51 protein-coding genes and 3 pseudogenes (1 of these 54 cut by a window edge) are annotated in these 50,193 nt (G+C 63.0%); 18 read left to right on the forward strand and 36 right to left on the reverse strand.

Translation table 11 applies throughout. From position 1 onward, the window contains the following. Positions 1-1,152: the 5' portion of an MJ1477/TM1410 family putative glycoside hydrolase gene (locus IEX25_RS14640; RefSeq protein ID WP_188715864.1), read on the reverse strand. Its footprint begins 354 nt before the window's first position; the window shows 1,152 of its 1,506 coding nt (coding positions 1-1,152); the start codon lies at positions 1,150-1,152; the stop codon falls past the left edge of the window. Between the two features lie 104 nt (positions 1,153-1,256). After that, the gene (locus IEX25_RS14645; protein WP_188715866.1) at positions 1,257-1,697 is read right to left on the reverse strand and encodes a serine hydrolase family protein; all 441 of its coding nucleotides are present in this window, start codon (positions 1,695-1,697) and stop codon (positions 1,257-1,259) included. A 1,112-nt stretch (positions 1,698-2,809) separates the two neighbouring features. On the opposite strand from IEX25_RS14645, the gene IEX25_RS20335 reads away from it, so the two are divergent. Beyond that, positions 2,810-2,935 carry a hypothetical protein gene (locus tag IEX25_RS20335; RefSeq protein ID WP_268236156.1) on the forward strand — a complete coding sequence of 42 codons (126 nt, stop codon included), beginning with the start codon at positions 2,810-2,812 and terminating at the stop codon, positions 2,933-2,935. Between the two features lie 156 nt (positions 2,936-3,091). On the opposite strand, the pseudogene IEX25_RS14650 reads toward IEX25_RS20335, so the two are convergent. Beyond that, positions 3,092-3,935, reverse strand: a pseudogene (locus IEX25_RS14650) (transposase); the annotation flags it as partial. A gap of 426 nt (positions 3,936-4,361) precedes the next feature. On the opposite strand from IEX25_RS14650, the gene IEX25_RS20130 reads away from it, so the two are divergent. Then, the gene (locus IEX25_RS20130) at positions 4,362-4,517 is read left to right on the forward strand and encodes a hypothetical protein (RefSeq protein ID WP_229665272.1); all 156 of its coding nucleotides are present in this window, start codon (positions 4,362-4,364) and stop codon (positions 4,515-4,517) included. Between the two features lie 55 nt (positions 4,518-4,572). Continuing rightward, positions 4,573-6,345, forward strand: coding sequence for a bifunctional helix-turn-helix transcriptional regulator/alpha/beta hydrolase (locus IEX25_RS14655; RefSeq protein WP_188715867.1), 1,773 nt, complete (start codon positions 4,573-4,575; stop codon positions 6,343-6,345). 361 nt (positions 6,346-6,706) lie between these two features. On the opposite strand, the gene IEX25_RS14660 is transcribed toward IEX25_RS14655, so the two are convergent. After that, a complete protein-coding gene (locus IEX25_RS14660; RefSeq protein WP_188715870.1) occupies positions 6,707-7,174 on the reverse strand; it encodes a cupin domain-containing protein in 468 nt (155 codons plus the stop codon). 161 nt (positions 7,175-7,335) lie between these two features. Here IEX25_RS14660 and IEX25_RS14665 point away from each other — a divergent pair, with 161 nt between their 5' ends. Further along, the gene (locus IEX25_RS14665; protein WP_188715872.1) at positions 7,336-7,845 is read left to right on the forward strand and encodes a hypothetical protein; all 510 of its coding nucleotides are present in this window, start codon (positions 7,336-7,338) and stop codon (positions 7,843-7,845) included. A gap of 161 nt (positions 7,846-8,006) precedes the next feature. Here IEX25_RS14665 and IEX25_RS14670 read toward each other — a convergent pair whose 3' ends face one another. Continuing rightward, positions 8,007-9,281, reverse strand: a complete 1,275-nt coding sequence (locus tag IEX25_RS14670; RefSeq protein WP_188715873.1) for a S8 family serine peptidase — start codon at positions 9,279-9,281, stop codon at positions 8,007-8,009. Between the two features lie 90 nt (positions 9,282-9,371). Between IEX25_RS14670 and IEX25_RS14675 the strand changes: the two genes are divergently transcribed. The 5 genes from IEX25_RS14675 (at position 9,372) to IEX25_RS20340 (ending at position 14,457) form a co-directional block, all read left to right on the forward strand. Then, positions 9,372-9,863, forward strand: a complete 492-nt coding sequence (locus tag IEX25_RS14675; RefSeq protein WP_188715875.1) for an RNA polymerase sigma factor — start codon at positions 9,372-9,374, stop codon at positions 9,861-9,863. Between the two features lie 47 nt (positions 9,864-9,910). Next, the gene (locus IEX25_RS14680; protein ID WP_188715877.1) at positions 9,911-10,612 is read left to right on the forward strand and encodes an RT0821/Lpp0805 family surface protein; all 702 of its coding nucleotides are present in this window, start codon (positions 9,911-9,913) and stop codon (positions 10,610-10,612) included. A gap of 48 nt (positions 10,613-10,660) precedes the next feature. Continuing rightward, positions 10,661-12,346 carry an SLC13 family permease gene (locus IEX25_RS14685; protein ID WP_188715879.1) on the forward strand — a complete coding sequence of 562 codons (1,686 nt, stop codon included), beginning with the start codon at positions 10,661-10,663 and terminating at the stop codon, positions 12,344-12,346. 95 nt (positions 12,347-12,441) lie between these two features. Next, the gene (locus IEX25_RS14690) at positions 12,442-13,602 is read left to right on the forward strand and encodes a glycerate kinase family protein (RefSeq protein WP_188715882.1); all 1,161 of its coding nucleotides are present in this window, start codon (positions 12,442-12,444) and stop codon (positions 13,600-13,602) included. Between the two features lie 117 nt (positions 13,603-13,719). After that, entirely contained in the window at positions 13,720-14,457 is a 738-nt protein-coding gene (locus IEX25_RS20340; RefSeq protein WP_188715883.1) for a calcium-binding protein, read from the forward strand. A gap of 517 nt (positions 14,458-14,974) precedes the next feature. On the opposite strand, the gene IEX25_RS14700 is transcribed toward IEX25_RS20340, so the two are convergent. Further along, on the reverse strand, positions 14,975-15,562 hold the full coding sequence (locus IEX25_RS14700; RefSeq protein WP_188715963.1) for a hypothetical protein: 588 nt from the start codon (positions 15,560-15,562) through the stop codon (positions 14,975-14,977). Here IEX25_RS14700 and IEX25_RS14705 point away from each other — a divergent pair. Next, on the forward strand, positions 15,492-17,780 hold the full coding sequence (locus tag IEX25_RS14705; protein WP_188715959.1) for an arginine/lysine/ornithine decarboxylase: 2,289 nt from the start codon (positions 15,492-15,494) through the stop codon (positions 17,778-17,780). The genes IEX25_RS14700 and IEX25_RS14705 overlap by 71 nt on opposite strands. Before the next feature lie 176 nt (positions 17,781-17,956). Here IEX25_RS14705 and IEX25_RS20345 read toward each other — a convergent pair whose 3' ends face one another. The 3 genes from IEX25_RS20345 to IEX25_RS14715 form a co-directional block, all read right to left on the reverse strand. Continuing rightward, a complete protein-coding gene (locus IEX25_RS20345) occupies positions 17,957-18,082 on the reverse strand; it encodes a hypothetical protein (protein WP_268236158.1) in 126 nt (41 codons plus the stop codon). A 223-nt stretch (positions 18,083-18,305) separates the two neighbouring features. After that, positions 18,306-18,611, reverse strand: a complete 306-nt coding sequence (gene sciP / locus IEX25_RS14710) for a CtrA inhibitor SciP (RefSeq protein WP_188715885.1) — start codon at positions 18,609-18,611, stop codon at positions 18,306-18,308. 209 nt (positions 18,612-18,820) lie between these two features. Next, entirely contained in the window at positions 18,821-19,006 is a 186-nt protein-coding gene (locus IEX25_RS14715; RefSeq protein WP_188715887.1) for a hypothetical protein, read from the reverse strand. Between the two features lie 182 nt (positions 19,007-19,188). On the opposite strand from IEX25_RS14715, the gene IEX25_RS14720 reads away from it, so the two are divergent. Next, a complete protein-coding gene (locus IEX25_RS14720; RefSeq protein ID WP_188715889.1) occupies positions 19,189-20,232 on the forward strand; it encodes a peptidoglycan-binding domain-containing protein in 1,044 nt (347 codons plus the stop codon). A 22-nt stretch (positions 20,233-20,254) separates the two neighbouring features. Here IEX25_RS14720 and IEX25_RS14725 read toward each other — a convergent pair whose 3' ends face one another. Then, entirely contained in the window at positions 20,255-20,497 is a 243-nt protein-coding gene (locus tag IEX25_RS14725; RefSeq protein WP_188715891.1) for a hypothetical protein, read from the reverse strand. Between the two features lie 6 nt (positions 20,498-20,503). Beyond that, complete coding sequence (locus tag IEX25_RS14730; protein ID WP_167623874.1) at positions 20,504-21,256, reverse strand: SDR family NAD(P)-dependent oxidoreductase; 753 nt, start codon at positions 21,254-21,256, stop codon at positions 20,504-20,506. A gap of 781 nt (positions 21,257-22,037) precedes the next feature. Between IEX25_RS14730 and IEX25_RS14740 the strand changes: the two genes are divergently transcribed. Continuing rightward, the gene (locus tag IEX25_RS14740) at positions 22,038-22,253 is read left to right on the forward strand and encodes a hypothetical protein (protein ID WP_188715894.1); all 216 of its coding nucleotides are present in this window, start codon (positions 22,038-22,040) and stop codon (positions 22,251-22,253) included. A 217-nt stretch (positions 22,254-22,470) separates the two neighbouring features. Here the strand turns inward: IEX25_RS14740 and IEX25_RS20670 are convergent. Then, positions 22,471-22,619 (reverse strand): annotated as a pseudogene (locus IEX25_RS20670) (transposase domain-containing protein); the annotation flags it as partial. Positions 22,620-22,711: 92 nt separating this feature from the next. Here IEX25_RS20670 and IEX25_RS14745 point away from each other — a divergent pair. Further along, complete coding sequence (locus IEX25_RS14745; RefSeq protein WP_188715896.1) at positions 22,712-22,894, forward strand: DUF3606 domain-containing protein; 183 nt, start codon at positions 22,712-22,714, stop codon at positions 22,892-22,894. Beyond that, on the forward strand, positions 22,887-23,150 hold the full coding sequence (locus IEX25_RS14750; RefSeq protein WP_188715897.1) for a DUF982 domain-containing protein: 264 nt from the start codon (positions 22,887-22,889) through the stop codon (positions 23,148-23,150). Before IEX25_RS14745 ends, IEX25_RS14750 begins: the two co-directional genes overlap by 8 nt. A gap of 388 nt (positions 23,151-23,538) precedes the next feature. On the opposite strand, the gene IEX25_RS14755 is transcribed toward IEX25_RS14750, so the two are convergent. From IEX25_RS14755 to IEX25_RS14765, 3 genes are all read right to left on the reverse strand, one after another. Continuing rightward, positions 23,539-23,880 carry a zinc ribbon domain-containing protein YjdM gene (locus tag IEX25_RS14755; RefSeq protein ID WP_167623837.1) on the reverse strand — a complete coding sequence of 114 codons (342 nt, stop codon included), beginning with the start codon at positions 23,878-23,880 and terminating at the stop codon, positions 23,539-23,541. 520 nt (positions 23,881-24,400) lie between these two features. Next, on the reverse strand, positions 24,401-26,158 hold the full coding sequence (locus IEX25_RS14760) for an FAD-dependent oxidoreductase (protein WP_188715899.1): 1,758 nt from the start codon (positions 26,156-26,158) through the stop codon (positions 24,401-24,403). Between the two features lie 59 nt (positions 26,159-26,217). Further along, entirely contained in the window at positions 26,218-27,291 is a 1,074-nt protein-coding gene (locus IEX25_RS14765; RefSeq protein ID WP_188715900.1) for a maleylacetate reductase, read from the reverse strand. 84 nt (positions 27,292-27,375) lie between these two features. On the opposite strand from IEX25_RS14765, the gene IEX25_RS14770 reads away from it, so the two are divergent. Further along, positions 27,376-28,326, forward strand: coding sequence for a LysR family transcriptional regulator (locus tag IEX25_RS14770; RefSeq protein ID WP_188715902.1), 951 nt, complete (start codon positions 27,376-27,378; stop codon positions 28,324-28,326). Here IEX25_RS14770 and IEX25_RS14775 read toward each other — a convergent pair whose 3' ends face one another. The 20 genes from IEX25_RS14775 to IEX25_RS14870 all read right to left on the reverse strand — a co-directional run bounded on the left by IEX25_RS14775 (position 28,327) and on the right by IEX25_RS14870 (position 46,381). After that, positions 28,327-28,659 carry a hypothetical protein gene (locus IEX25_RS14775; protein ID WP_188715904.1) on the reverse strand — a complete coding sequence of 111 codons (333 nt, stop codon included), beginning with the start codon at positions 28,657-28,659 and terminating at the stop codon, positions 28,327-28,329. A gap of 7 nt (positions 28,660-28,666) precedes the next feature. Then, entirely contained in the window at positions 28,667-29,503 is an 837-nt protein-coding gene (locus IEX25_RS14780; RefSeq protein WP_229665274.1) for an intradiol ring-cleavage dioxygenase, read from the reverse strand. A 12-nt stretch (positions 29,504-29,515) separates the two neighbouring features. Further along, positions 29,516-30,541, reverse strand: coding sequence for a branched-chain amino acid ABC transporter permease (locus tag IEX25_RS14785; protein WP_229665276.1), 1,026 nt, complete (start codon positions 30,539-30,541; stop codon positions 29,516-29,518). 10 nt (positions 30,542-30,551) lie between these two features. Continuing rightward, positions 30,552-31,415 (reverse strand): branched-chain amino acid ABC transporter permease, encoded by an 864-nt coding sequence (locus IEX25_RS14790; protein ID WP_188715907.1) that lies wholly within the window; start codon positions 31,413-31,415, stop codon positions 30,552-30,554. Then, positions 31,412-32,125 (reverse strand): ABC transporter ATP-binding protein, encoded by a 714-nt coding sequence (locus tag IEX25_RS14795; RefSeq protein WP_188715910.1) that lies wholly within the window; start codon positions 32,123-32,125, stop codon positions 31,412-31,414. Before IEX25_RS14795 ends, IEX25_RS14790 begins: the two co-directional genes overlap by 4 nt. Continuing rightward, entirely contained in the window at positions 32,122-32,841 is a 720-nt protein-coding gene (locus tag IEX25_RS14800; RefSeq protein WP_188715912.1) for an ABC transporter ATP-binding protein, read from the reverse strand. The genes IEX25_RS14795 and IEX25_RS14800 overlap by 4 nt, the downstream gene beginning before the upstream one ends. Before the next feature lie 122 nt (positions 32,842-32,963). Then, entirely contained in the window at positions 32,964-33,524 is a 561-nt protein-coding gene (locus IEX25_RS14805) for a flavin reductase family protein (RefSeq protein WP_188715913.1), read from the reverse strand. 52 nt (positions 33,525-33,576) lie between these two features. Next, positions 33,577-34,797, reverse strand: coding sequence for an acyl-CoA dehydrogenase family protein (locus tag IEX25_RS14810; protein WP_188715915.1), 1,221 nt, complete (start codon positions 34,795-34,797; stop codon positions 33,577-33,579). Between the two features lie 25 nt (positions 34,798-34,822). Beyond that, positions 34,823-35,611: an alpha/beta fold hydrolase gene (locus IEX25_RS14815; protein ID WP_188715917.1), complete on the reverse strand. Its 789-nt coding sequence runs from the start codon at positions 35,609-35,611 to the stop codon at positions 34,823-34,825. A gap of 13 nt (positions 35,612-35,624) precedes the next feature. Beyond that, positions 35,625-36,641 (reverse strand): zinc-dependent alcohol dehydrogenase, encoded by a 1,017-nt coding sequence (locus IEX25_RS14820; RefSeq protein WP_188715919.1) that lies wholly within the window; start codon positions 36,639-36,641, stop codon positions 35,625-35,627. Then, positions 36,638-37,660 (reverse strand): branched-chain amino acid ABC transporter permease, encoded by a 1,023-nt coding sequence (locus IEX25_RS14825; protein ID WP_188715921.1) that lies wholly within the window; start codon positions 37,658-37,660, stop codon positions 36,638-36,640. Before IEX25_RS14825 ends, IEX25_RS14820 begins: the two co-directional genes overlap by 4 nt. Before the next feature lie 3 nt (positions 37,661-37,663). Next, a complete protein-coding gene (locus tag IEX25_RS14830; RefSeq protein WP_188715923.1) occupies positions 37,664-38,521 on the reverse strand; it encodes a branched-chain amino acid ABC transporter permease in 858 nt (285 codons plus the stop codon). After that, positions 38,508-39,239: an ABC transporter ATP-binding protein gene (locus tag IEX25_RS14835; protein WP_188715925.1), complete on the reverse strand. Its 732-nt coding sequence runs from the start codon at positions 39,237-39,239 to the stop codon at positions 38,508-38,510. The genes IEX25_RS14830 and IEX25_RS14835 overlap by 14 nt, the downstream gene beginning before the upstream one ends. Beyond that, positions 39,236-40,000 carry an ABC transporter ATP-binding protein gene (locus IEX25_RS14840; RefSeq protein WP_188715940.1) on the reverse strand — a complete coding sequence of 255 codons (765 nt, stop codon included), beginning with the start codon at positions 39,998-40,000 and terminating at the stop codon, positions 39,236-39,238. Before IEX25_RS14840 ends, IEX25_RS14835 begins: the two co-directional genes overlap by 4 nt. Positions 40,001-40,002: 2 nt before the next feature. Next, positions 40,003-41,295 (reverse strand): ABC transporter substrate-binding protein, encoded by a 1,293-nt coding sequence (locus IEX25_RS14845; RefSeq protein ID WP_188715942.1) that lies wholly within the window; start codon positions 41,293-41,295, stop codon positions 40,003-40,005. 65 nt (positions 41,296-41,360) lie between these two features. Then, the gene (locus IEX25_RS14850; RefSeq protein ID WP_188715944.1) at positions 41,361-42,185 is read right to left on the reverse strand and encodes an SDR family NAD(P)-dependent oxidoreductase; all 825 of its coding nucleotides are present in this window, start codon (positions 42,183-42,185) and stop codon (positions 41,361-41,363) included. Between the two features lie 255 nt (positions 42,186-42,440). Then, positions 42,441-43,715 (reverse strand): ABC transporter substrate-binding protein, encoded by a 1,275-nt coding sequence (locus tag IEX25_RS14855; RefSeq protein WP_188715946.1) that lies wholly within the window; start codon positions 43,713-43,715, stop codon positions 42,441-42,443. Positions 43,716-43,855: 140 nt separating this feature from the next. Then, a complete protein-coding gene (locus IEX25_RS14860) occupies positions 43,856-44,515 on the reverse strand; it encodes an alpha/beta hydrolase (protein ID WP_188715947.1) in 660 nt (219 codons plus the stop codon). Continuing rightward, positions 44,512-45,471 carry a VOC family protein gene (locus IEX25_RS14865; RefSeq protein WP_188715950.1) on the reverse strand — a complete coding sequence of 320 codons (960 nt, stop codon included), beginning with the start codon at positions 45,469-45,471 and terminating at the stop codon, positions 44,512-44,514. Before IEX25_RS14865 ends, IEX25_RS14860 begins: the two co-directional genes overlap by 4 nt. A gap of 22 nt (positions 45,472-45,493) precedes the next feature. Beyond that, the gene (locus IEX25_RS14870) at positions 45,494-46,381 is read right to left on the reverse strand and encodes a dioxygenase family protein (RefSeq protein WP_188715952.1); all 888 of its coding nucleotides are present in this window, start codon (positions 46,379-46,381) and stop codon (positions 45,494-45,496) included. Positions 46,382-46,474: 93 nt separating this feature from the next. Here IEX25_RS14870 and IEX25_RS14875 point away from each other — a divergent pair, with 93 nt between their 5' ends. Continuing rightward, positions 46,475-47,428: a LysR family transcriptional regulator gene (locus IEX25_RS14875; RefSeq protein ID WP_188715954.1), complete on the forward strand. Its 954-nt coding sequence runs from the start codon at positions 46,475-46,477 to the stop codon at positions 47,426-47,428. A gap of 207 nt (positions 47,429-47,635) precedes the next feature. Here IEX25_RS14875 and IEX25_RS14880 read toward each other — a convergent pair whose 3' ends face one another. Beyond that, complete coding sequence (locus tag IEX25_RS14880) at positions 47,636-48,403, reverse strand: hypothetical protein (protein ID WP_188715955.1); 768 nt, start codon at positions 48,401-48,403, stop codon at positions 47,636-47,638. Between the two features lie 157 nt (positions 48,404-48,560). Here IEX25_RS14880 and IEX25_RS14885 point away from each other — a divergent pair, with 157 nt between their 5' ends. Beyond that, positions 48,561-49,595 carry a hypothetical protein gene (locus tag IEX25_RS14885; RefSeq protein ID WP_188715957.1) on the forward strand — a complete coding sequence of 345 codons (1,035 nt, stop codon included), beginning with the start codon at positions 48,561-48,563 and terminating at the stop codon, positions 49,593-49,595. 213 nt (positions 49,596-49,808) lie between these two features. Then, a pseudogene (locus IEX25_RS14890) lies at positions 49,809-50,193 on the forward strand (IS6 family transposase); the annotation flags it as partial.

Below are 50,193 nucleotides of genomic sequence, written 5' to 3' on the forward strand. Positions count from 1 at the left end.
TCCGCCGCCGCCCACGAGCACGTCATTCCCGCTATCACCGGCAAGCCGGTCTTGGCCGTTGCCGCCGGACAGGGTATCGAGGCCGTAGCCTCCGAACAAACTGTCATTGCCCGCAAGCCCGTCGATCCGGTCACCCAGAAGCGATCCCCGCAGGATGTCGGCCTGCCCGGTCGGATGCTTGTAGGCAGGCGCACCGTCCGGGGTGCCGGCCAGCCGGTCGAGATCGCGGTCCGGCGCGGCATAGGGAATGAAGCCGTCTCGGGCCGCCTGCTTGTAGAATTCGGCAAACAGCTTCGGGTCGTTGAGATAATCGACAACGAAGACCGGCTTGCCCTTGGCCAGGAAATCACGCTGGAGAACGGCAATCTGTTCGCGGTCCGGCTTCAGGGGATTGTTCTCGTCGGCATCGCCGGGGGTATAAAGGTCTTCGACCGCAATACCGCCAATGGCATCCAGGTAGGCCGCCCTGCGGGCACTATCGGAACCCAAGTCGTTCAGGATGAAGGCCCCGTTCTGCGGGATTACAAAGAAATCCGGATTTGTTTCCCGGGCATGGTCTGTCAGCGCGACGATGAAATCGACCATGCGCCGTGCCGCCTGCTGGGCATTTGCCGGATCCCCCGCCTGCCGGTCCCGAGCGGCAACCTCCGACCCCCAAAAATAATAGGCATCGACAATGTCGAGATAGGCGGCATCAAAGCCCGCTCTCACGATTGCGTCGAGTTCCCCCGTCCTCGCATCATTGAACAGAAGCTTCTGCCAGTCCGGATCCCAGTAACGCACCTTGCGCGATTCCGGCCAGTCCGGGTTGACCGGCCCCAGCCAGTCCGGGGCCCGGCCCGTCAGCCTGCCCGACGCCGCGCCGCCCGCCGTCCAGCCTGCGTTCCAGTAATCGCGAAAATCCGACGCCTCGCCGATGGAAATATAGGAGGCGACGACAGAGCGCCCGCCCATGCCATCCTTCATCCGCGCGATCTCGCCCGCCGAAAAGCGGCCCGCATCCGTGCCGTCACGAGAGGAATCGATGACCAGAAGATCATGCGTGGCCGAGGACAGCAGCCCCGCATCCAGCGATTTTCCATCGCGACCCTGGAGGACATAGCCCCAAGTCGTGACCGTCAGGGCGCCCGTGGATGTCTCAAACCTGGCCATGTCCACACCATACTGAACAGTCCGGCAACACCAATCTAGCAAAAGGCGTCATCGGCAGAAAGCGGATCGTGAAAATTCCTTTCGGCGGCGGCTGGCGCGCCCGGCTATACCCTGATCAGGGCCAATTTGCTTCGCTTTTGGAGGTGGTCAGTTCGCTGCCGTGGTTGTCTTCGCTGTGTTGTAGTAGGCAGTCTCGACTTCGTAGAATGCTGGATGGTCTTTTCATCCACGAACGGCAGAAGCTGGCTCACCCAGACACCACCGATGTCGTTCTCCCGGTCAATCCAGAAGAAGGTGTTGCGCAGCCCCGCCCAGGCAAGGCTCACGGCGGGTCGTCCTGTGGGTGCCACTTCCTCGTTGATCATGAAGCTCAGGCCCCAGGTCTTCTCCAGGCTGGGGAAGAACTCGGCATCTGCAGATCGGGACGGGTCGTAGGTCGTGAGCATCGAAACCCGGTTTTCACCCATCTCGTTCTGCGCCATCATGTCGACGGTTTCGCGCTTGAGGATCTGCGTGCCATCCATGGTGCCGTCGTTCAGGATCATGCGGAAGACGCCGCTTGCTGCCGTTCCCGCTGCCATGGGCATTTGGGAACATTTGCCTGTAGCAGGTCTTTTCCCTCTAGGAGGATTGGATGCAGCAAGAGCGTGCCGCGAGACCAGGTAAGGCAGATGCCGAACTGAGCAAAAACCGAGCAAGGCTTCACTTGAGGGCGGGCAGGGTCGAAGCATCGGCTGAGGTGGATATCACACCAACGGGGCTTCTCTCAATTGGTGCTCTGGTGTCGATGATCCTGCTCTCTGTTCCCCCGATTATCCGCGCGGCAAAGGAACGATAACCGCTCCCTGTCAGGAAACGTCCATATCTCGGCAGAACCTGCAAAGGCTTGAGTTCAGGCTTTCTTCGTTGATCGTCCGCTCCGGTCCAGGTCAGCACTTTCGGCGCGGCTTGGGCTTCTTCAGGCACGAGCGCATTGCAGCAGCGGCGTCCCTCCCAAGCCGCCGCTGGTGCGGGTTAGCCGGGCTCAGGGTCGGCCGAGGGGCAGAACTCGGAAAACACTCACTGGCACCTCTCAGCCGACAGACATGTTATGCCTGGACTGGAATCCTGGATGAACTTGTTCTTCTGGTCAGCTTTCTCGCAAGGATTGTGCAACGTTGCGTTTTCCTCTCCTGCTGGAAGATCCAAGGAGGGTGCCGCTGACAAGGAGCAAGGTCGTGTAAGATGTGGAGGACGTCCCGGCTCATACCAGTCAGGGTCTGGAGGGAGCCACAGAAGACGAGCCGGCCGCACTCAAACTCCAAGGCTCGGGCTACGGTCTTCACAGGGAGGCGCTCGCTGCCGATCTCTCGGTTCCAGGCCTGCTGGCGGGGCGGTTCGGGACGAAGGCCCACACGGCACAAATGGCAGAACAGGTCGTAAGGGGCACGTTTGACGTTTTGAACGCGTTGTCTTCCCCAGCCCAGAGGATCAGCACCGGAGAGTATCATGAGCGCTTGTCTTAAACCGGGTGAAAACCCCCCTAGCGGCGTCCGTACGGTTTGCCACTCGCAAAGCCTTGGAAACGGGGGAGCCGCCTCGCCTCAGGGCGATCGCCAAGCACCTAGGGATCACCCATCAGGAGCTGAGAACCGTCATTCCCAACAGGGCCTATCTCATGGAGGCCATGGCCGAAAGCGCCCTGCAGCGTCTTCTGCACATGGTCACGGAACGGGTCACCTCACCTCCTTCCGCCTCCCCCGTCGAACAGTTTCAGGCCGTGGCCGAAGCCTATATCGACTAGGCCGGCCTTCATCCCTACGAATTCTGCTTCATTGGTGAGATGCAGTCGGGTCAGTTCACCGCCAATTCCCGGCTTCTGCAATATGAGCGTCCGATCCATGCCCTTGTGTCGAAGATCTTTCAGCGCGCCAAGAAGGAAAGGACACTGTTGGCGAAGTCAGCACGAGGCGGCGAGTGCGGCAAAGCGCGAGGTGCAGGTGGGCGCCAGGGGCCGATCGGCAAGCCAAGCAGCAAGGCGGTCGAGGTTAATGGCCGCGGCAGTTGCCAGGCTTTGCAAGCCGGTCTTCGCCAAGCCGCGGTAGCGCGCGCGGCGCAACCCAAAGGCGCGCACCGCCTGCGAGATCGTGCCTTCGACGCCCTGTCGCTGCGCATAAAGCCGTTGACCCGCCTCGGTGGACAGCCTTGCCCGAGTGGTTGCGATCGCCTCGTGCCGGTCGCGCGGGTGCAGCGCCAGGCGCCGGCTTCGACTGCGCGTGCAGCGAGCCCGCGCCAGGCAGGGCTGACAGTCAGTTGGGCTGAAGCTGGCGCGGATAAAAGGGCGGCCCGTGGTCCTGTCCCGATACTCCCTCCATCCCCTGCTCTCGCGACCCCTCAGGGCAACGTACGCAATGCCGGTCGCAGTCCACGGTGAAGTCGGTGACGAGAAAGGCGCCCGTCTCCTGTGTCTGCCAGTTCTGGACCGGGCGCGGAGGGCCGATGAGATCGATACCGTGACGTTCGTGGGCTGTAACAAGATGCTCGGCGCTGACATAAGCGGCATCGACCAGGTGTTCGGTCGGAACCAGGCCCTTGGCGGCGAGCGCGGCGTGGATGGGCTCTGTGCGCATGGCCTCATGGACATTGGCCGGCGTGGTGTCGGCATGCAGCACCAGGTGCGGCGTACCGGCGTCACAGGTCTCGGTAAGATGGACCATATAACCCGTCCACGCGGTGCCGCCCTTGGCGCGGAATCGGGCCTCTGCATCGTAGGGGGATTCGATCCGGTCGCCAGGACCGCGACCCTAGACGCTGGTGATGATGAGCCACACCTATGCTTATGGGGTGATCACGAAAATGCTCCTGGGCAACCTGTCGCGTTGGTCGCCCGGGCTCAGCGATTGGGAGGCAGCGCGGCTGGCCATACGCCTGTTCGTCGAGAAGTGCTTCCAGCTACCGTCACGAAACGAGTCATGATCGTGAAAGGGGGGCTCAACTTCCCTCGGTCATTCATGCTCCTGACATGATCGTGCTCGCTCGCACCTACGGGCGATATGGCTATCGGATGATCCCCAGACTGCTGAACAACGCGGGCTTCCGTGACGAACTTGTCCCATAATGCGTCCTTCCATTCCCAAGAAAGGATCGCACCATCAAACCGTGGGATCAAACACCTTACGCCGCAATGGCAGAGCTTGCCCGACGAGGGGCGGCTGATGCTGACCACGTTGATGACCCGCCTGATCCTCGACGACGCGACGGCGGGGATGCGGAAGGTGACCCAGTCAAAGGCGCGGTCGATCACGCTGAAGCCATGCTTGGCCAATCTTCGGAAGGCAAATCAGCCATTGCAAGAAACCTGCCCTCGATCTTGTCCTGGCAGTTGATCAAGCCACAAAGGGATGCTTACGGTTTGCTGCCCTGTCCCCATGAGGAGCCGTCATGCCTGATCGGAAACCGAAGACGCCGCTTGCCGATCAGCACATGTTTCTGTCGCCGCAGCTTGATAACGGCGAGGAGTTGGAAGACGGTAGCGATTTGGACCTGATCGCCAGCACCTATCGCTCGGTGCTCGACGAGTCGGCCTTTGACGACATGATATCGGGCTGGGAAAGGAAACTGACGACGTCTGATGTTGGAACGTCGCAGACGAAAGTATCGCGGCGCTTGTTCGGCCAGTTGGTGACTTTCCGCGACATGCTCGACAATCTTGGCGTCCCGGCGTCCAGCGACCCTTTGAAGGTCGCGGTGTCCGAGGTTCCCGGCCCGGCCGCCGTCATCTCGCCCAACGGGCGCGTGGCCACTATCAACATCGCCGGAGAGCGGGCCTTCGGGGTCAGGCAAGGCGGGCAGATTGATCGGGCGTTGATTGCGGCAAGTTCGCGCGACGACTATGACGCGCTGTTGCGCGCATCCAGCGGCCACTCCAATGCGGCGCATGCCATTCTCACGATTTTGCCGGCTGCCAAGGATTACGGCGAGAGCTTGCTGGCGGAAGCTTATCTCCTTCGGGCAGCGGGTCAGAACCGGGCCCATATCGCTCTTCGTTCGCTGGAGATCGCGTGGGCGCCGCGCGCCGGGGATCGCCTGCAACAAGCCTTTGGACTGACTCAGGCGGAATGCGACGTGGCCCAGCTGTTCTTTCAATTCCGAAACCTCGAGACGATCGCCGAGAAGCGCCGCGTCTCGTTGCTGACGATCCGGACCCAGATCAAGACGATCATGGCCAAGATGGAGGCTCCCTCGAACATTGAGCTGATGCGTCTTCTTGCGATGGTCGCAAGCCGCGAGCAGGTCGGGCTGACAGGGGGCGCGCCAATCTGGCACGACCCCCTGAGCCGCGAAAGCATCGTCCAGACGAGCGGGGGCCGCAAGATCGCCTGGACCTGGATGGGCGACCGGCACGGGGTGCCCGTCGTCATGTCTCGCGGGATGACGATGACCTATCTCTTGCCGGCCGAGTGCGAGGCCAGGCTGAAGGAAGCGGGCATCTGCCTCTATCTGCCGTCCCGCCCCGGCTATGGAAACAGCACGATCGACGCGTCGCTGGATTTCATGGAAGACAATATCGTCGCGCTGCGGGAATTTCTTGACCGGATTGTCGGCCGGCCCTGTTTGGGCGTCGGACAGGCGGACGGGGTCTTGCCGCTTGTGGCCGAAGCTGCGGCTAATCCCGCCCGTTTCCACGGTCTCATCGCAGTCGGATATGCGGGGGGTTTTGACATCCCGGGCCTCCAACGGCTTCCGAAGATCCAGAGGGTCATGCTGCAACTGGCGGGAAGCGCGCCTTGGGTCGCCGAATTGATGGCGAAATCCGGGCACCGGATGATGCGGCAGCATGGCCTCGACTGGTATCTGGAGCGTGCCTTTCGCAGCAATCCGATCAATCAGGTCACCCTGCGCAATCCCGACTGGACCGCACTGATCCGAAACGCCTGCGAACACGCCCTCAAGCAAGGCCATGTTACATTTGTTCGCGAATTGCAGCTGACCCACTATCCAATCGACGCCGCGCTGCGGGATCTGGCGATCCCCCTGCTCTATCTCGCTCCTCTCGATGATCCAGGCATTGACCTCGATGCCTGCAGGAGGCTTGAGAAGCTCAACCCGAAGATCGCGATCGAACCTGTCTCCGACGCGGCGGAACTCATCCTTTATCAGCGCGGCGAACTGGTCCTCGACAGGATCATCGCACTGGCCCGTCAGAAAAAGTGAGCACCATACACCAAGTGGCGTATGACCGGACATGATCCACATTATAAGTGGGTCTGCACAAGGTTAACCCGGGTAACGAGTAGGGCATGCTCGCCAGAGCTGCCAGTTTTGGTTCACGCCTTGTGATCGGTGGTGCCTTGTCGTTTTTGCGGTTGAGGTTTCACGATTTGGGCGCCCTTGCGGCGCCCTCTTTCGTTTGTGCCTTATGCTGTTGGCTTGCAATGCCTGCACTCCAACTTGTCGCGCTTGTTGTGCCGCGGATGTTTTACGATGACATACGATCTGGCAGTCGCGGCAGACGAGGCATTTAGGTCAGTCCTCCTTGCCCGGACCCCCTGCCCTCCTTTCCCCGTAGGCCCGCTCACTGCACCGTATCCCCAGGCGGGACGATGACCATGCCGACATCGGCCGCGACAGCCAGGATGCGCGCCACGTCCGGCGGCCCGGCCAAGGGCTTTGGAGCGGCGGTGGTGTCAGCAACCGGGCTACCGGTCCGGGTAAAGAATGCTTCGTGCATGTGCCCTGGCGCATTGATGATCAGGAGACGCGCAGGCTCGAGGCCGACAGCCTGAAACGAATGCACCGCTCCGTCAGGAACCGAGACAAAGGCACCTGCCTGCACGCGCTGCGTTTCACCAGAAAGCGTGAACGCGATCTCGCCCTCAAGCACGTAAAAGGCTTCAGTCTCGCCCGCATGATGATTTGGCGGCGCCCCCAGCCCTGGCGGCACCACGGCCTCGACCAGGCAGAACTTGTCCATCGTCTCGGCCGGAAAAGCATGAAACCTGAACAGAATGCCCATTGCATCGTAAGTGCGCGATGCGGTCATGTTCTATTTCCTCCTGTTGGTTGTCATTCATGAGACCGGCGTCTTATAACCAGGAGGTGATTCTAGCAAGACATTTGTCTCATGAGGTGGCCGTGACGCAGCGGGAAGATCAGAAGAACAGAACACGAGCAGCCTTGTTGGAGGGTGCGCGGACCCTCCTGATGCGCGGTGAGACACTGACGGTCACGGCAGCCGCGCGAGAGGCGGGCATCTCGAAGGCCTCTGCCTATCGCTATTTCTCGGATCCGGCCCTTCTGGCGGCCGAGGCAGGCCTGCATCTGAAGGCGGCACCTTACGAGGAGATCATAGGAGATGCCGTCAGCCTGCGTGATCGGCTGGTTGCCATCAGCCTTTACTTCTTCGACCTGGCCGTGACGAACGAGGCGGCCTTCCGCACCTATCTCGGCCTGAACCTGCAGGCGAGTGCGCAAGTGCAGGATGGCAGAACCCCGCGCCGCGGTGCCCGCCGCATCCAGGCCTTCATGCGTGCCTTGGAAAGCGAGCCAGAGATCGGCCCCGAGCAGGCCCGCGCCATCGCTGCCGCCCTTGGCATGGCCACCGGGGCCGAAGCCATGATCGCGCTGTTCGACATCGCAGGCCTGTCCAGGGAAGAAGCCCGCGCGCTTGTGGCAGAGACCGCCGAGGCGATCTGCGACCGGATGCTGCCTTAGACGAGGTTCTGGTTCAGTCAAGGACGGGTTTTATGGAACAGGCAGGGAGGAAAAGCTGCAGCTCAGAGCAAGAACGCTCTTTGGTGGCGTATTTTACTCGGAAACTGCGCTTTGTCTCCCTACAGGAGGCATCGCCATGCACTTTGCCAGCATTCGACTTATCAGCAGCCGGGCGGTGGGGTGATCAGGCCAGCTCCGAATATCGCGTCCTGGCCCTCAGGTCCCAGATCGCGAGCATTGCCGCGTAGCAAGTTGCGCAACTGGGCTGAAGACAACGAGGGATCGCGGCTCCACAACAGTGCCGCCGCCGCCGTCACGAACGGTGCGGCATAGGAGGTCCCGGTCTTGGTTCGTGCCCCCCTGATCGAGGCAGCGGTCCAGACATTCACCCCCGGCGCGGCCAGGTCGATATACTGACCCCGATTGGCGCGGCGATAGACTTGGCCCCGCCGGTCAACAGCCGTAACGGCCAGCACTGCGTCATAGGCCGCCGGAAAGGCTGGTGCGGCTTGGGGGCCATAATTCCCTGCCGCCGCGATCAGCAAGATACCATCATGCGCCATCCGCGCAATTTGCCGGGCAAGCGCCTCGTTGGGCGGCCCGGCCAGCGACAGGTTGACGATGCGCACCTCTTGGGTCGCAAGGTAGTCCAGCGCCTCAATCAGGGCAAAAGCATCGGCGCGTTGATCGGCGCCGACCTTCTGGAAGGCATCCACTGCGATCAGCTCCGCCTCCGGCACCAAGCCAGGGCTGCGGCTGTCCCGATTTCCCACCAGCAGCGACGCCACTGCCGTACCATGCAGCAGATCTGATGGTGAGGCCTCGGTTTCGATGCGGTGGACACGGACGCGGGCATCGGAAAGCGCAACGTGGTCGGCATTCAGCCCCGTATCAACCATGCCGATGCGCGGCATGGCCTTGCAGCCGGACAGGCTTACGGGCCAGCCGATCATGTCGCGGGCGAGGCAGTCGGACCCCTCGCAACGCGGGCCGCGTCCGGCCTGTTCGCTGCGATAGAAATGGTTGAAATCAGCCTCGGCCCCGTTTGCCAAGGCACGGACCCGGTCGCGGGCCTGGTCCATGGTCAGCGATGCGGGCTTCAGCAGCCGCACCAGGCTGTTGCCATCCGCAAGGGCCCGCTGCTGCAGGATGCGGAAGCCCTCCGCCTCCAGCGTGCTCAGGACGTTCTGGGCCACGCCCCGGGCCAGCACCTCGTTCTCGGCGCGGGCAGGCAGGGGCGTGGGCGCGGCAGGGGCGCGGCGGACGATCCGATCGTCGTCGTCATCATCGTCACCGTCGTCGCTGTCATCATCGTCGTCGCTCTCGTCATCGTCAGCATGGGCTGCTGCAACAAGGGACCAGCCGTTGCCGTTCAGGTGAGGATTGGTCGCAAGCGCCACTGCAATCATGGCAAGAAACAGGACCAAGCGGGGCATCGTCAAACCTTTCGATGACTTCGTTTCTGGACAACTACGTCGCAGGCCCGCAAATATTCCCCGGACGGACGGAAGATCCAAGAGGATGGCATGGACGCAGCTTTCGGCGAGGCCCTGATTCGGCTTCTGCCCAATCTTCGCCGCTATGCCATGTCGCTGGCCAGGCGCGCCGATCTGGCAGACGATCTGGTCCAGACGACGGTGGAACGGGCGATCCGGGCGTCTGACAGCTATGATCCCTCCTCTCGGCTGGAGCCGTGGCTGTTCCGCATTACCCGTAATGCCTTCATCGATGTCACCCGCCGCCAGCGCACTCAGGGGATCGAGGTGGATGTGTTCGATATTCCCGAAGCTCTTGCCGACGACGGCAGCCGGGCCGTCGAAGCACGGCTGATGCTGCGCGCCACGCAGGAGGCGATGAGGGAGCTGCCCGCTGAACAGGCCGAGATCCTGCATCTGATCTGCGTCGAGGAGCTGAGCTATGCCGAGGCGGCTCAGGTTCTGGGCATTCCCAAGGGCACGGTGATGAGCCGCCTGTCACGCGCCCGGCTGGCTCTCGCCGACAAGTTGGGAATAAGATGATGCCCCATGCGTATGACATGGGAAACCCCGCGCGATAGGAGCCGGCCGTGCAGATCGACGACGAAACCCTGATGGCGCTTGCCGACGGCGAACTGGACCAGGCCGCGGCCGCGCGTGTCTCCGCCGCCATCGCCGACGATCCCGAGGCCCAGGCCCGGCTGCGCCGGTTCACCGAAACCCGCGCCAGGCTGCGGGCCCTGACAGCGGAAACACAGGCGGCGCTGTCCGATGACGCACTGATTGGCCGCATCCGCGCGGCCAGCCTGGCACCTCAGGCGGCTTCTGTCGTGGCCACATCCGCTCGTGCCCCAGCCAACACGAACCGGGCCCCGCTTGTCGCACTGGCCGCCGCGCTGGCTGCAGCCGTGATCGGCATCGGCTGGTGGCAGATGGGCAGCGGCCCTGTAGGTTTGCCGCAGGTCGAGTTTGCGGCGCTTGACCGTCTGCCCTCGGGCGAGGCGGTGACGCTTGGTGACGGCCGCGAACTGACGGTTATCGCGTCCTATCGCACGGCGGCGGGCGATTTCTGCCGCGAGTACGAGACTGTGCAAGGAACTGCCCTGACGGTCGGCGTGGCGTGCCGCCAAGACGGTGCCTGGCAGCAGCAGTTCGCCAGCGACCTGACAGCCACCGAAGGCTATGTCCCCGCATCTGGCGATATCGCGGCCCTGGATGACTGGTTGGCGCAAACCGGCGCGGGCGAGCCGCTGACCCTTGAAGACGAGGCCACCGCGCTGTCGACGGAATAAAGCTGCTCCTCGGCCCGTAATCCTGCAAAACAAGCAGGAGACGATGCCGTGACTATTGCAACAAGATCCACCCTGCCGGCGGGGATTTTTTCTTATCGCCATGTCGTCACCGCGACACTTGCGGGGGCGGCGATTTGGGCGGGGCTTCTGCTGCCGGGCGACCTGGACCGTGATGCGCGGCTGGCGCTGATCGCGGTCGCAGTGGCGATCCTGGGTTGGGTCGGCACCCGCCTGCCAGAGTCCGTGGTGGCGCTGGCTGTTGTGCTGGGGCTTGTCCTGTCTGGCACCCTGTCCGAAGAAACCCTGTTCTCTGCCCTGGGCAGTGAGCTGATCTGGTTGCTGCTGGCAGCTTTTGTGATTGCCGCCGTGCTGAAGGAAGCGGACCTGACGGAACGGTTGATCGCGCCCTTGTTGCAGCGCCCGCTGCGTTTTGACGTGCTGGCCTTTGGCCTGACGCTTGCGGTGGCGGCAACGGCTTTCATCTTGCCCTCAACCTCGGGACGGGCAGCGTTGTTGATGCCGGTTTTTCTGACGCTGGCGGCGGCAATGCCCGACACGCGCCTGATCAAGCCTTTGGCGCTGATTTTTCCGACCGTGATCCTGCTGTCGGCGGGCGGATCCCTGATTGGCGCGGGCGCGCATCTGTTGGCTGCCGAAAGCATCCGCAAGACCACGGGGCTTGAGATCGGCTATCTGGACTGGGCGCTTTTGGGACTGCCATTCGCCCTGATCGCCAGCCTTGCCGGAACAGGTCTGATCCTTGCTTTCTTCGCGCCGCACGAATTGCGGACCTGCCGGATCACGGCCACCCCTAGGGTACCTGTGGTGCCGGAATTGGCGGCACGGCAGCGGCGCATCTGCATGGCGCTGGCTGTCTTGGTAGGGCTTTGGCTGTCGGCAAGCTGGCATGGCATCGGCATGGCAACGGTCGCGCTGATCGGCGCCCTGGTGCTGCTGACCCCGCCCTTCACTTCGCACAAGCCCAAGGATCTGTTCCGCGCCGTGGATGTCGAACTGCTGCTCTATATGACAGCGACCGTGCTGCTGGCGCAGGCGATGACCCAAAGTGGGGCGGACCGGTGGCTGGCGGATCACGCATTGTCGATGCTGCCCGAATACATGGCTGGCAATCTGCAGGCGGTGGTCGTGCTGTTGTCTTTGGTCGCTGTTCTGGCGCATCTGGTGATCGCCTCCCGTTCGGCCCGGGCGGCGGTTCTGATCCCGGCGGTGGCGCTGCCAATGGCTGGACTGGGCCATGATGCGGCCCTTCTGATCCTTGTTGCGGTGATGGGCACGGGCTTTTGCCAGACCCTGACCGCCTCCGCCAAGCCGGTCGCGATCTTTGCCAACGCGAGCATCGAGACTTTCGGACAGCGTGATCTGCTTCGGCTGGCAGTGCCGCTGATGCCGGTGGTGATGGCCTTGCTGGTCGGCTTTGCGCTGTCGCTTTGGCCGGCACAACTGACAGCGATACGCGGGGAAGCCCCTGCGGAGGTCCCGACCCCGCTTGTCCTGCCCACCCTGCCCCCAACCCTGCCGCAACCCCCAGCCGCCCTGAAGCACGCCACCTTGACCCTGGCGAAGAGCGCCCGACCCGAGCAAAAGCCCCGGATCACAGTGCAATCGCCTGCCCGGCAGACGCCCTCCCACCGCACTGGTCCAAATCTGCGCCGCGCGGAAACCGAACTGAACCGGTTGGCACGGCATCTGGGCCTGCGTGTCATGTTCCGCTGACCGACAGGATGCTGCGGCAAAAAACATACATCCGTCGGGAATAGTCAGGACGCTGTCCCGTAAACACTTCACAGAACGGGAAAAGGACAAGACCAATGACCCTCACCATCCTGATCGCCCCTTCGGGTTTCAAGGAGTCGCTTTCGGTCAACGACGTGACCTGCGCCATTGCCGAAGGTGTGAGACGCGCGATGCCGGACGCCTGTATCCTGTCGGCACCCATGGTCGATGGCGGCGAAGGCACCACCAAGGCCCTGGTTGAGGCAACGGGCGGGCGGCTGCATCATGCCACCGTGACCGGTCCGGTGGGTGATCCGGTTCCTGGCTTTTGGGGTGAGTTGGGTGGTGCTGGCCCTCGCACTGCAGTGATCGAGATGGCCGCAGCCGCCGGTCTTTCACTGGTTCCGCGCGACCGCCGGGATCCGACCCTGACAACCAGTCGGGGCGTCGGCGAGCTGATCCTCCGGGCCCTTGATGAGGGCGCTGAGCGCATCCTGATCGGTTGCGGCGACAGCGGCATCAATGACGGCGGCGCGGGCATGGCTTGCGCCTTGGGCGCGCGACTTTTTGACAAGGCGGGCCGCGAACTGCCTGAAGGCGGCGGCGCGCTGGAGAGATTGTCTCAGATCGACCTTGCGGGCCTGGATCCCCGGCTGGCGCATGTCAGGATTGACGCGGCCGTGAACTGGCACAACATGCTGTTGGGTCCGAAGGGTGTCGCCCGCGTGTTTGGCCCGCAGAAGGGTGCCACCCCCGATCAAGTCCAGTTGCTGGACCGCGCAATGGAAACTTGGGCCAAGCAGATCTGGGTCGCCACCGGCAAAAACGTGGGATCGCTGCCCGGCGCGGGCGCATCGGGCGGATTGGGGGCGGGACTTGTAGCCTTTGCAGGTGCCAGTCTGCATCCGCGCTTTGACATCATGCGCGAATACCTGGACTTCGAGCGGCTGCTGGACTGCGCCGATCTGGTCATCACGGCCGAAGGATCGCTGGACGGGCAAAGCCCCTATGGCAAGGTTCCCTGTGAGGTCGGGCGCATTGCCGCCGCGCGGGGCATTCCGACAATTGCGCTTGCAGGCACCATTGGCCAAGGCGCAAGCGAGACATTCCAGCACGGCATCGCGGCCTTCGCCTCCATCGTCAAGCGACCCTGTACCTTGGAGGAGGCGATCAGGATGGGCGACAAGCTGCTGCGCCGCGCGGCCGAAGACACGATGAGGATGCTGCAGGTCGGCCAGCGGCTGGCCCTGCGCTGATCCCGGTTACCTGACTTCAGGACTTCCAGCCATGCACAGCATGGCGGTTGGCCGCTGCTGCATTTGGGCGGCGCAGCGCGGCAATCAATTATCCACGCCCTTGCAGGAGAAACCGACATGGCAATCTATCGTGGAAACGACGGGGACAACCGCTACAACGGGACGAAGCTGGCCGATCTCGTTTATGGCGGCTCGGGTGATGACCGGCTGTATGGCAATGGCGGCAATGACACCATCCATGGCGGCGAAGGCAACGACTCGCTGTGGGGCGGGTTCGGCAACAACGTTCTTTGGGGTGGATCGGGCAACGATGCCATCTGGGCCGGGGCTGGCCACGACCGCATTGACGCAGGCGAAGGCAACGACATCGTCCACGCGGGCGCAGGCAACAACATTGTTAGTCTGGGCGAGGGCAATGATGTCGTCGTGACCTTGGACGGTCACGACACGCTGAACGGCGGCGAAGGCAATGATCGCATGACGGCCGGGGCAGGCAATGACATCCTGCGTGGCGGGGAAGGCAACGACGTCATGCTGGGCCAGGCAGGCGCAGACACCCTGATCGGCGGCGAGGGTGACGACATCCTGAACGGCGGGTCCGGCAACGATCGGCTGACGGGCGGCGAGGGTGCGGACCGCTTTGTCTTCAACGGCGGCCTGGATCGGATCACCGATTTCGAGAATGGCGATGACACCATAGACCTGTCGGCCTTCGCCCGGTTCACCAACTTCGCCAGCATCCGCGCCGCGGCCAGCCAGAGTGGCTCCGATGTCATCATCAAGGCAGGCGACCATCGGTTGGTGATCGAGGATATCCGCCTGAACCAGTTGGACAGTGATGATTTCCTCTGGTGAGAAATACAACCGGGCCAGGTTCAAGGCCCGGTTTTTCTCCTACCGCAGCCCTGTCATGGATCTGCAGAACCGCGCTTTCCGCCGATGGGCCGGGGTCGTCTTTCAGCCAAGCACAGATCTTCTAACCAACGCGCTCTTGAGTGATGGCGGAGGATGGTCTGAAAGCCCCACCTGACCAGCACGGATCCTACTTTGCGCCTACACCAGCTTAGGGTCAGTCGGGTATTATGGAATACGATCCTGTAGCCTTCTTGCAGGCTCCGTGGGGTGTGACTTGCTCACGGGATGGGCGCTCGTGGCCAGCAGGGCCATGTTCACGGTGGCATGCAGCTGCCGTGTCTCTGCCCCAAGCTGTGATCGGGCTACCCTTCAAGCGGCAACAGCCGCTCTTTCTCAGCTTTCCCGCCCTTCTTCTTGAGCGACGCTGTCTAGTCGGCAGCGAAACAGCAGAAGAGGCCGTCCCCATCCGTGCCCTGCAGCGCAAGGATATCGCAGCGGCGGGAGGTATGGGGGAATTTCACGACATCGCCGCTATAAATTCGTCCCACCTCAATTGGTCATGGTTGCCTACCAAGGCCGAACCTTCGCTTCCGCCGGGAGGAACGATGCTTTGCTGCGACAGTTGCTTCTCGAAATGGGAAAGGAGCTGAAGATGTCCGATAAAGACAAAAGCATGGAAGAGGATCTGGAGAAGGATCAGACCACCCGTCCTTCGCTGACAAAGGGCGACCAACCCATCAAGCCATCTGGCACCGCACGCCAGCCTACGTTCGACCGCAACACCGGCCGTGGTTCCGCCAGCGACGATCCAACCGAGTAGCGCCGCAGCGTCACCTTCTGCTGCCGCGAGATGTTCATCAAAGCTGGGCACAGGTGAAGCGGAGCGGGAAGATGCGCCTTTGAGGCATTCGATATGGATAGTGCGCTGCCAACAAAGGTTATCGATGAGGTGTTCAGCTATGCGCATGTCCTTGACGACCAGGTCGTCACTGGAAAGAACAGGCAATCGAGATGATGTCCGAAAAGGAAGCCCTATGAAATTCCGTTTCCCCGTAGTCATCATCGATGAAGACTTTCGGTCCGAAAACACGTCGGGGCTAGGCATTCGCGGCTTGGCCGAGGCCATCGAGGCTGAGGGTTTCGAGGTGTTGGGTGCGACCAGCTATGGCGACCTGTCAAAATTTGCCCAGCAGCAAAGCCGTGCAAGCGCCTTCGTATTGTCAATCGACGATGAGGAATTCAGCCCCGGCCCCGACCTTGACCCAGCCGTGGTGAACCTGCGGTCGTTTATCGAGGAAGTGCGGTGGAAGAACGCTGACGTGCCGATCTTCCTGCATGGCGAAACAAAAACCAGCCGGCATCTGCCCAATGACATCCTGCGCGAGTTGCACGGCTTCATCCACATGTTCGAAGATACGCCGGAATTCGTGGCCAAGCACATCATTCGCGAAGCCAAGAGCTATTTGGAAGGCATTCAGCCGCCCTTCTTCAAGGCGCTTTTGGATTATGCCGAGGACGGTTCCTATTCGTGGCACTGTCCGGGCCATTCAGGCGGTGTGGCCTTCCTGAAATCTCCCATCGGACAAATGTATCACCAGTTCTACGGTGAGAACATGCTGCGGGCCGACGTCTGCAACGCGGTTGAGGAACTGGGCCAGCTTCTGGACCACAACGGCGCCATTGGCGCGTCCGAACGCAATGCCGCGCGGATCTTCAATGCGGACCACTGCTTCTTCGTGACCAACGGCACCTCGACTTCGAACAAGATGGTCTGGCATCATACGGTCGCACCCGGCGATGTTGTCGTGGTGGACCGCAACTGCCACAAGTCCATCTTGCACGCGATCATCATGACCGGGGCGATCCCTGTCTTTCTGCGGCCTACCCGCAACCATTGGGGCATCATCGGCCCCATCGCTCATGCCGAATTCGAACCCGACTCCATCCGCGCCAAGATCCGTGCGAACCCCTTGCTTGAGGGTGTCGATGCCGATGCCGTCAGGCCTCGCATGATGACGCTCACGCAATCGACCTACGATGGCGTCCTCTACAATACCGAGGAGATCAAGCGGATGCTTGATGGCTATGTCGAGAACCTGCATTTCGATGAAGCTTGGATCCCGCATGCGGCATTCCATCCTTTCTACGGCACCTATCACGCCATGGGTCGCAAGCGCGACCGCACCAGGCACGCCGTGACCTATGCCACTCAATCGATCCACAAGCTCCTGGCAGGGATAAGCCAGGCCAGCCACGTCCTGGTTCAGGATTCTGAAGAAACGAAACTGGATCGGCACCTCTTCAATGAATCCTACCTGATGCACACGTCGACCAGTCCGCAGTATTCGATCATCGCGAGCTGCGACGTGGCCGCCGCAATGATGGAACCGCCGGGCGGCACCGCGCTTGTCGAGGAGTCGATCCTGGAAGCCCTGGATTTCCGCCGGGCCATGCGCAAGGTCGATACCGAACTTGGCGAGGACGACTGGTGGTTCGAGGTCTGGGGACCGGAAGCGCTCGAGGAAGAAGGCATTGGCCGTACCAAAGATTGGGTGCTGCGTCGCACCGACAGCGAAGGCGTGCAGCGCGACGGTGAAGACAGCTGGCACGGATTTGGCGACATGGCGCCGGGCTTCAACATGCTGGACCCGATCAAGGCGACCATCATTACCCCCGGCCTGGACATCGAAGGGCGCTTCGATACCACCGGCATTCCGGCCTCGATCGTATCGAAATACCTAGCCGAGCATGGCGTCGTGGTCGAGAAGACAGGTCTCTACAGCTTCTTTATCCTGTTCACCATCGGCATCACGAAGGGGCGTTGGAACACGCTGGTCGCGGCCCTTCAGCAGTTCAAGGATGATTACGACCGCAACCAGCCCTTGTGGCGCGTGATGCCGGAATTCTGCGCCAAGCATCCGCGCTACGACGGCATGGGTCTGCGCGATCTCAGCCAGCACGTTCACGCGCTCTATGCGAAATACGATGTGGCGCGTTTGTCGACGGAAATCTATCTGTCGGACCATCATCCGGCCATGACGCCGTCCGAGGCGTTCTCGCACATCGCGCGGCGCAAGACACAGAGAGTGGCAATCGACGACCTGCAAGGACGGATCACGACCAGCCTCGTGACCCCCTATCCGCCCGGGATCCCGCTCTTGATCCCCGGCGAGACGTTCAATGCCAAGATCGTGGACTACTTGCGCTTCAACCGTGAATTCGCGCGCGAATGCCCCGGCTTCGAAACCGACATCCATGGTCTGGTTATGGAAACCAGTTCGGAAGGCACGGTCTGTTATTATGCAGATTGTGTTGCCTCATGAACCTGGCAAGCAGCTATGGTCCGGCACACTGAACAATGAATTGATGATAGTCGCTCTCTGTCGTTCGAGCAGCGATCCGTAGGTCGATGCCGCCGCAGATGGTCAAGCTGTCGTTGATCAGGGTGATCTTCTGGTGATGACAGGCGCCGATCGGGTGGCGACCGTCGGAAGGAAAGTTAGATCTGGTCGAGCGACATCAGCTTGACATGAAGCGGCCGCAAGGGGCCACTCAGCACGATCAGGGCGCCCCCGCTCCCTTTCAGCAGGAAGATGTTCAATCCTTCGCCGGTGGACCAAGGCATCCACAAACAGACCAGGCTTGATGGAAAAGCCGTCTGGCGCTAGCCCCTCATTATCGCTTTCGCCGGGCAGCATCTCGACTTGTAAGCCGAGATCCCAAGCCACTTATCATGTCTGAGCTGCGGTCGCAGTGAGGCTGAAAATCCCCCTCTCCCGACTGTTCAGATTTTCCAATTTACTCTGACTTCACACGTCTTGCAGGCGATTTCCACACCAATGCCGCTTTCAATCCGTGTGTCCACCAAGTGACTTATCAACGATGGGCTGTCTGTACTTACTTATCGAGGTAACCTTCAATGCTGCCTTTCCATAGACCATGTGAGCGTGGCGCCAAGCATCAAACTCTTCACCAGACAGACCATACCGGCTGAGTGCCTCATCGCGGGTGATCAACCCCTGGTTCACGGCTAAAACAACAGTCTGCTTCCGACTGGCCACCCACCGTGTGTCCGCATCCGGAAGGTCGGCAAGGCTCAGAAGTTGCCCAGCAGGTTTGGCAGTTCGGGAGGCCGGTGGCTTCTTGACAAGCATGGCAATCCTTTACTGTGGATTTTGAAATACTCAGTGCAAACAACCTAAGGATCAAAGGGTTGGTCGTTCATCCCCTATGTTAGTATATTCTCGCTGGTTCAGAAACCTGACCTTCCGCATAGGTTAAGCGCCCGGTTGGCTTTCCAGGCGCACTTGATCCAGATTGTCTTGCTTCCGAGCGGAGCGCCCGCCCGGCAAAGCCAGAACCATCAGGGCATGGCCGCGACAGCCAGTCCGAACATGATGATAGCGGCGAGGAACATGACGGCAGCGGTAGCCAGGAAGTTGACCATCGGGCGATCCTTGCTCAGCAGGGTTGTAGGCCTCGGAACCGGCACGGAGGAGCCTTTCAGAGATTCACTCATCTGCAGCGGAAGATGCAGTTGCCTCAGCAAGTCTCACTCCATTGCCGCCGTTCAAAGCATCTCATGACAACCGGCGCAGGAAGTGAGGCCAAAGCTGAATACCCTAACTGCAGGCTAGCTTGCCATTGCTGTCAAGCTCTCCCCGGAACCGAACATCAACTGCGAGATTTATCTCCATAAGCTGGCAGTTGGCATTGCGGTGTGCCTCCGTCATGCTTCAGCGGGAGGGCGAGATTGTGCGAGGCTTCTGTTTTCCTTTGGTGACCGCGAGCATGGTTTCGATAGCGGCTCCTTCGGTTCACGCCGATCAGAACCTAGGAGAGGTTATCGGCACCATTGCAAGAACTGTCCTGGAACAACAGCAAGCCGCACATGAGCAGGCCCTCTGGGCCGGGGTGGTTGAGAACGGGTCGGCGGCTGCCTATCGGCAATACCTGGACGCCTATCCCCAAGGACCGAACGCAAAAAGCGCACGGGAACAACTGGCCAAGCTGGAGGCCGCCGCCGCCGCGACGAACCGCGCTGCTCAGGCTGAGGCCGCACTTGCTCTGACGCAGGCCGATCGTGTGGCCATTCAGCGGCGGCTTGATGCACTTGGCTTCTACAAAACCAGCATCGATGGTGTTTTCGGCGCCGGGACAAGGCGATCTATAGCGGCATGGCAGGAGTCCAGAAAACTCCCAAGCACTGGCTACCTGAACGCCGAACAGCTGCGACTGCTGCTTGGCCGTGCTGGGTCGACGCCGGCTCCCGCGCCCCCTGTTGTGGACAATCCCGTCACTTCGGCCGCACAAGCAGAACTCAACCTTGGCCTGACCCGGCCTCAGCGGGTGCAGATACAGCGCGATCTGATTGCCTTGGGCTATGATACCAATGGGGCGGACGGCTTGTTTGGTGCAGGTACCCGTGAGGCAATTAGAGCCTGGCAGCGCAATACGGGTCAGCGCGCAACGGGATATGTGACGGCGGCGCAAGTAGGCGCCCTTCGCTCTGACGCTGAAGCTCGCGGTTCAGAGGCGCTAGGAGGCCGAGCAGCAGCCATAGATGAGGATTTGTTGGGATTGACGCGGAGCGAGCGGACCCAGATCCAGCAACGGCTTATCGGACTGGGCTACCTGAAGGGTCAGGCCGATGGTGTTTTCGGGGCATCGACGCGGAACGCCATCAGCCGCTGGCAGGGTGACAATGGCCTGGACGAGAGCGGGTATCTCACGGCGGAACAGGTTAGAAGGCTGCGGGAGCAGGTTCGCCGCTAGCTGAGGTTTGCACGCTGAGCCGTCACAGCTGTGCCGGATGGTTCAGTCGAGACGCCACAGGCAATGTTCTCGATGCCAAGCGAACCGCCAAAATAGCGTCTAGGCTGAGAGTAACGGCAAGAAAGTAAGCAGAGTGAAACATGCGTTGAGGCTGGCTGTCGTTGAGGGCAGATCCATGGGTCTCCGGTGGATCGATATCGGCCGCGCCACCTGAAGCTGCCATTGCCCGCAAGGATGTATCACCCAGCAAGGCAACCTCGGCCATCAAGGCCTAGGTCAAATTCAAGCCGCCGTCCGACAACAAGATTTCCCCTGTGATGTAATCCGTCCTGATCAGCATCATGACTGCCTGAGCAATGTCCTCTGGCCGCGCTGCCCGCTTCATGGGGGCCTGAGCTTTCCACAACGCTTGCGCCTCGATCCAGTCGGCTGTCAGGGGCGTGTCAACCAGACCGGGCGCGACCGCGTTCACTCTGATCTCGGGCCCCAGCGATCGAGCAAGAAGACGCGTTACATGATTGAGGGCTGCCTTGGCGGCCGCATAAGGGATCGATCCTCCCTTTGGTCGCACACCGGCATGCGAGCTGATATTGATGACACAAGCCCTGCCTTTCCTATGAGCCGACTTTCGCAGATGCTTCTCGCTCAGCGCGATAAGCTGGAAAGGAGCGATGACGTTGACCTCATACTGCGCTCGCCAGATGTCGGGACTGGCCGCTGCAAGATCGTCATGCGGGATCAGCCCGCTGATCCCGGCATTGTTAACCAGAACATCCAGCTTTCCGGCTATGTCGGCGGCCTCGGAGATGAGGCGGACCCTCTCCACCTCCTGGGAAAGGTCGGCCTGGATGTAGGCCGCGAAACCAAGTTCCGCAGCAAGCGCCATGCCCTTTTCTTGTGACCTGCCTGAATGCAGGATCACGAACAGGCCTTCGTCGACAAGCCGACGCGCAATAGCCGCCCCTATGCCAGATGTGGACCCGGTTACCAAAGCAACCTGCCGATTGGTCGCAGTCCGGTTCATCATCTCTCCCATGCTCTTCTACTGTGATTGACGGCCACAGAACCGCTGTTGTAGCACCTCCCTCCCGCAGCGGAAGCTCTGCCCCTTCAGCCGGATTGTGTCGAGGTGCAGGTCCCTTGTGAAAACGTCGCGCGGCTGCAGGCCTGGGGGGCGGATGACATGGCTGTGAGGCAGGCGGCCACGATTGCCTCTTGTCCAACTACCCACCAAGCAGCCGCTATCCGCAACATGGCGCAGGTATGCAAGACAATCGAGCAACCCTTTACAACGTCCGACGTTTGCATCTGGCACTCAAGAGGAGATCAGCCATGTCCATTGACAAGCAGACCAGCCGCNGGAAATCGGGTGGTTACGATATAGGCCACGGCCACGGCCTTGAACTGTTCGACGGGACAGTCGCAGAAGGGCGAGGTGACCCGTTCCGTGACCATGTGCAGAAGACGCTGCAGGGCGCTCTCGGCCATGGCCTCCATGAGATAGGCCCGGTCGGGGATGACCGCTCTCAACTCCTCGCGCGTGATCCCCAAGTGTTTGGCGATCGCCTTGAGACGAGGCGGCTTGCCGGTTTCCGAAGCCTTGCGAGTAGCAACCCGGACGGTTGCCGACAGGATGTTTTCACCCGGTTGAAGAAAAGTGCTCATCAAGATGACCCTGTTCTCCGAAGGGCTGTTCTGTCGCAAAAGGTGCAGCAAGACGCAAGGGTTCACGGTTTTCCTAGTTTGCCGGCGATATGCGCTCAGGTTCGGATCCGCAACGTCCTCCGATGACCGGGAACATTTGAATGCAGCAGGACTTTTGCTTTCAGGAGGACTGGATGCAGCAAGAGCTTGTCAAAAGATCAGACAGGAAAGATGCCGAACAGGGCAGAAACCGGGCGAAGCTTCACCTGAGATCGGGAAGGGTCGAAACGACAGCGGAGGTAGATCTCGTATCGACAGGGCTTCTTGCCATCGGTGCTGTCAACGGCGGTGCAAAACCCGGCCACGCGGCGGCGTAAAACCTGGCCCGGTGGCGGTGGCTGGCACCATGGCGCGCGCGCTCATCGGCGTCATCTGGGTCGCCCGCATTGTTCATCAGGTAGATGCCGAAGAAGGCCACTTACCCCACGGGGCCGCTCCCTCCGCATGGGCAGGAGCAATGAATAGTGCTGCAGCAAATGTCAGGAGTAAGCGGCGGCTGCGCCCCACTTGCGTTCAGCTTGACGGCTTGAAGTTCTAGGGCAGCAGGTCGTCGTCCTGAGCCTGCGGGTGACCGGCTGCGTTGGCTTCCAAGGTTGCCTTGAGTAGGCGAAGGACTCGACACCGTTGACCTTTGCGGTGGCGATCAGGGATACGATGCGCGCCCCGGATCGCTCGCCCTCGTCACCTCAATCTGGGTGGCGCAGGTATGCAAGACAATCGAGCAACCCTTTACAACGTCCGACGTTTGCATCTGGCACTCAAGAGGAGATCAGCCATGTCCATTGACAAGCAGACCAGCCGCGAACCGGCCCAGGACCGCAGGAATGTTGCCGGCGGTCAGGACCACGAAGTGCGCTACGAGGCCGAGAAGATGGGTGTCTCGAAGGACGAGGTCCGTGACGCTGTCAAATCGGAAGGCAACAGCCGGAAGAAGGTCGAGGACAAGCTTGGTGGATGAGGACCCCGAGTTCCTGTCCCGCAAAGCCATCAGAGCCATCGCCGTCGAGGCGACGATCAACCACTACCAGATCGTGATCACCGCAGAGGACATGGCGGAAATCCTGATGGAGCGGTGCGATCCTGCCGACCCTTGCTACCAGCGTGCGGCCGAGTGTCTGATCGCGTTCCAGGAAGGCAAGGCCGAGGGAGAGACGGCACGGGAAGCCTTCATCGACGCACTGGAAAGTGCCGGCATCTTTTATCGGGATGAGTGAAGCAGGGAGAAGCGCGGCCGCCCGGTCAGTCCCGACCATTTCCAGCCACCCAGGTATCAGGCCTTCAGGAAGGCTCTGCCAGAGGCATTAACGATCACCGGTCTGAAAACAGCTTGCTGGTGAACACCGCGGTCTCCGGTATGCCCTTCGGCCCCAAGGACGACACCCGGGGGAGCGATCAGGATGCAGATGTCTGCCAAAGAAACGTTCGCTTGAACCAGCCCCATGAATGCGTTGTGAATTGACCAGCTTGCTGGCTCTTGCGATCTTTTCCGTTCCCGGATTGCCATATTGGCCGGTGCTGCGCCGCAATAGCTTCACGCAAGACCAAGCAGCACCAGAGCAATACCGCCCGCAGCCTAGTAGGGAAACCAGCGGCAACAGCCTCTTACTCGGAGACCTTCTTCACGAACTGTGACTTGAGTCCCATCTGGCCAATACCCGGGATCTTGCAATCAATATCGTGATCTCCCGCCACAAGGCGAATACCGCGCACCTTTGTGCCCACCTTGACTGTGGATGAAGAACCCTTCACCCGCAGATCCTTGATCACGGTGACAGTGTCGCCGTCGCGTAGAATGTTCCCAACGCTGTCGCGGACCTCAGGCTCATTGTCCTCCGTCGCATCCGCCTGCCATTCATGGCCGCATTCCGGACACACCAGAAGGGCGTCCATCGGGTAAGCGTAGGTGGAGGAGCATGCGGGGCACGGCGGCAGCGTTTCGGTCATGCCGAACTATAGAACTGGTCTGCTCAGGAAGCCAGAGACTGCACAGGTCGTGGGAATGTGCCGGTGTCAGAACTACTCATTCCCGCCATAGCTTACTCTGCCTGAGCATTAGCCCGAACCCGGTGTGGGAACCTGGAAGATGGCATCGGCCATGCCTACCTCTGTAGAGGAGGCGGGATTTTCGTTGAAAAGGCGCCACCCGTGACCAAAGATGTGAGGCCGATCGTGATAATCGACGCCAACGACTTGGCCCGGTTGCCTGACCGGACGCCAAGCACCCATGTTTTCGAGCGCCGAAGAACCCGACCGGGTCGCCTGCAGCCCTTCAGCAACTTGTCCAGCAGTTCGTTAGAAATCGCCATTGTCCTTGTTCCTCTCAGGAAGCATGGACCGTATCAGTGATACACAGAAGATCGGACACCCTCGGAAGCCCCTTTTGCCACTTGGTCAATCCAACCGAGAGTGCCTATACCCTTGAACGATCAAAGTGGTCAGCCCGGCATCTGCAGGAAGACAGCCTTCATCGCGCCAGAATAGCCTTCACCACCCGGGTCAAGTCCGCTTCGGCCGTGGCGCTTTTTGCCGTGGAACGCCAGGCGACATGATGATCCGGGCGGACGAGCAGGCAGCCGTCGTCGCGGATCTCGGACAGGCGCGCCCAGTCACCGCTGTGATCGACATAGGTCTGGCGCGGGCCGATGACATGGGTGGCGATCTCGATCCCCAGTTCTGCCGCCAGCGCCTCGGCCGCCTGGACCCAGGATTCACCGCCCAAGCCGGTCAGCAGGGTAAAGCGGCCGTGCCCGCACAGATCCAGCGTCGAGACTTCAGCTCCAGTGTCGTGCCGGTAAAGCCAGGCATGAGGCAGCCGCGCTCCGGGCCATGTGGTCGGCTGATAATGCAGATCGGCATCCATTGAAAAAGCGGGTTCGATCTGACCATCCGTCACGATGGCGTCCGAACGGTAACGCTGGTTCATCTCGACGCCATGGGCGTCGAACTCGTATTTCTTGAAAGCGATGGCCTTGCGGATCGCCTCGCGCTGCTCCTCGGCCTCGGGAGTGCCATGGGTGCGGGCTTGCAGGTTCGTCTGCATCTGCTCGGGGCTGACGCCTTCGGCCATGCCGAGGGCGGCAAAGATGGGGCCGGTCTCGGCGATGGACTGGTTGGCCCGGGTGACGATCTGCCTAGCAATCGGCGCCCGCTCGGCGTCGTAGCTGTCCAGCAGGTGTTCGCCCGCCTGTCCCTTGACCACCATCGCCAGCTTCCAAGCCAGGTTGAAGGCATCCTGGATCGAGGTGTTCGATCCCAGTCCGTTCGATGGCGGATGGCGGTGGATCGCGTCGCCCATGCAGAACACCCGTCCCTGCGAGGTCCGGGTCGCGTAATAGTTGTTCACGGTCCAGGTGTTCGCGGACAGAAGCTCGATTTCCAGATCCGGGTCGCCGATCAACTGACGCGCGACCCCGGTGGCGAACTCCGGCGTGACCTCAGGTTCGGGTCCATTGATGTCATAGCCCCAGACGATCAGCCATTCGTTCCAGGGCCGCACCATTCGCACCAGTCCCATGCCGATACCGCCGACATCCGCACCGGGCTGCATGACCCAGTAGAGAACCGAAGGACGGTGGGCGACATATCTGGCCAGGTCGGCGCGGAAATGGATGTTCATGCTGCCGCCCACGGCCATCTTGCCTTCGAACGGCAGGCCTGCATGTTCGGCGACCAGCGATTTGCCACCATCCGCGCCGACAAGGTATTTCGAGCGGATGGTGACCTCCCTGCCCGAAAGCCGGTCGAGGCAGGTCGTTGTCACCCCGGTCGTGTCCTGTTCGTGCCGCAGGTATTCGGTGGACATGCGCGCCTGCGTGCCCCGCGAACAGGCGGTCTTGAACAGCAGCGGCTCCAGGTAGGTCTGCGGCAGGTCGTTCATCTTCGTGGGCGAGGACATCAGGTGTTCGGCCTTGGACAGCGGGTGGTTGCCCCAGGCCTTCATCCGGCCGATCTCCTCTCCGGCCAGGCTTTCGCAGAAGATGTTTTCGCCCATCAACTCTTGGTGGGTGGCGAACATGTAGGCCTCGTCCTCAACCTCGCGGCCCAGGTCGCGCAAGACCTCCATCGTGCGCTGGTTGGTAATATGGGCGCGCGGCGTATTGGCCAGCCAGCGATAACGGTTCACCGCGATGTTGGCGATGCCGTAGCCGGACAGCAGCGCCGCCGTGGCCGAGCCCGCTGGCCCCGTGCCGATGATCAGCACATCAGTGCTCATGTCTGCCATGAATGTCCTCCCAAGGATATGCAGCGGGGGTGGGCCTCCTTGCCCGCCCCCTTTCAGGATCAGATGGCGGGTTCGTTCCCCGCCCATGCGGCCCCTAACACGCCGCGGATGCCCTCACGCGTCACGGCGCGCGGATTCCAGTAGGGGTTGGCCGAGGCCAGATCGGCCGCCCGATCCAGATCGCTTTCCTTCAGGCCAAGGTCGCGCAGTGCCAAGGGCGCACCGGCGTCGCGCGCGAAATGCCACAAGCCCAGTCCCGGATTGTCGTGGCCGAAAAGTTCGCTCACCGGCGCCAGCAGATCGGGCACTGCCTTTGCATTGAAGGCCAGGGCATGGGGCAGGATCACCGCATGGGTTTCGGCATGGGGCAGGTCGAAGCTGCCGCCCAGCGTATGGCAAAGCTTGTGATGCAGCGCCATGCCCACCTGTCCCAGAACCGTGCCGCAGAGCCAGGCACCGTAAAGGGTCTGCCCGCGCGCCGCCACGTCATCCGGTCGGGACATGACAGTGGGCAAGCTGTCTCGAAAGGCGCGCATCCCCTCGACCGCCATCAGCGACGACAAGGGCGAGCGGTCGCGCGCGTAAAGCCCCTCGGCCGCATGGGCCATCGCGTTCAGGGCACTGGTCACGGTCATCCCGACCGGCAGGCTGGTCACCAGTTCGGCGTCATAGAGGATCAACTCAGGCTGGACGGCGGGGCTGGTCAGCGTAGTCTTCACGCCATTTTCGGTCTGTCCCAGGATCCCCGTCGCCTCGGACCCGGCATAGGTGGTCGGCACCACGATCTGCGGCAGATCGGTGCGCAGCGCGATGGCCTTGCCCAAGCCCGTGGTCGATCCGCCTCCGACCGAAACCAGCACATCCGCCCCCAGCTCGCGCGCCAGGGCGGTGGCCTGTTCCGAGACATCGACCGGCGTGTGCATCGTCGCGCCCGTGAAGCGGCCGATCGCCGCCGGGCCGCACAGCGCCGCGAATTCATCGGCCATGGCGGCCTGCTGCGGCGTGGTCAGGATCAGCGCCCGGCTCGCGCCCAGTGCCTTGATCTCCTCGGCCACGGCCTTGCGGATGCCGGCGCCGAAACGCACGCGCACCGCTGCACTGCGCGCGGTGAACTCATCGCGGTAAAAGGACATGGCTCCTCCTTATCCTGAGACAAGTGTATGGTTGGGAAACAGAAATATTGATCGGATATTCATGGCGTAATATCACTTTCCGCTATGAAGCTGGACAGTGAACATCTCGAAATCCTCGCGGCCATTGTCGAACAGGGCGGCCTGACCGAAGGGGCCGAGGCCCTGGGCAAGTCGCAGCCTTCGGTTTCGCGCTCGATGGCGCTTCTGGAGGCGCGCATCGGCCTGCCCTTGTTCGAGCCGGGGCGCCGCCCCCTGCGCCCGACCGAACTGGGCGCCAGCCTGGCGCGCCTTGGCGGCCGCATCCACCGCGCCAACAAGGAAGCCAGCCTGTTGGTGCAGCGTTACCGTCAGGGGCTGGCGGGGCGGCTGCGGGTCGGCGGATCGCCGATCTTCATGGATGGCGTCGTGGCCTCGATGATCGCGGAGTTCCAATCGCGCCATGCCGATGTGCAGATCGACCAGTCCTATGGCTATCTGGACCAGCTTGAGGCCGGGCTGAGGAACGGCGGCCTGGATGTGGCGATCCTGCCGCTGCATCCCGGACAGGTGCCTGCGGATCTGGATTTCACGCCGCTCTTGTCGGGCAACAATGTCATCGCCTGCCGCGCGGGCCATCCGCTGACCCGCACGCGCGGCATCACGCTGAACCATATCGCGCCCTATGCCTGGATCGCGCCGCCTGCCGACAGCCCGCTCTATCGCGACCTGCAACGGGCGCTGAAATCCATCGGGCAGGAGGATTTCCGCGTGAACTTCTCGGGCGGGACGCTGGCCTCGATCCAGTCCGTTCTGACCGGATCGGACGCGTTGACGGTGCTGCCCTATTCGGTGGTGTTCCTGTCGCGCCGCACCATCCCGCTGGAGGCGCTGCCGCTGAAGATCGACCATGCCGAACGCCAGTTGGGCATCCTGCGGGTGTCCGACCGTCAGTTGCCCCCGGCGGTGCGGCAGTTGACGGGTTTCCTGCTGATCGAATGCCAGCGGCTTCAGGCACGGATGGACCATGACCAGCAGATCACCCGGCGGCGCGGCTGATCATTTCAGCGCCAAATAGGTCGCGGCATCAAGCTGCGCGATCCTGACCGCGACGGTCAGCCTACTGATGCGCGACAGGGCGTCGCGCATCTCGCGCCCGACCTGTTCAAGCCGGTCGCGCGTGCGCGACGGACGCGGCATTACGTTCAGTTCGACGTTGATCCCTGGCTGATCGGGCAGCGCCAGGACCGGAAGCACCGCGAACTGGCAGGCTGCGGGCGCGACCTCCAGCCCGTCGCACAGCATTGCCCGCAGCTCCGGCAGCAGGCCGGACACGGCCGGGCGCAGCGCATCGTAGCAGGTTTCGTCGATATAGATCTTGACGTTGGGCATGGCGGCCTCAAACCGGAACCAGGACGAAATCGAAGGGCGATCGCCAAAGCGTCTCGCCACCCTCAAGGCGTTCGTAGGGGGCGACCAGCGTGTCCTTGACGCCGAATACCGCGTCCGAGGTCAGGTATTCGTCATTGCCCACGAAGGTATGCGTGACCAGCCGCTGATAACCCGGCGCGGTGACCAGATAGTGCATGTGCGCGGGCCGGTAGGGATGGCGGCCCAGATGGTCCAGCATCTGCCCCACCGGCCCGTCGTCGGGGATCGGATAGCTGACCGGCTTGATGCCGACAAAGCTGTATCGCCCGTCCGGCCCGGTGATGAAGCGGCCGCGGTTGTTCCATTTCGGCTGGATGCCCGGCTGCTGCACGTCGTAATACCCGTCGGCGTTGTCGGACCAGACATCGACGGTGGCGCCCTCGACCGGGTTGCCGTCCAGATCCAGCACACGGCCTTCAAACAGGCAGCTTTCGCCCTTGCCATCCAGGCTGATGGTGTCGCCCATTTGCCGGATCGGCGCACCATCGACATGGAAAGGGCCAAAGACGGTGTTCTCGGTCGCGCCCTCGGGGCGGCGGTTGTTGATCGCATCAACCAGCATCGACACCCCCAGCACGTCGGACAGCAGGATGAATTCCTGTCGTTCGTCCGAACAGATCTGGCCGGCGCGGGTCAGGAAGCCGATGGCGTATTCCCATTCCTCCTGCGTCAGGCCCACATCCTTGATGAAGCCGTGCAGGTGCCGGACCAGGCTTTCCATAACGGTCGCCAGCCGGGCGTCGGTCTGCGCGCCCATGCGGCCGTTCACGGTGTCGGTTGAGTTGGCTTCGGTGAAATAGCTCACGAGTCTTTCTCCCTATGGATCGGTGGGCGTGATAGGCCGAGGCGCCGCATGGGACAGCGGCAACAGATCCCAACCGGTGCGTTCGATGAACCCGCCCCACAGGCCGCGGCGCGCGAACAGCATGATCGCAATGCCGATCAGCCCCAGGACAATCAGATAGACGGTGCCGTAATCGGCCAGCAGCCTTTGCAGGCCATAGAAGACCAGAACGCCCACGACAGGGCCAGGCAGCGTGCCGATGCCGCCGATCACGACGATGAAGATGACGAATGCGGTCCAGTCCAGCAGGGAGAAGGCCGCATCGGGGGAAATCCGCCCGATCTGGATAAACAGAAGCCCGCCGCAGATGCCCGTGCCGAAGGCAGTCAGCAGAAAGACCAATGCCTTCAGCCGCACGGGATCGACGCCCACCGACCGTGCCGCGACCGGATTGTCGCGCACCGCCTGCAAGCCCAACCCCATGCGCGATCGCAGGAAGGCCCAGCTTGCGACCAGCATCGCCATCACCAGCGCCAGCGCCAGCCAATAGGTCAGCGCATCGACTGCCGCCGCCTTGGAGCCGCCGATCAGGGCGCGGATGGCCTCGATCCCCGGCATCTCCTGCACGGCGGCCTTCGGCAGCGCGGTTCCGGTGCCACCGCCCAATGCCTTCCATTGACTGATGCCCAGCCGGGCGATGTCGGCCACCGCCCAGGTGCCGATGGCAAAATAGGCGCCATTCAGGCGAAAGGTGAAGAAGGCCACTGGCACCGACAGCGCCATGGCGACCAGCCCGCCGATCAGCAACCCGGCCAGCGGATCCATGCCCCACAGGATGACACAGGCAAACATGCCGTAGGCACCAATGCCGACGAAGGCCTGCTGGCCCACGGACACCAGCCCCGCAAAGCCCGCCAGCATATTCCAGTTTAGCGCCAGCACCAGCAGGCACAGGACCATGAACAGATCCTGCACCAGCGCGCGGCTGCCGATCACCGGAAGTGCCGCCAGCAGGATGACTGCCAGAAGCAGGAGCACGGGAAGAAGCATCTTTCTCATGGCCCTGCCCCTAATCATTGGCGCGCGGAAACAGCCCGCGCGGGCGCACCAGCAGCACGGCGACAAAGGCCAGGTGCCCGGCAAGGATCTGCCATTCGGGGTTCAGCGCCGCGCCGAAGGTCTGCGCTACACCGATCACCAATCCCCCCGCAAGCGTGCCCCACAGGCTGCCCAGACCGCCGATAATCACCGCCTCGAAGGCGTAGAGCAGGCGCGCGGGCCCAGCCGAAGGATCGAAATTCGCCCGTGCGCCCAGATAAAGCGCAGCAATTGTCGCCACCACCAGAGCGATGCCGGTCGCCACCGCAAAGACGCGCTGCGGTCGGATGCCCATCAGTTGCGCCGTCACCGGATCGTCCGAGGTGGCGCGGAACGCCCGGCCAAGCGCGGTGCGGTAGAAAAGCTGATTCAGCCCGAAGATCACCGCCACGGCGGAGGCAAAGGTGATCAGCGGCATCACTCCCAGGTTGACCGGCCCCAAGGCCAGCGACTGCGCCTCGACCGGGCCCACGGGCAGCTTGCGACTGTCAGCCGAAGACCCCATCAGCAGTGCGTTCTGGATCACGACTGACAGGCCGAATGTCACCAGAAGCGGCGGCAGGATATCCTCGCCCAGCACCCGGTTCAGAAGCGCCGTCTGCAACAGCCAGCCCAAGGCGAACATCGGCGGCAGCGCAAGCGCGGCGGCCAGGAAGGGGTTCAGCCCGGTTGCCGTCCCGATCCCCAGGATCAGATAGGCGCCCAGCACGATCAGGTCTCCATGAGCCAGATTGACCAGCCGCATGATCCCGAAGACCAGCGAAAGCCCGGCCGCGAACAAGGCGTAAAGCCCGCCCAGCATCAACCCCTGGATCAGCGTGTCCAGCCAGATCATCCGTGTCTTACCCCGAAATAGGCGTCGTGGATCGCATTGCGGCCAAGGCTTGCCGGGGCACCGGACAGGGTGATCCGCCCTTCCATCATGCAATGCACATGATCGGCCACCTTCAGCGCCTGACCGATGTCCTGTTCGACCACGACAATGGCGGTGCCGCTGTCGCGGATGGTCGGGAAGGCGGCATAAATCTCACGGATCACCACCGGGGCAAGGCCAAGCGACAGCTCGTCACACAGCAGGACGCGCGGGTTCGACATCAGCGCCCGGCCGATGGCGACCATCTGCTGCTGTCCGCCGGACAATGCGGTGCCGGGATGGTTCCTGCGGTCGCGCAGCACCGGGAACAGGTCATAGAGCCGCTGCAGGGTCCAGAAGCCGCTGCCCTGCCGGGCATGGGCGCCGATGCGCAGGTTTTCCTCGACTGTCAGGCTGGGAAACAGCCGCCGCCCTTCGGGCACCATGGCCACGCCCGCGCGCAGGATCTCGGGCGCGGCCATCCGGTCCAGCCGCCGGCCGTCCAGCACCACCGACCCGCCCGTGACCCGCGCGATGCCGGTGATCGCCCGCATCAGCGTGGTCTTGCCCGCGCCGTTCGCGCCGATGATGGCAAGCGTCTGGCCTGCATCCAGCGTCAGATCCACACCGAACAGGGCTTGGAAATCGCCGTAATGAGCGGTCAGCCCGGTCAGTTCCAGAAGCGCGCTCATGCCTCGATCCCCAGATAGATCTCGCGCACCTCGGGGGCCGCCATGACCTGATCGGGCACGCCGATCATCAGCACCCGTCCGAAGTTCAGCACCATCAGCCGCGTTACGACGGCGGTCAGCGCGTGCAGCACATGCTCGATCCACAGGATCGCGGTCCCCTCTGCGTGGATGTCGCGGATGGTCGCGACCAGTTCGCCACATTCGGCATCGGTCAGCCCCCCCGCGATCTCGTCCAGCAGGATCACGCGGGGCCGCGTGGCCATGGCGCGCGCCAGTTCCAGCCGCTTTCGGTTCAGAAGCGGCAGCCCCCCCGCTTGGCGGTCGGCAAGCGCCGCCAGCCCGGTGCGACGCAGGAGGTCCATGCAGTAATCGGGCGCCTCGGCCGCGCTGATGCCGCCGCCGAACCGCGCCGCGACAAGCAGATTTTCGTAAACCGACAGGTGACCAAAAGGTTGGGGGATTTGGAAGGACCGGCCGATGCCGCTGGCGCAACGCTGCATCGGCGTCTCGGCGGTGATGTCGCGCCCGTCCAGACTGACACTGCCCTTGTCGGGACGCAGGTTGCCGGTGATCAGGTTGAACAGCGTCGATTTCCCGGCGCCGTTCGGGCCGATAATGCCCAGTGCCTCGCCAGGGGCCAGGTCAAAGCTGACAGCCTCGGCCACCGTCAGCGCGCCAAAGCGTTTCGACACATCCCGCAGCGATAGGATCGCCATGGCCCTCTCCCTTGTCTGGCCGGTCTGCCTGATGCCCACCCTAGAGGCGGGCCGGCGCGAATTGGATCGGATGATCCGGCGGCAATATCGCCTTCCGTTATGAAGGCGCTTGTGCCGGAATGTCAGCGGAACACGTCACGGCTATCCTCTACCATCAGGGTCAGGCTGGCGCGGCCGTCCGCCGCCTCGCGCAGGCGATGCCAGCGCCGATCCAGATAGATCAGCGATTCCAGTTCCGGCGCGTTGGGGGCATGGCCCGCCACGCCTTCCAGCAGCTCTGCCACCACCAGGGTCGCGCCTTCCACCGGCAGCGAGCCCTGGATCCTCGCGCGGAACCAGGTCGCGACGCCGCTATAACGTGGCTCGCCCGTGGGCAGTCGCTCCCAAGCGACACCGGGGCCGAAGCGGTCCGCCCCCGGCGTTGCCCCTAGCTCCGCCAGCGCCAGGTCGTCATAGCGCAGAAGATGGATTACGATCCCGCCCGCTCCCAGCACCGCTGCCGTCGAGCCTGAGCGCGACGACAGCGAGAAGGCCACCGTGGGCGGTTCCGCACTGACCGAGATCAGAGAGGAAACGGTCATCGCCACCGGCCGGTCCCCCGGATCGGCGGTGATCACCGCCACCCCGGCGGGATGGCAACGGAAGGCTTCACGAAAGGCCTGCGAAAGCGGTTGGTCGGTCATCTGCGCTCCGGGATTGCTGCCGGGACAGGGGATGCCCCGCCCCGGCGGATGCTTACTTCTTCTCGATCAGGTCGTAGAACTGCCAGACCCGGTCCGACCACTGGCCGCCCAGTTCACGGCCCGCCGCGGTGACGATGGAGGGCGCGATGGTGAAATGGTTCGCAGCCACCATCATGTCGCGGAAGGTCCGCTGGATCACGCCGGCGCGCAAGCCAGCCCCGCCCGAGGCACGATAGGCGAAGTTGCAGACCTCGACGCCGGTCTCGTGGATCTGGGCCTTGGCCAGATGGACAAGGCTGATCTGGCGAGTGGTCATCATCTGGCCGCTTTCTGCCAGATGCTCTATCTCGCCCCAGACCTCCATAACGAAGGCGCGTGCGGCACGATAGCTGGCCTCGGCGCGGCCATAGTCATGCCAGAACTTCTCGCTTTCCCCGATCAGTCCGGCGCGGCCGGATTTCGACCGCGCAAAGCCCGCGATCTCGTCCAGCATCCGCCGCCCGGCGCCCATGGCCCAGCCGGTATGGCCAATGGCGGCAAGGCCCACGATCCCCAAGCTGAACAGCTCCTTCAGGCGCTGCGGCGGCGCGGTCAGGATGGGGAACACCAGATCCTCGGCGATGAACACGTCCTCGGCGGCATAGTCGATGGACCCGGTGCCCTTCAGCCCCAGCACGTCCCAGTTGCCAAGTTGCCTGTGTTCCGGGATGGGGGCGTGGGCGCACATGACGATGACGTTGCCGGCCTCGTCCTTGGCAGGCTTGCCGGTGCCGTCATCCACGAAGCAGGCGGAATGCGACCAGGTGGCATGGGAAAAGCCCGAGCCATAGCTCCATTTGCCGGTCAGGGTATAGCCGCCCTCGACCTTCTTCAGCATCCCGAGCGGCGCGCCCTGTCCGGAAAAGCGGTTGTCGGTGCCGGGCGCGAATAGGCGTTCCACTGCAGAGTCGGGCAGGAAGGCCGCCGACATCGCGCCGATGCAGCAATGCACCATCGACACCCAGCCGGCCGAGCCGGAATGATAGCTGACGGCCTCCAGCAGCTGCAGCACCTCGGTCGGGCGCATCTGCGCGCCGCCCAGTTCCTCGGTCGCCAGAAGGTGCGAGAAACGCAGCGGCTTCAGCAGCGCGAAGGTTTCGGGCGTCAACTCTCCCGCCGCTTCGTCCGCGGCGGCATTGGCTTCAAGCTGCGGGCCGATCTGGGCGATCTGCTTCAGCATCTCGCGGTAATCGACGGATTTGCCCCAATAGCCGTGATTCATGGGCTTGTTCATCTTGCTCCTCCTCAAGGACAAGGGTTCAGGTGGCGAGGAAATCGCCAATGGTCTTCAGGGTTTCGGGACGTTCCTGCGGCACAAGGTGGCCGGTTTCGGGAACGGACAGGAACTGCGCATCGCGCAGGTTCTCCAGCCAGATCGGCGCTTGCGAAGCGGGCAGCAGCCGGTCCTGCTCGCCCCAGACCAGCAGGGTCGGGTTGGTGATCCGCGCCATGAAGCGCCTGAGGTTCGGATGGCCCATGCCGAAAGGTGCGCAGAGCCGCCCGACCAGATCGCCCTCGCGCGCGCGGTCGGCACTGAAGGACTCGGCAACGGCGGCGTCGCTGCCGTCGGGAAAGAAGCGCGCCGCAACCGCAGAGTCATGGGACAGATAGCCGGGGAAGTCCTGCGGTGCGATGGCGTTCAAGGGCGTGGCCGGATGGGCCGGGTCATTCAGCCCGGCGGGTGCGATCAGCACCAGCTTGTCGAAGCGTTCGCGGGCGATGGCGGCCAGTTCGGTGGCCATCCAGCCGCCCATGGAAAAGCCCATCAGGTGCGGCTTTTCCGGCAGGTCCAGCGCATCCATCAGGTTCAGGTAATGCAGCAGCATATCTGAGATGTCGGCGACATGCGGTGCAGGTCCGGAAAGCCCCATGCCCGGATGACTGGGCAGCAGCACGCGGAAGCGGTCGGCAAGCCCTTCGGCAAAATCAAAACCCTCCAGCGTGGCGGCACCGTGCAGGAACAGGATCGGCTTGCCGGAACCGATAGCCTTCACCACCGTCCGCACGCCGCCGATGTCGTATTCCAGCGTCTCAAAGTTCAGGGCCATGTCTTGCTTCTCCTCAGGACAGTTCGGGCTGGATCAGCACCTTGCATTGCGTAGTGCGACGGCGCAGGGATTCGAACACTTGCGGCACCTGCGGGAGGCCGATCCGGTCGGTGATGATCGCCTGCGGTGCAAAAGGACCGGAGGCCAGCGCGTCCAGCGCCATGCCGAATTCATTTCGCTGGTGAAAGAAGACGCTGAAGATCAGGTCGATTTCCTTGGACAGCGCGACAAAGGGATCCCATTCATCGCCGCCGATGCACAACCCGACGCCGATCACCTTGCCTTGCAGCCGCACAGCCTTGGTTGCCGCTTGCAGCAGGCCCGGCTTACCCACGCATTCGAAGACGATGTCGGGCGCGCCGCCGCACAGATCGGCCAGATTTTCGGCCAGGTCGGGGCCGGACAGCGCAAAGCCCGTGGCCCCCAGGGCCAGCGCCCGGTCCCGCTGATGGTCATGCAGGTCGGCCACCACAACATGGCTGGCCCCCATCCGCCGCGCCCAGAAGGCGACCAGCAGGCCGATGGGACCGGCGCCGATCACCGCCACCCGATCTCCGGGCTTCATGCCGGACCGGACGATGCAATGCAGCGCCACCGCCAGCGGCTCGGCCAACGCGGCATCAGCCAGCGCCACGCTATCCGGCAAGCGTTGGCACTGGCGGGCGGCGACGGTGACGTGGTCGGCATAGCCGCCGCCGATCAGCACCATGTCGCGGCAGCGCGCCGGATCGCCGGCCAGGCAGCGCGGGCAATGGCCGCAGCCGCGCATCGGCACCACGGCCACCTGGTCGCCGGGGCGCAGATCGCGCACCTTGGCGCCCGTCGCCGCCACCTCGCCCGCGATTTCATGTCCCAGAACGAAGCCCGGCCCGATGCCGAAGGGCTTGGGATCCTCGGTGATGTGCAGGTCGCTGCCGCAGATACCGCAACCGGCAACGCGCAGCACGACCTCGTCAGGGGCGGGCGCGGGATCGGGGCGGATGTCGGTGCGCAGCGGCTGGCCCACCGCGTCGAAGATGACCGCCTTCATGGCTTGTTCCTTTCCAGAACCAGATGGCGGCGGATCGGGAACCAGGGCGCATCCCAGCGGGCCGAGATCATGCCCCAGATGCCGGTGCGGGCATAAAGCGCGACCAGAACCGTCATCACCCCAAGGACGACGAAATAGCTGGCGCCGTATTCGCCGAAATACCGGTCCGCGACGAAATAGATCAGCGTGCCGATCAGCACCCCCTCGATCGACGCAATGCCGCCGACCATGACGATGAAGATGGCGATGTTCGACCACATCGAATCAAAGGCCGAAGGCGGGTTGATGCGCAGTTGCGCCATGAAATAGACCGCACCCACCAAGCCACAGCCCACGGCCGCCGCGACATAGATCATGAAGCGCAACCGGCGCACGTTCACGCCCTGGCTGGCCGCCGCCACCGGATTGTCGCGCATGGCGATCAGCGCGAGTCCGAAACGCGAGCGCAGGAACCGGTAGCTACCGCCGATGCTGACAAGGATCAGCAGCGCGCAGAACAGCGACATGGCGATGTTGCGCTGAAAGGCGGAGTAATCCTTCATCACCGACAGCGACATGCCCGCGCCCGCATTCACCCAGGACAGGTTCGAGGCGACCAGGCGGAACACCTCGGCCACGACCCAGGTGCCGATGGCGAAATAGGGCCCGTCCAGGCGGTGCAGCAGCAGATAGCAGGGCACGGCCAGAACCAGGGGCACCAGCAGCGACAGGAAGACCGCCAGGAACGGGTTCACCCCGAAGGTCTGGGCCAGCACGAACAGCGCATAGCCCGCCGCCCCGATGAAGGCTTGCTGTCCCACCGACACAAGGCCCGCATAGCCCGCCAGCAGGTTCCACATCTGCGCGACGGCGACATAGCAGCACAGTTCCAACACCATGCGGATGGTGCCGGTCTTGGCCCACCAGGGCATCGCCGCCAGTCCAATCACCGCCAGCACGAACAGCGCCAACGCGATCCGCCCCGAGGCGGTCTGCCGCCGGATTTGCACCTGCGGCGGCATCATGGAAACAAAGGTCATGTCTCAGGCCCTTCCGAACAGGCCCTGCGGGCGCGTCGCCAGCACGAGCAGAAAGACGATATGGCCGGCAAGGACGCCCAAGCCGGGGTCGATGCGGAACCCGACGGCCTGCGCCACGCCCAGCACCATCGCGCCCAGAAAGGCACCCCAGACCGAGCCCATGCCGCCGATGATGACAGCCTCGAAGGCATAGATCAGCTGCGCGCCGCCATCGGCCGGGGCCACGGTGGACCGAAGAGACTGGAACACGGCCGCAAAGCCCAGAATGCCGACCGCAATGGCCGTGGCCGAGGCATAGACGGTGCGCGGGTTGATCCCGGTCATCGACGCCGCCTCGACATCCGAGGCCGCTGCCCGCAGCGCCCGGCCGAACCGCGTCCGCTTCAGCATCATGTCCAGCCCCCAGGTCAGCGCGATCGCGAAGACCAGAACGATCACCGGCAGCAGGCCGATATAGATGCCGCCGATCTGGATCGAGCGGCTTTCGATGCCGCCGCCGGGCAGCGAACGGCTGTTGGCGGACCAGATCTGCATCATCAGGTTCTGCAACGCCAGCGACAGGCCGAAGGTGGCGATCAGCGACGGCAGCGGATCGTCGCCCACAACGCGGTTCAGGATGGTCCTTTGCAACAGCCAGCCCAAGCCCACAGCCAGCGGCACCAGCGCCGCCATGACCGTGAACGGCCCCAGGCCAAGGGATGCGGCCAGCGAAATCCCCACCAGAGACAGGAGGATCACCAGATCGCCATGGCTGACATTCACGATCTTCATCACGCCGAACATCAGCGCCATGCCCAACGCATATTGCGCATACATGCCGCCCAGCAGCACGCCTTGGATCAGCGCGTCAAACCACTGCATGGGTTCCTCCGAAATAAGCCTTGCTGATCTCGTCGCGCGTGACCGAGTCCGAGGGGCCGGTCAGCGTCACCCGTCCTTCGAGCATGCAGTAAAGCCGGTCGGATGCCGACTGGGCCAAGCCCACGTCCTGTTCGACCAGCACGACCGAGGTGCCCTGCGCCCGCACCTCGGGAAGCGCGGCATAGATTTCGCGGATCACCCGGGGCGCAAGGCCCAGGCTGATCTCGTCGCACAGCAGGACCCGTGGCTGGCACAGCAGCGCCCGGCCGATGGAGACCATCTGCTGCTGCCCGCCCGATAGGCTTTGCACGGGGGTGCGGGCCTTTTCCTTCAGGATCGGAAACAGCTGGTGCAGCCGGGCCAGCGACCAGCCGCCCTTGCGGCCCAGCCGGTCGGCCTGATCGACGGCGACGCGCAGGTTGTCCTGGACCGACATGCCGGAAAACAGCCGCCGCCCCTCGGGGACGATGGCCACGCCCTTTTGCACCATGCGGTCGGCGGGGGTGCCGCCGATGGGCTGACCGCCCATGCGCACCATGTCCGGCGCGACCGGCAACAGCCCCATCACCGCGCGCAGGAAGGTGGATTTCCCGGCGCCATTGGCGCCGATCAGGGCTACGGCTTCGCCTTCGGCAATCTGGAAGTCGATGCCGTAGAGCGCCTGGAAGTCGCCATAGCGCGCCACCAGGCCATGCGTCGAAAGAATGGCGCCGGTCATCCCTCGATCCCCATATAGACACGCTTCACGTCCGGGTCGGCGATGACGGTATCGGGCGCGCCTTCGGCGATCTTCTCGCCGAAGTTCAGCACCATCAGCCCGTCGGCCACCGCCAGAAGCGCATGCAGCACATGTTCGATCCAGACGATGGTCACGCCCCGGTCGCGGATGCGGCGCACCAGCGCGACAAGATCCCCGGATTCCTCATCGGTCAAACCGCCCGCGATCTCGTCCAGCAGCAGAAGCTGCGGGTCCGAGGCCAGCGCGCGGGCCAGTTCCAGCCGCTTGCGATCCAGAAGCGTCAGCCCCCCGGCGCGCAGGTTCGCCTTGCCCGACAGTTCGCACTCCTCCAGCACCTGCGCGCAGAAGTCGTAGCTGTCGCGCTCGGAACGGCCGCCCCCGAAGGTCGAGGCGACCAGCAGGTTCTCGAAGGTGGTCATGCCGGAATAGGGGCGCGGAATCTGATAGGTCCGCCCGATCCCCATCTTGCAGCGCCGGAACGGTGGCTCTCCCTTCAGGGGGACATTGCCCAAGCGAATTTCGCCGCCCGAGGGCCGGATGTCGCCGCTGATCATGTTGAACAGCGTGGTCTTGCCGGCACCATTGGGACCAAGAATGCCCAGCACCTCGCCGCGATGCACGTCGAAGCTGACGCCGTGCAGCACCCGCACCGCGCCAAAGCTTTTCGACACGTCGCGCACGGCGAGGTGAACCTCTCCGGCCACCCCGCCCCCCCGTGCCTGATCGGTCGTGTCCCGCATGATCACCAGGCGATCGGGACGATCTTCTGTTCCGGCGGGAACAGCTGGTTGACGGTGTTATCGACGATCTTCAGGTCATAGGGCCAGTTCGCGCCCTGGACCCATTGCCCGCCGAAGATCGGCATCGTGCAGATGTTGCGGTGCGGCGTGCCCGCGAAGCGAACCGGCCCGCAGACGGTGGACAAGTCGGTCGCCACCATGGCTTCGCGGTTGGCTTCCCGATCCAACGGATCGGCCGAGCGTTTCAGGATGTCCACCGCCACCTCGATTAGGGCATGGGAATAGCCCAGCGGCTGCGTCCACTGGCGCTTCTGGTCCGCCTCCCATTGATCGGCGATCTCGCGCCCGGTCTGGCCTGTCAGCGACGACTTGAAGGGGAAGGCGGGGGTCCACCACACCTCGGTGGACATGCCATTGCCCAGGCCGCCCATCGCCTCGACCCCGCCGGGAAACAGCAGCGCCGCCGCCACGGTGATGGCCTTGGGCTTGAATCCCTGCTGGTTGCACTGGGTCACGAAGGTCTTCAGGTCGTCAGGATAGGCAATGCCGCCGATGATCTCGCAGCCCTTCGCCTTGAACTCCGCGATCTGGGCCGAGAAGTCGTTGGTGCGCGGCTGGAAATAGCCGGGGATCACCACCTCGTAGCCGGCGGCACGGGTCGGGGCTGGCAGGCCGTAATCCTCGTTCCCCCAGGTTTCGCCGTCGATGTTCTGCGGGAACAGCATCCCCACGATCTTGTTGCTTTCAAGGCCGTTCCACAGACCGACATAGGTGTTCAGCGCCTCGTCCAGGCCCCAGAAGAAATGATAGGTCCAGTCGAATTCGCCGCCGCCGCGCGGCATGATCACCGCCTGCCAGGGTGCGCCCGCCGAAATGCAGGGCGCTTCATACAGTTCCGATTGCTCCATGACCGGCAGGATCGTGTCGGTGGTCGAGGCGGGCACCATCAGATGCACCTCGTCGTTCAGGATCAGGTCGCCCGCGATCTCGGCCGCCTTGTTGGGGTTGGACTGGCTGTCCCGCTCCAGGATTTCCAGTTCATAGACATCGCCATTGGCGGAGGTGATCGTGCCTCCCAATGCCGCGCGGATCTTCTGGACGGTATAGCCGTCTGTTTCGCCAAAAAGGCCGAGGGGGCCGGTCGCTGGGGTAATATAGGCCATCCTGATCCGGCCCGCCGTCTGCGCGCGCAGATAGCCCGGCAAGGCCAGCGTCGAGATCATCCCTGCGCCTGCGCCGCGTAGCAGGGTGCGGCGGCTGATGCCCGATCTGACAAGCCTGTTGTAGTAGGTCATCGTGTTTCCTCCCTTTTTGCCGCCGATCCCCTCTCCTCCTCAGGCAGGAACGAGCGGCCCTGATTTCAGGTCATGCGTGTCAGCGAGCCGCCGTCGATCACGATCAGCGAGCCCGTGAAATAGGCGCCGGCGGGCGAGGCCAGTAGCAGCGCCAGCCCCTTGATGTCCTCGACATCGCCGATGCGGCCGATCAGGGACTGGCTTTCAAAGGCGGCGCGGTCGGCCTTGTTGCGCAGCCGCCCGCCGGCGATGTTGGTGATGAAAGGACCGGGCAGGATGGCGTTCACGCGGATGCCATAGGCCCCCAGCTCCATGGCCATGTGGCGCACGAAGTGGTTCACCGCCGCCTTGGCGGGCATGTAGCTGGTGCCCACGATGCTTTCGTTGATCTGCGATGCGATGGACGAGGTGACGATGATCTCACCACCGCCATTGGGCTTCATGTGCCGGACGGCGTTCTTCACCGTGGTATAGACTGAGGTCAGGTTGATCTCGATGCCGCGGTCCCACTGGCTGTCAGGGATGTTCTCGATGGCGCCTTCGGGATTGCGTTCGCCTTCGGGCGTCATGAAGCCCGGACCGGGGTCTATACCCGCATTGGCAAAGACGGTGTCGATGCGGCCATGGCGTTCGGCAACAGCGTCAAAGGCTGCGGCCATTGCCGGGCGGTCGCCGACATTGATCTGCTGACCCCAGATTTCGCCGCTGCCCACCTGCGCGCCCAGTTCGGCCACGGTGCGGTCCAGCCCTTCGGCATCGATGTCGAAGATGCAGACCCGCGCGCCCTGTTGCAGCATGATCTCGGCATAGGCGCGGCCGATGCCGCTGGCGCCGCCGGTGACGATCACGGATTTGCCGCGCACGTCGAACATCGCCTCAAGTGAAGCCAAGGCATCCTCCCTTTCTGCCCCTTTCGTCCACAGCAGGACATGACGCCGCCGCGACCTGCCCCGAAAGGCAGGCAAAGCGGCATCGGCCAGGAAACCCGGAACCGTGCTCAGTCCTGACGAGAAGGCTTCACCCACCTCCCCGAGGGCGAAACCACTGCCTGCATCAAGCGGCCTGCATCCGCGCAAGTCAAATGCGAAAAACCCCCATTAGCATAGCAGTTCGATATATAGCGCCGCGCCGCTGACGCTGCCCGGTCAGGCCAATGCCTCCATCCGGCCACCGGTAGGGATCTCGGGGGCGGCGCCGTTCTCGACGATCACCAGGTCATAGCCGCCGCCCTCTTTCCTGCGCCACTGCCCGCCGGTCAGCGGCGTCTTGCAGACGTTGCGGGCGGCGAAGTCCGGCACGCCCGCGCCGTTCCAGGCGATCTTGCCGACGACGGTGGTCATGTCGGTCGCGGCCACCGCCTCGGCCACGGCATCGCCGTCGGAGATGTCATCGACCCGGCCCATGACATTCGCCGCAACCTCGAACAACGAGTGGACAAAGCCGATCGGCTGGGTCCAAGGGCGTCCGGTGCTTGCGGCGAAATCCGCAGCCAACTCGGCCGAGCTTTTCCCCGTCAAGGTCGAGGAGAACGGGTGCGAAGGCGACCACCACACCTCGGAGGACAGATTGTGGCCAGCCTCTCCCAGTGTTTCGACCGATTGCGGGAACAGCAGCGCCTTGGCCACGGTCACTGCCTTGGGTTTCAACCCCTGCTGGCGCATCTGCGCCCAGAAGGTCGCAAAATCGGGCGGGATCAGAACGCCGGTGATGATATCCGAATTGGCCGCCTTGAAAGCGTTGATCTGGGCCGAGAAGTCGTCGGACAGATTCTGGAAGCTGCCGGGATTGGTCAGCGCATAGCCCCGCTCGGCCAGGCCTGGCCGCAGGCCGTTGTCCGGGTCGCCCCAGGCATTGCCGTCGGCATCGTTCGGGAACAGCCCGCCGACGGCCTTGTCAGTGGCAAGCTGGTCCCACATGGCGGTATAGACCTGGATCACGTCCTCCATGCCCCAGAAGTAATGGAAGGCATAGTCGAAGCCTTGCCAGCTTGCCGGATCGCGCGGATTGCCCTGCTGGCCGATGAACCAGGGCTGCCAAGGGGCAACGGTGGTGATGCAGGGCACGCCCTCGCCCTCGCAAACCCCGGCAACCGGATTGGTGTTCTCGGGCGTGGAGGCCGCCAGCATCAGGTTCACCTCGTCGCTGAGGATCAGTTCCTTGGCGACCTCGGCAGCGCGGTTCGGGTTCGACTGGCTGTCCTTGACCACCACCTCGAATTCACGCCCCAGTTCCGATGCAAGGAAGGTCTTGATGTTCCAGTCGTCGCTTTCGGCAAATCCCGCCAGCGGACCGGTTCGAGGTGTCACATAGCCCAGCTTGATCCGCGCGCCCTGCGCGAGGGCTGGTGTGACAAGATGGGATGCGGCAAGCGTCAGGCCCGTGGCCGCCGTCGTATGCAGGAATTTCCGTCTGGTGAACATCTCATCCTCCCCTGATGATCTGTAGGCGGCTTCCGGTCCGCCTGCGCCTTCCTTGGGCGCAAGCATGACCTATCAAAGAGCAATTTTATTTAGGATCTCGATCGGTCAGCATAACCCGGCGCTATGAACTGCCTCGGGCATCACCGTGCAGATGCCATTTGCGGCATGCGGCCCGCCGCCATGTCACCCAGCATCGAGGCCAGCATCGAGACCTCGGCATCCGAGACCTCGTGCGCCCGCCCCGGAAACAGGTCGGCGCGCAACGCGGCCCTGGACCGGCCCAGCACCAACGCGGCTTCGGCAAAGGCCTCGACGGGGATCCACGGGTCGGCGTCCGAGCCGGTCAGATAGACCGGCAGCCCCACAGGCAGGTCTTCGGGACGCGCATCGTCCGCCACGCCGACCCGGCAGCCGGTCAGCGCCGCCAGCGCATCCGGCGCGGCCCGGCCCGCCAGCGCATATTCCAGCGACAGGCAGGCCCCTTGCGAGAACCCCGCCAGCAGAAGCGGCAGGCCGGGTGCGGCGGCGCGGGCGTCCTCGATCAGGCGGCGCAGCCCCGCCAGCCCGTCCGCCAGGGCCGAGCGGGTGTCCGGCGTCAGCGGATCGACCGCCTTGGCGGCATACCAGCGTGCCCCCGGTGCGCGCGGCAGAAGGAAGGCGATCCCCGGCGCTTCCAGCCGTGCCAGCACATGCGACTGCATCTCCTCGGGCGACTGGCCCCGGCCGTGGACAAGGACGCAAAGCGCCCTTGCCACCGGCAGGTCCGCGCCGCAGCGCAGCACGTCCAGAACCGCCGTCATGCGAAGTCCGCTTCCTCGAGACCGGCGCGCAACTCGTCCTCGCGGTCCTTGAACCAGGGCGGGAAGACCAGCGTCTTGCCGATCTCGCCCGGCGCCTCGTCGCGCGCCCAACCCTGCGGCGTGGTCCAGGCAAGTTCGAACAAGGCGCCACCGGGGCTGCGGACATAGCAGGACTTGAAGTAGTTGCGATCCTTCTGTTCGGAAATGTCCGTGAAGCCCAACCCTTCGATATGGGCGCGCAGCTTCATCTGGTTTTCCTCGTCGCCGGTGTTCAGCGCCAGGTGGTGAATGGTGCCGCCCGCCAGTGTCCAGGTGCCCTGGTTGCTGTCGCGGTCCACGATCACCTCGACCCGCTGCACGACGCCATTGGCGTCGGGGACCCGGAAGACCAGCCCTTCGTCGCTGTCGGCTTCCTTTTCCAGCGGCAGGGCGACGGTCAGGAAATCGTCCATCGCGGTCCGGTCCATCACCGCAACCGAGGCGCCGTAGATGCCCTGGATGCCATGCGCCCGGCTGATGCCCTGCGCTTCGTTGACGATCGGTTCGCGCGTGTCACCGTCGCTTTCGACCAGTTCATGCGGGATGCCGCAGGGATGTGCAAAGACCACGCGGGTCGCGCCGAAGCGGGTGGACTTGGCGGCGGAAAGCCCGCGTTCGTTCAGCCGGTCCACCCAGAAATCCGCCGCACCCTTCGGGATCGACTGCATGATGGTGCGAGACTGGTTGGTGCCGCGCCGGCCATAGACGCCGGGCTTGCGGAAGGGAAACGTGGTGATGATGGTCGAGGCATCGCCGTTGGGCGAGCCGTAATAAAGGTGATAGACCGGGATCACGCCGTCGAACAGGACGGTGCGCTTGACCGAATGCAGGCCCAGCGTCTTGGTGTAGAAGTCGAAATCCTCCTGCGCGCCATCCGTGGACAACGTCAGGTGGTGGTATCCGCTGATCGGGGTCATAGTCTCTCCTCCATTTGCAATGTCAGTCTTGGCGCGGTTCCAGCAGGCACAGGACCAGTTTCACATCAAGCAGATGTTCGCGCGCGCCCCTTGAAGTTCGGATGGCGTGGAAATCGGCCAGAAGCTCGGGCCTGACGCCGAAGATCGCATCTCGGTCAATGGCGGGGTCCGCCCGGTCGAAGATATGCGTGGTCAATGTCTGGTGTCCTTTGGCAGTGACCCGGAAATGGACATGCGCCGGGCGTTCAAGCGGGCAGCCAAGCGCCGTCATCAGCCGCCCGACAGGCCCGTCCGAAGGCAGCGCATAGCCACCCGGCTTGACCGACAGAAAGTTGAACCCTCCCTTCCTGTCGGTGCGAAGCTTGCCGCGCAGGTTGAGTTCCGGCTGGCAGTCGGGCTGCTGGTTTTCATAGAGCCCGGCGGCATTGGCCTGCCAGACCTCGACCAGGGCACCAGGCAGTCCACGGCCCTCGAGATCGGTGACCTGCCCCGAGACCCGCAGGCGCTCCCCCTTGCCGTCGAGCGACAGGTCGGCCCCCAGCGCCAGTTCCGGCGCATCTGCACGATAGAACGGCCCCGCCACCGTGTTCGGCGTCGCACCTTGGGGCCGATGGGCGTTCATCTCCTCGACCAGTGCCGACACGCCCAGCACATCAGCCAGCAGCACCCATTCCTGGCGCTTATGGTCGGTCCGATGCCCGACCTCGGTCAGGAAGCCCAGTGCCTGCCGGAACTCGCTGGCGGTCGGATGCAGTTCTGCGACCAGCAGGTGCAGTTGACGCGCGATCGACGCGACCGAGTTGGCAAGCCGTGACGGCGCAGCCATCGCCAACCGGTGCTGCAGATCCTGCCCGATCCCGTTCGGCACGGGTTGCGCTCTCTCCTGTGACGGCGCGCGGCAGTCTTCCATTCCAGCGGGGCCTCCCCTCCCCTGTGATGGATTGGTAGCACGGCCCTTGCGGAAACTGCTTGAGTTTTGCCAGAGGCAATATAGCAGTTTGTTATGCGACTGAACGAACGCCACCTGATGCAGCTTGCCGCGGTTCTGGACGCCGGCGGCGTGTCCGAAGGGGCGGCCATGCTTGGCCTGACGCAGCCTGCGGTCAGCCGCTCTCTTTCGATGCTCGAGGCGCGAATAGGCGAACCGTTGTTCATCAAGGGCCGCCGTCCCTTGCAGGCCACGCCGCTGGCGGCACAGCTTGCCGGGCAGGGCCGTGTCATCCTTGCCGCGTCGCGGCAGGCCTCGGATGCGGTGCAGGGCTTCGTCAAGGGCAGCAAGGGTTTGGTCCGGGTGGGCGGCGTGCCCTTCTTCATGGACGCGATGATCAGCCGCATGATCGGTGAGTTCCAGTGCCGCGAGCCCGAGATCATCATCCAGCAAAGCTACATGAACCTGCCTGAGGTGACTGCGGCTCTGGAGGGCGACCAGCTTGACCTGGGGATTGTCGCCGTGGGCGAGGCATCCTCGGGTTCCGCCTTCGAGTTCACCGAGATCCTGCAGGGCCGCAATGTCGTCGCCTGCCATCCGTCCCACCCGCTGATGCGCAAACGTCCGATCGAGGCACAGGATCTGACGGCCTATCCCTGGGTAGCGCCATTGCCGGGCTCACCGCTGATGTCGGATCTGCAGATGATCCTGATGAGCATCGGCATGTCGGACCTCAACATCCGCTATTCTGGCGGCTCGCTCATGAGCGTGGTGAACTTTCTGGCAGAAACCGAGGCCTTGGCCGTGCTGCCCTTTTCGGTGGTCTTTGCACTTCGCGACAGCGGCCATGTCACCGTGCTGCCGTATCAGATCCCGCAGCCCAACCGTTCGCTGGGGATCATGCGCAGGGCGGGGGGGCCGCGAAACCCGGCCTCGGATCGCTTTGCAAGTCACGTCATCGTCGCCTTCGATAGCTTGCGCCATGCGATCAAGCGCCATGAAACGGCAGTGGTCTGGGGACATTCCTGAGCCATCCAGAGCGACTATCGAGACGCGCCAGAAGCAGTTCTGGAGAAGGAACTGGTCGGTGCCGAGAAGAGCCTGGTCGCAACTTGGCTGCGCCCCAGCCTCGCCGTCTCCTACCCGCACAGCAAGCGGATATGGGGCTGCACAAGCCTCGATAATGAAGAAGGCCGCCTAGCGGCGGCCCTTTCCATTACATTCCGGAAGTCGAAATCAATTAGCGTTCAACTCGTCGGTGAAGCCCTGATCGAAGCCGGTCGAGAAACCGCCCTTCATTGTGAAGCCTTTCGCGGCATCGTGGGCCCCAGCGGTGCCCAGGATCGCGGCGGCACCGTTGCCAGAGGCAATCCGGCCGTCCAAAGTGCCGGTGACCCGGTGCTTGAAGTAGCCTTCGCCGTCACGAACATGGACGATCATGTTGCCGCTTTTCAGGGTGTCACCATTGACCTGCGCATCACCCATGTATTCGATGTTGTTGTTCGCGTTGCCGACGATGGAGTCTACGAAGGCGTGTCCTTCGTGCAGGTCGAGGACGATCGCCATGCGGCCGGACGCACGGTTCCAGGCAGCAGTCGCTCCATCCTGCCAAGTCATGTCGATCTCACCGGTGTAGACGCCGCTGGGCGCCGTCACCACGGCGTCGCGGCCTTGAACCCGATAGATGTCCTGGGCTGCCGCACCACCGGTATATGCCACCCGGCTGACCTTCGAACCCGCAACTGTGTCATGACGCACAAAGCCGCCATCGGCGACGGTGTTCTGCGCACGCATCACGCCGTTTTCAAACTCGGAACTATGGCCTGCTTGGGCGAAAGCGATCAGGTCAGCGGTCTTGGTGCTCAGCGGCTCGGTCAGCGGCGGACGAACCCCGGGACCAGGGCGATTTTCATTTGCGTCGCCACCGTTGCTGCTCCCCGAGCAGGCACCCAACAAGACTGCAAGGGCGAGTGCGGCGGTGATTTTCGTAGGCAGAGCGGTCATCAGATTCTTTTCTTTCAATTGAACTATAGGCTCTCAGGCAATAAGGGGACGGGATAAAAGACCCCTGTTTTTGTTATATGTCAGGTATTTATAACGCAATAGTGATGCTGTCAGAGATCGGCAGCAATGCTTGGAAAATTAACCAACCACGAAGTTCATGGACACCTTGAAATTCTTTGCCCCTCTGGTTTTCGCATGCATAATTGCTACCGCTCCCGCTGTTCAGGCCAAGAACATCTGGGATGCACTGGGGCTTGCGGGGTCAGGATCTTTGACCGCTTGGGCCTTGTCGGAGCCTGCCCTGCCCCTCGAGGCACTAGCGGCGCGCAATAGCATTGTGCGGGATATGGGCTTTATCGGAACACGCTGGACACCATCCTATACTTGGTATCGGGTCAGCCCTGTTTTCACTTATGACGGCAACCTCAATGGAGGCTTCCCCGGCTCGACGCTTGTCGTTTCGGGTCTGAAATTCGAGATCGGAGAGGAATACGAACGCAAGTCGGGCATGCTGATCGGCGCTGCCGCTTCGGTCGGGTCTAACATTCCCGTAGGTGACGGCCTTGCTTGGGAAAACAGCGTGTCAGTGCTGGTCGGCTGGTCTCCCGAGCACAACTTGTCGAAATCCATCCTGACAGGCGAGAGCTGCCTGCGGCAAATGCAGACGATCGCAACTTACCTCCATGCCTGCCTCGATATGCGTTATTCTGACTATGAGTTGGGCGAAACCGCCGATGTCGGCTTCCGCATAGGCGCCAGTCACGCCTTTGCCGCGGCTGGCGGACTCCATGAGGTCATGGGCGAGATCAGCAATATCCGCGATCTGAAAGATCGCTACGATCAGCAAGCTGTCTCCGTGGTCCTGGCAACGGCTTGGCGTGAGGGATACGCGACACACGCAGGTCTGCAGCTGGGTAGCGCCGTCGAGGATCAACTAGTTATGCGCGAGCGAGTCGAGTTCGGTGTCAGCCGGATTGTCCTGGACAGACCTACGGCCGTGAGGGTCAGTCTGCAAAGCAATCGCGGTGGTCGGTGGCTCGGCAAAGATCGCGAGGACATCGTTGCGTCGCTGTCACTTACGCGAGAGGTTTCCGACAATCTTGGAACGACGGTTTCAGTCACCAAGACGGAAAGCAGCGCCAACTTCTTCGACGAGCGCTCAGTCGGCTTCAGCACGAACTTTCGTTTCTAATGCGTGGACCCAGCTACAAGCTGGATCGATGATGCTTGAAGGAGTGTCACTAGGAAGCATTTACGATCAAGCGAAGGCGGCTGGGTGCCTTCCATGCTCCTTCCGCTTCTGTGCTCAGGCCCAAGCAGTGTCGATCGGCTGCGGGGGCTGTGTCGCAAACTTTTCTGATCTTCGGGCCTGAGCTGGACCCGGCGGGTGGGCGGCTTGACGAGGATCTCCTTCAAGGGTGCTCACTTCCCCAAAGACGTCATCCTGCACGCTGTCTTCTTCTACTTGCGTTACGGCGTGTCGTCGTATCGCGACCTTGAGGAAATCATGGCTGAGCGCGGAGTCAGGGTCGATCATGGCACGCTGAACAGATGGGTGGAACGCTATGGCGGGCTTGTCGCGAGCGATGCGCGTCGATGCAAGCAGCCTACTGACAGATCCTGGCGGATGGACGAGACCTATATCCGCGTTCGTGGAGCTTGGGTTTATCTCTACCGTGCCGTGGAAGTTCGGGAAGACCTTGGACTTCATGCTGTCGAAACGATGCAACAAGCCTGCTGCCATCAAGTTTCTGGCCCGGGCGATGGAAGCAAACGGCCTGCCACGGAAA

Source organism: Paracoccus acridae, from assembly GCF_014642735.1.
Taxonomy (GTDB): Bacteria; Pseudomonadota; Alphaproteobacteria; order Rhodobacterales; family Rhodobacteraceae; genus Paracoccus; species Paracoccus acridae.

Bases quoted from the DNA above. Each gene is read 5' to 3' on its own strand.
- IEX25_RS14645 (WP_188715866.1), bottom strand. From the start codon at position 1,697: ATGATCCTGAACGACGGCACCATGGATGGCACGCAGATCCTCAAGCGC.
- IEX25_RS20335 (WP_268236156.1), top strand. From the start codon at position 2,810: ATGGAGGCCATGGCCGAAAGCGCCCTGCAGCGTCTTCTGCACATGGTC.
- IEX25_RS20130 (WP_229665272.1), top strand. From the start codon at position 4,362: ATGACCCGCCTGATCCTCGACGACGCGACGGCGGGGATGCGGAAGGTG.
- IEX25_RS14655 (WP_188715867.1), top strand. From the start codon at position 4,573: ATGCCTGATCGGAAACCGAAGACGCCGCTTGCCGATCAGCACATGTTT.
- IEX25_RS14660 (WP_188715870.1), bottom strand. From the start codon at position 7,174: ATGACCGCATCGCGCACTTACGATGCAATGGGCATTCTGTTCAGGTTT.
- IEX25_RS14665 (WP_188715872.1), top strand. From the start codon at position 7,336: ATGCGCGGTGAGACACTGACGGTCACGGCAGCCGCGCGAGAGGCGGGC.
- IEX25_RS14670 (WP_188715873.1), bottom strand. From the start codon at position 9,281: ATGCCCCGCTTGGTCCTGTTTCTTGCCATGATTGCAGTGGCGCTTGCG.
- IEX25_RS14675 (WP_188715875.1), top strand. From the start codon at position 9,372: ATGGACGCAGCTTTCGGCGAGGCCCTGATTCGGCTTCTGCCCAATCTT.
- IEX25_RS14690 (WP_188715882.1), top strand. From the start codon at position 12,442: ATGACCCTCACCATCCTGATCGCCCCTTCGGGTTTCAAGGAGTCGCTT.
- IEX25_RS20340 (WP_188715883.1), top strand. From the start codon at position 13,720: ATGGCAATCTATCGTGGAAACGACGGGGACAACCGCTACAACGGGACG.
- IEX25_RS14705 (WP_188715959.1), top strand. From the start codon at position 15,492: ATGAAATTCCGTTTCCCCGTAGTCATCATCGATGAAGACTTTCGGTCC.
- IEX25_RS14700 (WP_188715963.1), bottom strand. From the start codon at position 15,562: ATGCCTAGCCCCGACGTGTTTTCGGACCGAAAGTCTTCATCGATGATG.
- IEX25_RS20345 (WP_268236158.1), bottom strand. From the start codon at position 18,082: ATGCCTTGGTCCACCGGCGAAGGATTGAACATCTTCCTGCTGAAAGGG.
- sciP (WP_188715885.1), bottom strand. From the start codon at position 18,611: ATGCTTGTCAAGAAGCCACCGGCCTCCCGAACTGCCAAACCTGCTGGG.
- IEX25_RS14720 (WP_188715889.1), top strand. From the start codon at position 19,189: ATGCTTCAGCGGGAGGGCGAGATTGTGCGAGGCTTCTGTTTTCCTTTG.
- IEX25_RS14725 (WP_188715891.1), bottom strand. From the start codon at position 20,497: ATGGCCGAGGTTGCCTTGCTGGGTGATACATCCTTGCGGGCAATGGCA.
- IEX25_RS14730 (WP_167623874.1), bottom strand. From the start codon at position 21,256: ATGAACCGGACTGCGACCAATCGGCAGGTTGCTTTGGTAACCGGGTCC.
- IEX25_RS14740 (WP_188715894.1), top strand. From the start codon at position 22,038: ATGCAGCAGGACTTTTGCTTTCAGGAGGACTGGATGCAGCAAGAGCTT.
- IEX25_RS14745 (WP_188715896.1), top strand. From the start codon at position 22,712: ATGTCCATTGACAAGCAGACCAGCCGCGAACCGGCCCAGGACCGCAGG.
- IEX25_RS14755 (WP_167623837.1), bottom strand. From the start codon at position 23,880: ATGACCGAAACGCTGCCGCCGTGCCCCGCATGCTCCTCCACCTACGCT.
- IEX25_RS14760 (WP_188715899.1), bottom strand. From the start codon at position 26,158: ATGGCAGACATGAGCACTGATGTGCTGATCATCGGCACGGGGCCAGCG.
- IEX25_RS14765 (WP_188715900.1), bottom strand. From the start codon at position 27,291: ATGTCCTTTTACCGCGATGAGTTCACCGCGCGCAGTGCAGCGGTGCGC.
- IEX25_RS14770 (WP_188715902.1), top strand. From the start codon at position 27,376: ATGAAGCTGGACAGTGAACATCTCGAAATCCTCGCGGCCATTGTCGAA.
- IEX25_RS14775 (WP_188715904.1), bottom strand. From the start codon at position 28,659: ATGCCCAACGTCAAGATCTATATCGACGAAACCTGCTACGATGCGCTG.
- IEX25_RS14785 (WP_229665276.1), bottom strand. From the start codon at position 30,541: ATGAGAAAGATGCTTCTTCCCGTGCTCCTGCTTCTGGCAGTCATCCTG.
- IEX25_RS14790 (WP_188715907.1), bottom strand. From the start codon at position 31,415: ATGATCTGGCTGGACACGCTGATCCAGGGGTTGATGCTGGGCGGGCTT.
- IEX25_RS14795 (WP_188715910.1), bottom strand. From the start codon at position 32,125: ATGAGCGCGCTTCTGGAACTGACCGGGCTGACCGCTCATTACGGCGAT.
- IEX25_RS14800 (WP_188715912.1), bottom strand. From the start codon at position 32,841: ATGGCGATCCTATCGCTGCGGGATGTGTCGAAACGCTTTGGCGCGCTG.
- IEX25_RS14805 (WP_188715913.1), bottom strand. From the start codon at position 33,524: ATGACCGACCAACCGCTTTCGCAGGCCTTTCGTGAAGCCTTCCGTTGC.
- IEX25_RS14810 (WP_188715915.1), bottom strand. From the start codon at position 34,797: ATGAACAAGCCCATGAATCACGGCTATTGGGGCAAATCCGTCGATTAC.
- IEX25_RS14815 (WP_188715917.1), bottom strand. From the start codon at position 35,611: ATGGCCCTGAACTTTGAGACGCTGGAATACGACATCGGCGGCGTGCGG.
- IEX25_RS14820 (WP_188715919.1), bottom strand. From the start codon at position 36,641: ATGAAGGCGGTCATCTTCGACGCGGTGGGCCAGCCGCTGCGCACCGAC.
- IEX25_RS14825 (WP_188715921.1), bottom strand. From the start codon at position 37,660: ATGACCTTTGTTTCCATGATGCCGCCGCAGGTGCAAATCCGGCGGCAG.
- IEX25_RS14830 (WP_188715923.1), bottom strand. From the start codon at position 38,521: ATGCAGTGGTTTGACGCGCTGATCCAAGGCGTGCTGCTGGGCGGCATG.
- IEX25_RS14835 (WP_188715925.1), bottom strand. From the start codon at position 39,239: ATGACCGGCGCCATTCTTTCGACGCATGGCCTGGTGGCGCGCTATGGC.
- IEX25_RS14840 (WP_188715940.1), bottom strand. From the start codon at position 40,000: ATGCGGGACACGACCGATCAGGCACGGGGGGGCGGGGTGGCCGGAGAG.
- IEX25_RS14845 (WP_188715942.1), bottom strand. From the start codon at position 41,295: ATGACCTACTACAACAGGCTTGTCAGATCGGGCATCAGCCGCCGCACC.
- IEX25_RS14855 (WP_188715946.1), bottom strand. From the start codon at position 43,715: ATGTTCACCAGACGGAAATTCCTGCATACGACGGCGGCCACGGGCCTG.
- IEX25_RS14860 (WP_188715947.1), bottom strand. From the start codon at position 44,515: ATGACGGCGGTTCTGGACGTGCTGCGCTGCGGCGCGGACCTGCCGGTG.
- IEX25_RS14865 (WP_188715950.1), bottom strand. From the start codon at position 45,471: ATGACCCCGATCAGCGGATACCACCACCTGACGTTGTCCACGGATGGC.
- IEX25_RS14870 (WP_188715952.1), bottom strand. From the start codon at position 46,381: ATGGAAGACTGCCGCGCGCCGTCACAGGAGAGAGCGCAACCCGTGCCG.
- IEX25_RS14875 (WP_188715954.1), top strand. From the start codon at position 46,475: ATGCGACTGAACGAACGCCACCTGATGCAGCTTGCCGCGGTTCTGGAC.
- IEX25_RS14880 (WP_188715955.1), bottom strand. From the start codon at position 48,403: ATGACCGCTCTGCCTACGAAAATCACCGCCGCACTCGCCCTTGCAGTC.
- IEX25_RS14885 (WP_188715957.1), top strand. From the start codon at position 48,561: ATGGACACCTTGAAATTCTTTGCCCCTCTGGTTTTCGCATGCATAATT.